At 42.0% G+C, this 57671-nt stretch carries 53 protein-coding genes and 9 tRNA genes (1 of these 62 running past the window's edge); 31 read left to right on the top strand and 31 right to left on the bottom strand.

The window, feature by feature from the left end:
* From uvrA to KO511_RS19060, 3 genes are all read right to left on the bottom strand, one after another.
* On the bottom strand, window positions 1-1976 hold the 5' portion of the coding sequence (gene uvrA / locus KO511_RS19070) for an excinuclease ABC subunit UvrA (RefSeq protein WP_215988971.1). The gene continues 847 nt to the left of window position 1, outside the view; 1976 of the gene's 2823 nt are visible here — the first part of the coding sequence; it begins with the start codon at window positions 1974-1976; its stop codon lies beyond the left edge, outside the window.
* A 284-nt stretch (window positions 1977-2260) separates the two neighbouring features.
* The gene (gene galU / locus KO511_RS19065; protein ID WP_215988970.1) at window positions 2261-3139 is read right to left on the bottom strand and encodes a UTP--glucose-1-phosphate uridylyltransferase GalU; all 879 of its coding nucleotides are present in this window, start codon (window positions 3137-3139) and stop codon (window positions 2261-2263) included.
* A gap of 106 nt (window positions 3140-3245) precedes the next feature.
* Window positions 3246-3893 (bottom strand): LuxR C-terminal-related transcriptional regulator, encoded by a 648-nt coding sequence (locus KO511_RS19060; protein ID WP_215988969.1) that lies wholly within the window; start codon window positions 3891-3893, stop codon window positions 3246-3248.
* A gap of 270 nt (window positions 3894-4163) precedes the next feature.
* On the opposite strand from KO511_RS19060, the gene KO511_RS19055 reads away from it, so the two are divergent.
* From KO511_RS19055 to tldD, 26 genes are all read left to right on the top strand, one after another.
* A complete protein-coding gene (locus KO511_RS19055) occupies window positions 4164-4712 on the top strand; it encodes a single-stranded DNA-binding protein (RefSeq protein WP_215988968.1) in 549 nt (182 codons plus the stop codon).
* A gap of 153 nt (window positions 4713-4865) precedes the next feature.
* Window positions 4866-6881, top strand: a complete 2016-nt coding sequence (gene csrD, locus KO511_RS19050) for an RNase E specificity factor CsrD (protein ID WP_215988967.1) — start codon at window positions 4866-4868, stop codon at window positions 6879-6881.
* A complete protein-coding gene (locus KO511_RS19045) occupies window positions 6878-8317 on the top strand; it encodes an MSHA biogenesis protein MshI (RefSeq protein WP_215988966.1) in 1440 nt (479 codons plus the stop codon). The genes csrD and KO511_RS19045 overlap by 4 nt, the downstream gene beginning before the upstream one ends.
* Window positions 8317-8967: a type II secretion system protein GspM gene (gspM, locus tag KO511_RS19040; protein ID WP_215988965.1), complete on the top strand. Its 651-nt coding sequence runs from the start codon at window positions 8317-8319 to the stop codon at window positions 8965-8967. Before KO511_RS19045 ends, gspM begins: the two co-directional genes overlap by 1 nt.
* Window positions 8960-9283 (top strand): MSHA biogenesis protein MshK, encoded by a 324-nt coding sequence (locus tag KO511_RS19035; protein ID WP_215988964.1) that lies wholly within the window; start codon window positions 8960-8962, stop codon window positions 9281-9283. Before gspM ends, KO511_RS19035 begins: the two co-directional genes overlap by 8 nt.
* 15 nt (window positions 9284-9298) lie before the next feature.
* Window positions 9299-10927: a pilus (MSHA type) biogenesis protein MshL gene (gene mshL, locus KO511_RS19030; protein WP_215988963.1), complete on the top strand. Its 1629-nt coding sequence runs from the start codon at window positions 9299-9301 to the stop codon at window positions 10925-10927.
* A 6-nt stretch (window positions 10928-10933) separates the two neighbouring features.
* Entirely contained in the window at window positions 10934-11779 is an 846-nt protein-coding gene (locus KO511_RS19025) for an ExeA family protein (protein WP_215988962.1), read from the top strand.
* A complete protein-coding gene (locus KO511_RS19020; protein ID WP_215988961.1) occupies window positions 11776-12828 on the top strand; it encodes a tetratricopeptide repeat protein in 1053 nt (350 codons plus the stop codon). The genes KO511_RS19025 and KO511_RS19020 overlap by 4 nt, the downstream gene beginning before the upstream one ends.
* Window positions 12818-14542, top strand: coding sequence for a GspE/PulE family protein (locus tag KO511_RS19015; RefSeq protein ID WP_215988960.1), 1725 nt, complete (start codon window positions 12818-12820; stop codon window positions 14540-14542). Before KO511_RS19020 ends, KO511_RS19015 begins: the two co-directional genes overlap by 11 nt.
* Window positions 14543-14550: 8 nt before the next feature.
* Entirely contained in the window at window positions 14551-15771 is a 1221-nt protein-coding gene (locus KO511_RS19010) for a type II secretion system F family protein (RefSeq protein WP_215988959.1), read from the top strand.
* Window positions 15755-16228, top strand: a complete 474-nt coding sequence (locus KO511_RS19005) for an MSHA biogenesis protein MshF (RefSeq protein ID WP_252724450.1) — start codon at window positions 15755-15757, stop codon at window positions 16226-16228. The genes KO511_RS19010 and KO511_RS19005 overlap by 17 nt, the downstream gene beginning before the upstream one ends.
* 81 nt (window positions 16229-16309) lie before the next feature.
* Window positions 16310-16882 (top strand): prepilin-type N-terminal cleavage/methylation domain-containing protein, encoded by a 573-nt coding sequence (locus KO511_RS19000; RefSeq protein WP_215988958.1) that lies wholly within the window; start codon window positions 16310-16312, stop codon window positions 16880-16882.
* A gap of 30 nt (window positions 16883-16912) precedes the next feature.
* Window positions 16913-17368 carry a type II secretion system protein gene (locus KO511_RS18995; RefSeq protein ID WP_215988992.1) on the top strand — a complete coding sequence of 152 codons (456 nt, stop codon included), beginning with the start codon at window positions 16913-16915 and terminating at the stop codon, window positions 17366-17368.
* A gap of 149 nt (window positions 17369-17517) precedes the next feature.
* On the top strand, window positions 17518-18018 hold the full coding sequence (locus tag KO511_RS18990) for a type II secretion system protein (protein ID WP_215988957.1): 501 nt from the start codon (window positions 17518-17520) through the stop codon (window positions 18016-18018).
* Window positions 17996-18565: a prepilin-type N-terminal cleavage/methylation domain-containing protein gene (locus KO511_RS18985; protein ID WP_215988956.1), complete on the top strand. Its 570-nt coding sequence runs from the start codon at window positions 17996-17998 to the stop codon at window positions 18563-18565. Before KO511_RS18990 ends, KO511_RS18985 begins: the two co-directional genes overlap by 23 nt.
* Window positions 18565-19353: a PilW family protein gene (locus KO511_RS18980; protein WP_215988955.1), complete on the top strand. Its 789-nt coding sequence runs from the start codon at window positions 18565-18567 to the stop codon at window positions 19351-19353. Before KO511_RS18985 ends, KO511_RS18980 begins: the two co-directional genes overlap by 1 nt.
* A complete protein-coding gene (locus KO511_RS18975; protein ID WP_215988954.1) occupies window positions 19325-19747 on the top strand; it encodes an MSHA biogenesis protein MshP in 423 nt (140 codons plus the stop codon). The genes KO511_RS18980 and KO511_RS18975 overlap by 29 nt, the downstream gene beginning before the upstream one ends.
* Window positions 19744-23220 carry a DUF6701 domain-containing protein gene (locus tag KO511_RS18970; RefSeq protein ID WP_215988953.1) on the top strand — a complete coding sequence of 1159 codons (3477 nt, stop codon included), beginning with the start codon at window positions 19744-19746 and terminating at the stop codon, window positions 23218-23220. The genes KO511_RS18975 and KO511_RS18970 overlap by 4 nt, the downstream gene beginning before the upstream one ends.
* A gap of 201 nt (window positions 23221-23421) precedes the next feature.
* The gene (locus KO511_RS18965) at window positions 23422-24465 is read left to right on the top strand and encodes a rod shape-determining protein (RefSeq protein WP_114787462.1); all 1044 of its coding nucleotides are present in this window, start codon (window positions 23422-23424) and stop codon (window positions 24463-24465) included.
* Between the two features lie 57 nt (window positions 24466-24522).
* Window positions 24523-25410, top strand: a complete 888-nt coding sequence (gene mreC, locus KO511_RS18960) for a rod shape-determining protein MreC (protein WP_215988952.1) — start codon at window positions 24523-24525, stop codon at window positions 25408-25410.
* Entirely contained in the window at window positions 25400-25888 is a 489-nt protein-coding gene (mreD, locus tag KO511_RS18955; protein ID WP_215988951.1) for a rod shape-determining protein MreD, read from the top strand. Before mreC ends, mreD begins: the two co-directional genes overlap by 11 nt.
* Before the next feature lie 3 nt (window positions 25889-25891).
* On the top strand, window positions 25892-26452 hold the full coding sequence (locus KO511_RS18950) for a Maf family protein (protein ID WP_215988950.1): 561 nt from the start codon (window positions 25892-25894) through the stop codon (window positions 26450-26452).
* A 23-nt stretch (window positions 26453-26475) separates the two neighbouring features.
* The gene (gene rng, locus KO511_RS18945) at window positions 26476-27945 is read left to right on the top strand and encodes a ribonuclease G (protein ID WP_215988949.1); all 1470 of its coding nucleotides are present in this window, start codon (window positions 26476-26478) and stop codon (window positions 27943-27945) included.
* A 7-nt stretch (window positions 27946-27952) separates the two neighbouring features.
* Window positions 27953-31828: a YhdP family protein gene (locus KO511_RS18940; RefSeq protein ID WP_354668178.1), complete on the top strand. Its 3876-nt coding sequence runs from the start codon at window positions 27953-27955 to the stop codon at window positions 31826-31828.
* A 12-nt stretch (window positions 31829-31840) separates the two neighbouring features.
* Window positions 31841-32659 carry a carbon-nitrogen hydrolase family protein gene (locus KO511_RS18935; protein WP_215988990.1) on the top strand — a complete coding sequence of 273 codons (819 nt, stop codon included), beginning with the start codon at window positions 31841-31843 and terminating at the stop codon, window positions 32657-32659.
* Between the two features lie 9 nt (window positions 32660-32668).
* Window positions 32669-34114, top strand: a complete 1446-nt coding sequence (gene tldD / locus KO511_RS18930) for a metalloprotease TldD (RefSeq protein WP_215988948.1) — start codon at window positions 32669-32671, stop codon at window positions 34112-34114.
* 87 nt (window positions 34115-34201) lie between these two features.
* Here the strand turns inward: tldD and KO511_RS18925 are convergent.
* The 12 genes from KO511_RS18925 to mutY all read right to left on the bottom strand — a co-directional run bounded on the left by KO511_RS18925 (window position 34202) and on the right by mutY (window position 38065).
* Window positions 34202-34277, bottom strand: a tRNA-Asn gene (locus KO511_RS18925).
* A 6-nt stretch (window positions 34278-34283) separates the two neighbouring features.
* A tRNA-Thr gene (locus KO511_RS18920) sits at window positions 34284-34359 on the bottom strand.
* Between the two features lie 36 nt (window positions 34360-34395).
* Window positions 34396-34471 (bottom strand) — tRNA-Asn (locus KO511_RS18915).
* 5 nt (window positions 34472-34476) lie between these two features.
* Window positions 34477-34552: transfer RNA gene (locus tag KO511_RS18910), tRNA-Thr, on the bottom strand.
* Window positions 34553-34602: 50 nt separating this feature from the next.
* Window positions 34603-34678, bottom strand: a tRNA-Phe gene (locus KO511_RS18905).
* Between the two features lie 332 nt (window positions 34679-35010).
* Window positions 35011-35086: transfer RNA gene (locus tag KO511_RS18900), tRNA-Asn, on the bottom strand.
* Between the two features lie 35 nt (window positions 35087-35121).
* Window positions 35122-35197, bottom strand: a tRNA-Phe gene (locus tag KO511_RS18895).
* 7 nt (window positions 35198-35204) lie between these two features.
* Window positions 35205-35280: transfer RNA gene (locus KO511_RS18890), tRNA-Thr, on the bottom strand.
* Between the two features lie 51 nt (window positions 35281-35331).
* A tRNA-Phe gene (locus KO511_RS18885) sits at window positions 35332-35407 on the bottom strand.
* 103 nt (window positions 35408-35510) lie between these two features.
* Entirely contained in the window at window positions 35511-36647 is a 1137-nt protein-coding gene (gene mltC, locus KO511_RS18880) for a membrane-bound lytic murein transglycosylase MltC (protein WP_215988947.1), read from the bottom strand.
* Window positions 36648-36717: 70 nt separating this feature from the next.
* The gene (locus KO511_RS18875; RefSeq protein ID WP_215988946.1) at window positions 36718-36990 is read right to left on the bottom strand and encodes an oxidative damage protection protein; all 273 of its coding nucleotides are present in this window, start codon (window positions 36988-36990) and stop codon (window positions 36718-36720) included.
* Window positions 36991-37009: 19 nt separating this feature from the next.
* Entirely contained in the window at window positions 37010-38065 is a 1056-nt protein-coding gene (gene mutY, locus KO511_RS18870) for an A/G-specific adenine glycosylase (protein ID WP_215988945.1), read from the bottom strand.
* A gap of 181 nt (window positions 38066-38246) precedes the next feature.
* Here mutY and trmB point away from each other — a divergent pair, with 181 nt between their 5' ends.
* On the top strand, window positions 38247-38966 hold the full coding sequence (trmB, locus tag KO511_RS18865) for a tRNA (guanosine(46)-N7)-methyltransferase TrmB (protein ID WP_215988944.1): 720 nt from the start codon (window positions 38247-38249) through the stop codon (window positions 38964-38966).
* Between the two features lie 99 nt (window positions 38967-39065).
* Entirely contained in the window at window positions 39066-39986 is a 921-nt protein-coding gene (glsB, locus tag KO511_RS18860; protein ID WP_215988943.1) for a glutaminase B, read from the top strand.
* 71 nt (window positions 39987-40057) lie between these two features.
* On the opposite strand, the gene KO511_RS18855 is transcribed toward glsB, so the two are convergent.
* The 9 genes from KO511_RS18855 to KO511_RS18815 form a co-directional block, all read right to left on the bottom strand.
* On the bottom strand, window positions 40058-41350 hold the full coding sequence (locus KO511_RS18855) for a hypothetical protein (protein WP_215988942.1): 1293 nt from the start codon (window positions 41348-41350) through the stop codon (window positions 40058-40060).
* Window positions 41337-42440, bottom strand: coding sequence for a PLP-dependent cysteine synthase family protein (locus KO511_RS18850; protein ID WP_215988941.1), 1104 nt, complete (start codon window positions 42438-42440; stop codon window positions 41337-41339). The genes KO511_RS18855 and KO511_RS18850 overlap by 14 nt, the downstream gene beginning before the upstream one ends.
* Entirely contained in the window at window positions 42437-43351 is a 915-nt protein-coding gene (locus tag KO511_RS18845; protein WP_215988940.1) for a DUF1015 family protein, read from the bottom strand. Before KO511_RS18845 ends, KO511_RS18850 begins: the two co-directional genes overlap by 4 nt.
* Window positions 43352-44097: 746 nt before the next feature.
* Window positions 44098-45276 carry a radical SAM family heme chaperone HemW gene (gene hemW, locus KO511_RS18840; RefSeq protein ID WP_215988939.1) on the bottom strand — a complete coding sequence of 393 codons (1179 nt, stop codon included), beginning with the start codon at window positions 45274-45276 and terminating at the stop codon, window positions 44098-44100.
* A gap of 12 nt (window positions 45277-45288) precedes the next feature.
* Entirely contained in the window at window positions 45289-45894 is a 606-nt protein-coding gene (locus KO511_RS18835) for an XTP/dITP diphosphatase (RefSeq protein ID WP_215988938.1), read from the bottom strand.
* Window positions 45895-45922: 28 nt separating this feature from the next.
* Window positions 45923-46354 carry a DUF4426 domain-containing protein gene (locus KO511_RS18830; RefSeq protein WP_215988937.1) on the bottom strand — a complete coding sequence of 144 codons (432 nt, stop codon included), beginning with the start codon at window positions 46352-46354 and terminating at the stop codon, window positions 45923-45925.
* A 177-nt stretch (window positions 46355-46531) separates the two neighbouring features.
* Complete coding sequence (locus KO511_RS18825) at window positions 46532-47089, bottom strand: YggT family protein (RefSeq protein ID WP_215988936.1); 558 nt, start codon at window positions 47087-47089, stop codon at window positions 46532-46534.
* Window positions 47090-47128: 39 nt separating this feature from the next.
* Entirely contained in the window at window positions 47129-47947 is an 819-nt protein-coding gene (gene proC / locus KO511_RS18820; RefSeq protein WP_215988935.1) for a pyrroline-5-carboxylate reductase, read from the bottom strand.
* Between the two features lie 24 nt (window positions 47948-47971).
* Window positions 47972-48691: a YggS family pyridoxal phosphate-dependent enzyme gene (locus tag KO511_RS18815; protein ID WP_215988934.1), complete on the bottom strand. Its 720-nt coding sequence runs from the start codon at window positions 48689-48691 to the stop codon at window positions 47972-47974.
* Window positions 48692-48715: 24 nt separating this feature from the next.
* On the opposite strand from KO511_RS18815, the gene KO511_RS18810 reads away from it, so the two are divergent.
* Window positions 48716-49753 carry a type IV pilus twitching motility protein PilT gene (locus tag KO511_RS18810; protein ID WP_215988933.1) on the top strand — a complete coding sequence of 346 codons (1038 nt, stop codon included), beginning with the start codon at window positions 48716-48718 and terminating at the stop codon, window positions 49751-49753.
* A gap of 11 nt (window positions 49754-49764) precedes the next feature.
* Window positions 49765-50871 carry a PilT/PilU family type 4a pilus ATPase gene (locus KO511_RS18805; protein WP_215988932.1) on the top strand — a complete coding sequence of 369 codons (1107 nt, stop codon included), beginning with the start codon at window positions 49765-49767 and terminating at the stop codon, window positions 50869-50871.
* A 19-nt stretch (window positions 50872-50890) separates the two neighbouring features.
* On the opposite strand, the gene ruvX is transcribed toward KO511_RS18805, so the two are convergent.
* Genes ruvX through rsmE form a run of 4 tightly spaced genes read right to left on the bottom strand, consistent with a single transcriptional unit; the run spans window position 50891 to window position 53645 of the window.
* On the bottom strand, window positions 50891-51313 hold the full coding sequence (gene ruvX / locus KO511_RS18800) for a Holliday junction resolvase RuvX (RefSeq protein ID WP_215988931.1): 423 nt from the start codon (window positions 51311-51313) through the stop codon (window positions 50891-50893).
* 17 nt (window positions 51314-51330) lie between these two features.
* Entirely contained in the window at window positions 51331-51894 is a 564-nt protein-coding gene (locus KO511_RS18795; RefSeq protein ID WP_215988930.1) for a YqgE/AlgH family protein, read from the bottom strand.
* Window positions 51895-51950: 56 nt separating this feature from the next.
* Window positions 51951-52901, bottom strand: a complete 951-nt coding sequence (gene gshB / locus KO511_RS18790) for a glutathione synthase (RefSeq protein WP_215988929.1) — start codon at window positions 52899-52901, stop codon at window positions 51951-51953.
* 12 nt (window positions 52902-52913) lie between these two features.
* On the bottom strand, window positions 52914-53645 hold the full coding sequence (rsmE, locus tag KO511_RS18785) for a 16S rRNA (uracil(1498)-N(3))-methyltransferase (RefSeq protein ID WP_215988928.1): 732 nt from the start codon (window positions 53643-53645) through the stop codon (window positions 52914-52916).
* 289 nt (window positions 53646-53934) lie between these two features.
* Here rsmE and KO511_RS18780 point away from each other — a divergent pair, with 289 nt between their 5' ends.
* Window positions 53935-54546: a LysE family translocator gene (locus KO511_RS18780; RefSeq protein WP_215988927.1), complete on the top strand. Its 612-nt coding sequence runs from the start codon at window positions 53935-53937 to the stop codon at window positions 54544-54546.
* 18 nt (window positions 54547-54564) lie between these two features.
* Here the strand turns inward: KO511_RS18780 and KO511_RS18775 are convergent, their stop codons facing one another.
* The 3 genes from KO511_RS18775 to metK all read right to left on the bottom strand — a co-directional run bounded on the left by KO511_RS18775 (window position 54565) and on the right by metK (window position 57336).
* Window positions 54565-55053 carry a SprT family zinc-dependent metalloprotease gene (locus KO511_RS18775; RefSeq protein ID WP_215988926.1) on the bottom strand — a complete coding sequence of 163 codons (489 nt, stop codon included), beginning with the start codon at window positions 55051-55053 and terminating at the stop codon, window positions 54565-54567.
* Window positions 55054-55117: 64 nt separating this feature from the next.
* On the bottom strand, window positions 55118-55915 hold the full coding sequence (locus tag KO511_RS18770; protein WP_215988925.1) for a DUF2189 domain-containing protein: 798 nt from the start codon (window positions 55913-55915) through the stop codon (window positions 55118-55120).
* Between the two features lie 266 nt (window positions 55916-56181).
* On the bottom strand, window positions 56182-57336 hold the full coding sequence (gene metK / locus KO511_RS18765) for a methionine adenosyltransferase (protein WP_215988924.1): 1155 nt from the start codon (window positions 57334-57336) through the stop codon (window positions 56182-56184).
* Window positions 57337-57671 lie beyond the last annotated feature (335 nt).

Genomic DNA, 57671 nt, shown 5'->3' with positions numbered 1-57671 from the left:
GTATGGGCAATTTGATAGAAAGTATCATTAATAAGAGTTGATTTTCCTGACCCAGATACACCGGTAATACAGCTAAATAAACCGACTGGGATTTCTAGTGTGACATTTTTTAGGTTATTGCCCGTCGCACCAATAAGCTTAACAACTTTATTGTTATCTTTGGGTGTGCGATGGTTTGGTATAGTGATTTCTTTTTTACCACTCAGGTATTGTCCTGTTAGAGATCTTGGCGTTGCTATAATGTCTTCTACAGAGCCTTGTGCAACGACTTCTCCGCCATGAATACCTGCGCCTGGGCCGATATCAATGACATGATCTGCTATTTTTATAGCATCTTCATCATGCTCTACGACTAACACTGTATTACCTAAATCGCGTAGGTGCGTTAATGTTTTTAATAGACGTTCGTTATCACGCTGATGAAGCCCAATTGAAGGTTCATCAAGGACATACATGACACCAACTAAGCCTGCACCAATTTGGCTGGCAAGCCTAATACGTTGAGCTTCACCACCAGAGAGCGTTTCAGCACTACGAGATAGGTTAAGATAGTTTAGGCCGACATTAACTAAAAATTGCAGGCGGTCATTGATCTCTTTCATCACCTTATCAGCAATTTGTGCACGTTGGCCTTCCAATTGCAGTGATTCAAAGAAGTTGAGGGTATCGGCGATGCTGAGTTCGACAATCTCAGGTAAAGTAGTATCTCCAATGAAAACATTGCGAGCTTCAAGCCTTAGCCGGCTGCCATTACAACTATTACAAGTACGTGTTGAAATATATTTGGCGAGATCTTCTCTTACGGAATTTGATTCAGTATCACGGTATCTGCGTTCTAGATTATTGAGTATGCCTTCAAACGGATGGCGCTTAACTCGTATATCCCCCCTGTCATTGATATACTTAAACTCTATTTCTATTCGTCCGGATCCTTTGAGGATCATGTCTCGAACTTTATTTGATAGAGACTTAAAGGGGACTTTAAGGTCAAACTTGAAGTGTTCAGATAATGAAGAGAGCATCTGAAAGTAATAATAGTTTTTCTGATCCCAGCCACGTATGGCACCTTCTGCGAGGCTTAAACTGTCATCGACTATGACTCTTTGGGGATCAAAGTATTGTTGAACACCTAACCCGTCGCAGGTATGGCAAGCACCTGCTGGGTTATTAAATGAGAATAATCTTGGTTCGAGCTCTTGCATACTATACCCACAGTGTGGGCACGCAAAATTAGCGGAAAAAATAATTTCTTCTTCATCACCGTCCATAGGCGAAACTACGACAATACCTCCTGATAACTCGAGAGCCGTCTCAAATGATTCAGCGAGTCTTTGCTGTAAATCTTTGCGTACTTTGAAACGATCCACGACAACGTCAATGGTATGTTTCTTGTGGAGCTCTAACGTGGGGGGATCGGATAAGTCACAGGTCTCACCATCTATTCGAGCTCGAATAAAGCCCTGCGCGGCTAAATTTTCAAGTGTTTTAACATGTTCGCCTTTGCGCTCTTTAATGATGGGGGCAAGGAGCATCATCTTAGAACCTTCAGGGAGTTCGAGGACTTTATCGACCATTTGTGAAATAGTTTGGGCACTTAATGGAGCCTGATGTTCGGGGCAGCGAGGCTCACCCACACGTGCATAAAGCAAACGAAGGTAGTCGTATACTTCTGTAATCGTACCTACTGTCGAGCGAGGGTTATGAGAGGTTGATTTTTGCTCAATAGAAATGGCTGGAGATAAACCTTCAATATGATCGACATCTGGCTTTTCCATTAATGAAAGAAATTGGCGTGCGTAGGCTGAAAGAGATTCCACATAACGACGCTGGCCTTCGGCATAAAGGGTATCAAATGCAAGTGATGATTTGCCTGAGCCAGATAACCCGGTGATAACGATAAGCTTGTCACGTGGAATTGTCAGGTTAACATTTTTTAAATTATGGGTGCGTGCGCCGCGAATGTCGATCTTATCCATTACTGTCGCTCAATGTAAAAATAAGTGGGCTAAGTATTACATAGAGTTAAGGGTCTTCATAGAAGTGCTGGATAAAAAAACAGTACAAGGTCACTATGTTGATTGGAAACTCCAGCGTTTAGATAGTTAGAGTTTGTTGGATGCCTGAGCTAATGTTTACAGCTGTGATGGCATCAGTATTGAGAGGTATTTTGCTTAGAGTGACTAGGCAGAAAACCTCTCTGATTGATTTAAGTACTTTTATCTTAAACGAAAATTAACCGCAAAAATTCAATCAACCTTTATTATTCTTGGGCTTCTTTTGTTGTCGACTGTTTACCGAGCTCTGACTTTTTCGTGTCTTTGAGATATAGGTTTTCAAAACAGTAATTGGTCGCTTCTATATAGCCTTCAACACTGCCACAGTCAAAACGCTTACCTTTAAATTTATATGCGAGTACACAACCTGCTTGAGCCTGTTTTAATAAAGCGTCCGTGATTTGGATTTCTCCACCTTTACCTGGCTGTGTATTTTCGATCAGTTCGAAAATGTCAGGTGTCAGGATATAACGGCCGATAATTGCTAAGTTGCTTGGCGCAGTTCCTGCTTCTGGCTTTTCAACCATATCGTCTACACGATAAATATTATCTTTAATCATTTCTCCAGAAATGACCCCATATTTATGCGTTTCATCAGTGGGAACTTCTTGGACAGCGACAATTGAGCAGCGGAATTGTTTAAATAGTGCCACCATCTGCGCCAATACGCCTTCTTGCTCGTTAACACATAAGTCATCAGCTAAAACAACAGCAAAAGGCTCATCACCGATTAATTCACGTCCAGTTAATATCGCGTGGCCTAATCCTTTCATCTCACGTTGGCGAATGTAAGTAAAATTAGCGCTATCTATAATATCTCGAATATCGACTAGGAGGTCTTCCTTATTAGTGCCGCTAATCTGATGCTCCAACTCATAATTTTTATCAAAATGATCCATGATTGAGTGCTTACCGCGGCCTGTAACGATACACATACCGTTCATACCCGCTTGAATCGCCTCTTCAACCCCATATTCAATTAAGGGTTTGTTAACGATTGGCATCATTTCTTTTGGCATTGACTTAGTCGCTGGAAGAAATCGAGTACCATAGCCAGCCGCCGGAAAGAGGCATTTTTTTATCATGTTCATACCTGTATCAATGAATAGATTATATTGTTGGCGCAACCTTAACATTTTTTCACTTAATGGATAAATTGTAATGAGCGTATTTTTACTTGTTCGCTCACAATTAAGACAGCATATGCTGATTTGCCCAAGCAATGGCTTGCACCCTATTTTTGACTGATAGCTTTTTAAATATTTGATACAGATGTGACTTAACTGTAAATTCGCTGATAAACAGATCATCCGCAATTTGCATATTTGAAGCACCTGTTTTTAGGCACCTTAGAATTTGAATTTCACGAGAGGTCAGATCAACAGTTGCAGGAGATGTTTGACTCAATACTACATGGCGATAGTAGTGAATAAGCTGTGCGGTAACTTTGCGGGGTAGCCAGTTTTCACTATTGATCACTTCTTCGCATCCTCGAGCTATCGATTCTATGGGCTCGTGGCGATAAAACAATGCTTTTATATTGCCAAAACACAGCAACTCTTCGGTTGTTAACCGTTTTTCGACATTAAATAAAATGGTTTCAAATATCTTGTTTGATAAAGGCAGATCGCGGATTTGGTTGTGGAGTGATTGATAATATTGATGATCTATCATTAATATTTTATGTTTGTGTAACTGCATCGCATACATGAGGTCACCAGGCTCGATACGTGGAATATCAATGCATATCAGTCTTTGAATACGTTCGATAACAGGGTCGTTTTGCTTTTTTTTCTCTGTTAGAAAATAAATGGTTCGGGTGTAAATATTTTTTGTCATAATTTTTGATGTTGTGTAATTGAGACATATGAGCAGAGTGAAGGAGAATGATTAATAGTGCTAACTCTAGTTATAACATTGCGTTTGATTTCATATTAATAGGTAAACTTTAGATCTATCAGTCACGTAATGACGAGTATTTACTCTAATAATAGTGTCTGGGTAGTGGCAGAAGAGAGTCATGGCGAGGATTGCAATTTGTTCACGGACTAAAGCGTGTTATCCTTGTGGGCTATTGTGTTAATGAATGAATTTTAAACGGAGCGAATCATGGCGAGCCGTGGAGTCAACAAAGTTATTTTAGTCGGTAATCTGGGTTCTGATCCAGAGGTGCGTTATATGCCAAGTGGTGGCGCTGTTGCAAACATTACGATTGCAACATCTGAGAGTTGGCGCGATAAAACCACAGGTGAACAGCGTGAAAAAACAGAATGGCATCGAGTATCTTTGTTTGGTAAATTAGCTGAAGTTGCTGGTGAGTATCTGCGTAAAGGCTCTCAAGTCTATATCGAAGGGCAATTGCAGACTCGTAAGTGGCAAGATCAGAGTGGCCAAGACCGTTATTCAACTGAAGTTGTTGTACAAGGGTTTAATGGTGTAATGCAAATGTTGGGTGGCCGTGCTCAAGGCAGTGCGCCTGCTCAAGCAATGGGTCAGCCTCAGCAGCAAGGAAGTTGGGGGCAACCTCAGCAGCCAGCTATGCAGCAAAATCAGCCACCTCAAGCGCAGCAGAACTATTCACAGCCCCAACAACAAAGTCCAAGTCAGCCTCAATATAATGAGCCACCAATGGATTTTGATGACGACATCCCATTCTAACTCGAAGAGTCTTGAAAAAAGCCGCGAATTTCGCGGCTTTTTTATATAGTTAAAACAATAAACTTGCCAGCGAGTAACGCCATCTGTTATTTCTGTTTAATCGATGGTTAGAGCCTTGGATATTTTACTCCCATGAAAAGGAATTCATTACCTATGAGGTATACACCTACCTTAAAGCTAAGTACTCGTCTGGTTGCTTTTGTTACGCTAATTGTCATTAGTGCTATGTTTATCCTATTTTTAGGCGGGACACTTTCATTTAAACGCTTGGGGCAAGAGTATCTTGAACATTCATTGCAAGGTATTGTTGAAGTGTTAGATAAGGAAATGGAAGATCCAGAGGCGGCTGATTCTCTGCAGCGCTGGATGCCTAAAATGTTACGAGCTTCGAATATTATTGAAATGGAGCTTTTATCTGATAACGGCATTATTTACCGCTATAAAGATACGTCGTCAACCATCGATCCAGCTTTACTCTTTGATACTGTGTATCAATTAAAGCGTAATCCCGATTATCGCCTCCATTTTAGAGCTGTTCCTCCATACATCGGTTATGGATATTCTCTTGAAGCTTTATGGTCTATAACTTTGGCTGTAATTTTGATCGTATTTTGTCTTATTCGCGGTGTGAAATGGTTAAAAGAGCAGTTAGAGGGTTCTGAGCTGCTTGAAGAGCGTGGCAGAATGATTCTCGCAGGTCGTGTGGAAGCATATGCCAAAGGAGATATTAAAGAGTGGCCGTATACGGCAAGTGAAGCTTTAGACAGCTTAATTGAGGAGTTGCAGGATGCTCGTCAAGAGCGAAGCCGCTTTGATACCTTTATTAGGACGCAAACTTTTTTGGATCAACTTACAGGTACTGCTAATCGTGTGTTGTTTGACAGCAAGTTAGAAGCCACTTTGTCTGAGCAAGGGTCTCATGGCGGTGTATTGTTGCTGCGTATTGATGATTGGGAACAATTAAGGGAAGAGTCAGGCAAGCAAGCGGCAGATGACTTCATAATTAGCGTGGGTGAAAGCCTAAATAATATTATTCAACGTTATCCTGACGTAATTTTGTCACGATACTATGGGTCTGACTTTGCTATTTTCGCTCCTCATCTGAGTGGGACAGATGTATCAAAAATAGCTTTAAGTAGCCTTAATCAGTTAACTAAACTGCAAGCTCCAGCGCCACTAGAAAAAGATAATTGGGTGCATATCGGTATTACTATGTATCGGGAAGGAGAGATTCAGGAGCGCATACTGGGTGAAGCGGAAACTGCGCTAAAAAGTGCCCAGTTACAGAGAGTCAATACATGGAACAAGTTTAAGAAGCACCAATACCATGATGAGGAGCGTGGTAATGTTCGCTGGCGAACTTTATTTGATTTAACTATTCAGGCCGATAAATTGGTTATTTATTATCAACCCTGCTACACCTTTGATTCTAAAAAAGAGAGACTTCTCGATCATAATGAGATTTTTGTCAGATTAAATGAACCTGATAAGGGACTAATTAAAGCCTCGCGATTTAACTCTGCGATTGAGTCTGTTGGCTATGAAGCAGTATTAGATCGTGAAGTATTCTCCTCGGTAATCAACTTTCTAAAAGTATCATCTGTGGGAATGTGTTACGCTGTTAATATTCATGTAGTTCCATTTGCTGATAGAAGTTATCTAAAATGGTTTCAGTATGAGCTACTACAATTAACCTCAGGACAGAGAAAGTTGTTAGTGTTTGAATTTGCTGAGGCAAGACTTGTTAAACACTTAGACTATATGAGGCCAGTGATAAAAATGCTTGCTGGATTGGGTTGTAGAATAGCGGTTGGACAAGCTGGGCGATCGATTGTGAGTACTCACTACTTGAAAGATCTTCCAGTTGATTTTTTAAAGTTGCATAGAAGTTTAGTGAAGCAAATCGATCAGCGTGATGAAAACCAACTTTTTGTCCGCAGCCTATTAGGGGCGAGTGAAGGATTAAAAACACAAGTTATTGCGGTTGGGGTCGATAGCAAGCAGGAATTTAAAACCATGATGCGTTTAGGTGTGCAAGGTGTTCAAGGACGATATTTTCAACCTGAGCAGCAGTTGTTACCTGAAGCAGAACCAGAAACAAAAGCAGTGGCGGCCAGTCAAGTTCGCATTGGACGTCGTAACCGATGGCGAAAAGTTAATGGTAAATGAACATTCAATCTTTGATCGGAAAATTTAAACGTAATAATCAGGCCCGTAACACACTGACGGTTGTTATACAGCCAAGTGAACTGTATTTTTCTCAGCTAACTGACGTCGATATTCCCTCTAAGGTGTCGGTCGGGGATACTTCATGGCAAAGTGTTCTTCGTCGTTGTCTAGGTGATATTGAACTCTCTCATTTGACACTTGATGTTGTACTCAATTCAAAACTCTATCAGACATATCAAATTGACAAGCCCAATATACCACCAGCAGAGTTGAGTGGTGCTTTACCTTTTCTACTCAAAGACCTAATTAGTGAGAAAGTAACGGATATTATTGCTGATGCTGCAGAATTGCCAGGAGGAAATAAACTCCAAGTCTATGTGGTTGTAAAGAGTCTCATTATTGAGTTACAGCAGATGCTTTTGGCATTGGATGTTCAACTTGGTCGTGTGCTAGTTGAAGATGAGGTTTGGGGTGTCTCAGCAGCAGAGCTTGGCAGTTTTTTACTATTGCAGCGCAGCAAACAACGTAGCTTTCGAGTTAGTGCATTTGTCGATAATCACTGCGCCTTTCAGCGAACCATGCGAGGTATTGCGTCACCATTAACTGGTGTTGCCACCAGTGTCCTACAGTTAGATGGCATTGCTCTTGAACTGCAACGATCGATTGATTATTTATCATCACAACTGAGAGGAAGCTCTCTACATAAAATGAAAGTGTGTTGTGATGAAGAAGAGTTGCAAGAGTTGGTTGAAGCATTAAACGAGCGTCTTAATGTGAATGTTGAAAGTCTAACTGATGAGCAATGTGATTCAGGAGAGGTGCTGATAAAATTTGTATCTCAGTTAGGCGAAAATGCGATTAACCTTTACCCTGATTCGATTAAACCAAAAACAGAACATTTAACGTTAGCAAATATTGTAATAGGTTGGGCGGTAGTTGGTGGTTTTTTACTTACCATGTCTGGTTACCTATATTTTCAACATGATCAACTAAGCGATGAACTTGAACATTTTACTGAGCAACAACAGCAAGTGGAGCAAAAGTTAATAGAGCTAAACAAACGCCTTGCGAAGCATAAACCATCTGCGGCAAAGATGGCGGTTGTTGAAAGACTGAAAGCCGATATTAAAGGTAAGCGTGCTTCATTAAAAGCGGTGGCTGAGTTTGATGAATCTCAACAGATGGGATATTCAGGTGTGATGAAAGCCTTGGCAAAGTTAGGCCGGCAGGATATCTCTCTTAGCAGTATTTTTATTGATGCTAATACTATGGATTTACAAGGCCTGGCGCGAGAACCTAAATCTATCCCTAACTGGGTTAGCCAGTTTCAATCCGATATTAACCTTTTGGGGCGCACTTTTGAGCAATTGCGGATAGGGCGTAATGATCAAGATATCGTTACTTTCGAGCTTATCACTCAACGGGAGAATAAGTGATGAATCGAGTATGGGATCAACTGGGTAATAAATTTAGCGAACTGAATCAAAGGGAAAAAGTTCTCTTGGCAATATGTGGTTTGGTCGTGGTTGTTCTTACTATTTCAGCTTGGTTGATCGAGCCTACACTTAAATCTAACCATGAGTTAAAGCGTCAAGTGATGCTCACTTCACAAAATCTTCAGAGTCTAGAAGCAGATATATTGGTAGTTACTGCTAAGCTAAAAAAAGATCCTAATGAAAATCTAAACATGGAGTATAAGAAATTACTTATTGAGAGTCAGCGGTTATCAGAAAAATTGGCTCTTATGATAGAGAGCTTTATTTCACCAAGTCTGATGGCGGAATTACTAGAGGGTGTTTTAGGAGAAACTCAAGGTCTTAAGCTGGTTCTTTTAGAGTCGTTAAAGGCTCAGCCGATTGTGGGAGGCGTTGATAACCAAACTCAAACAGAGTATTACGTCCACCCTGTGAAGATAGAACTAACAGGTAGCTATTTTTCAATTCTAACTTATCTGAAAACGTTGGAATCTATGCCAGTCCATTACTACTGGAACAGCTTTAGCTACAAAGTAGAAACCTATCCAAATGCACGAGTAATTCTTGAAGTATATACCTTGGGTACAAGGCAGGAGTTTATCGGTGGTTAGAGTATTGAGCGCTGTATTTTTGGTTTATTCATCATTGGTAAATAGTTCCCAAGATCCAACAGCACCATTGGGTTGGCAAAAACCTGATTCAACGGAATCCAGAAATAAGAAGGTGCAACAGCCATTACCTAAACTCCAAAGTATTGTTTGTCTTAATCATGATAAATGCCAAGCGGTATTGAGTGGCAATGTGGTCATTGTCGGTGAGTCGGTTAATGGCTTTAAAGTCAGCCGTATAGAACCTCAAATGGTTACCCTCTCACGAGGGAATAAGCAATGGAAACTCGAATTTTTTACTCTGGATATCAAATATTAAGGTGATTTGGAATATATGCGTAAGCTCGTTATAGCAGTTGTTGTTGCGTTATTAACAGGTTGTTCAATGGGGCATAGAGACCCCGTTGAAATAAAAGAGACGCTCAACGAAGCAATCAATGAGAACGGTGGTCACGGTTTACAGCAACTGCCACCTTCGGTTGAAGCAGATTTAATGCCGGAACTTGATCACGCCGGTTTGACAGAATCGAAAACGGTGAAACGCTTTCGAGTCCATGCTAATGAGGTTGACGCAAAGGCCTTTTTTACCAGTTTAGTTAAGGGTACAGAGTACAGTATGGCTTTGCATCCTGATGTATCTGGCAGTATAACGGTCAATTTATTAGATGTCTCTTTAGACGAAGTTTTGTCTGTTATTCGTGATCTGTATGGTTATCAAGTTGAGCGAAACGGTAAGGTTATTCAGATATATCCTGCGGGGCTTAGAACGGTAACCATACCGGTTGACTACTTACAATTTAAGCGCAGTGGTCGTTCTAATACCTTTATTACCACAGGCACTATTACCAATAGTGATTCTTCGAGCTCTTCCTCTAGTAGCTCGGATACATCCACAACGAGTTCTTCCTCTAACAGCTCATCTAAAGGAGGAACGGAAATCGAAACCACCAGTGAAAGTGATTTTTGGCCGCAGTTAGAACAGGCGGTCAGCCAGCTTATTGGTTCGGGTGAAGGTCAAAGTGTGGTGATAACTCCCCAAGCAGGGATCATTACAATTAGAGCTTTTCCTGATCAAATTCGCGAGGTACAAAATTTTATAGGAATGTCTCAACAAAGATTGCACAGGCAGGTGATTCTTGAGGCTAAAATTCTGGAAGTTACCTTGAGTGACGGATATCAGCAGGGGATTGACTGGTCAAAGGCTTTTACATCCGGTGGAACTAATTACACTTTAGGTCAAGGAAGTCCAACTACCCCAGTGCCTGATTTGCCGGGCTTAGACTCTATAGGAACTTTGCTTGGTGGCCCTGGTAATTTAGTGATATCCAGTGGTAGCTTCGATGCTGTGATTAGTTTCATGTCCACACAAGGTGACCTCAATGTACTGTCTAGCCCGAGAGTGACGGCATCGAATAACCAAAAAGCAGTCATTAAAGTAGGAAACGACAGCTATTATGTGACAGATTTTTCTAGTAATACTAGCAGTGGAACGACGGCCTCAGATACGTCAACAGACATAGAACTTACTCCATTTTTCTCTGGTATTTCCTTAGATGTTACGCCGCAAATAGATAACGATGGCAGTGTTTTATTGCATGTACACCCCGCTGTGATTGATGTTAAAGAAGAAACCAAAGATATTACTAATGGTACCGATAAGGTTACTTTACCTGTAGCGACGAGCTCGATTCGTGAGTCTGACTCAGTGATAAGAGCGCGTGATGGTGATGTGGTTATCATTGGTGGCTTGATGAAGTCAAACACGTTTGATCAAACCTCAAAGGTGCCTTTTTTCGGCGATTTACCAGGTCTTGGCTACTTGTTCCGTAACACAACTCAATATACTGAAAAAACGGAACTTGTCATTTTACTAAAGCCAACCATAGTTGGTGTTAACACTTGGCAAAAAGAACTTGAACGTTCCAGAGATTTGTTGGAAGAGTGGTTCCCAGATGAGCAGTAATGGCCTATGTATCTTGAGTATTTTGATTTAACGCAATTTCCTTTTCATCTAACACCTAATACTGAATTATTTTTGGGTTTGGAGCCTCATTATGAGGCTATTCAAACTGTCTACTCTGCCATACAAATGGGAGAAGGTTTAATCAAAGTGACGGGGGAAGTTGGTACAGGTAAAACTATGGTGTGTCGAATTTTAGTCAATCAACTGGATGAAGAATTTCAGTTAGTTTACCTACCTAACTCTGCGCTCAATGGTGATGAGCTGCGTCGGGCAATTGCTGCTGAGCTCGAAGTGACGGTTTCTGATTCAACGAATCTGGTTGGCGATATCCAGTCTAAACTTATAGAACTTGCCCGAACTGGTTCGCAGGTCGTGGTATTTGTTGATGAAGCTCAGGCTCTCAGTGATGAGGCGCTGGAAGTGCTGAGATTATTCGGTAATTTGGAAACTGAGCACAGTAAGCTGTTACAGATAGTACTGTTTGGCCAACCAGAATTGGATAAACGTCTAGAGCAGCATCACCTTCGCCAGTTGAGGCAGAGAGTTACTTTCAGTGCTCAGTTAAGGGGATTAACGCTGTCTGAAGCAGTTGCTTATATCGATAATAGGCTTCAAAAGTCTAATTCTGAGGTAGAGTTATTTACTTTGGCTAATAAGAAAGCTATTTGGAAAGCGAGCCGCGGTATACCAAGGTTGATTAACCAAATATGCCACAAGTGTTTAGTACTAGCGTGTAGCCAAGGGAGTGCGATGGTTAATAATCAGCATGTATTTAATGCCATTCATGATACTTATGATAGCTGTAAGCCAAGGTTTAAAAGCCCACTTTTATGGGGATGGGGTATATCATGAGTAAGATTAATAATGCGCTTTCTAAATTGTCGAAACAGGTCTCAAATCAACAACCTGAGTTAGTATCAAAAGCGCATATACAACCGATTAAGCAGCTAAAAGTGTTACCTTGGATTATTGGTAGCTTTACTCTCAGCCTTGCGGTTGGGGGGTGGACTTTGTCTACTCAGGCACCATTGGAAGTCCCACCCCAAATTCCCACGGATAAAGTACAATCGACGACTGTTACTTTATCTCCTACATCAAAATCTTCAGTGAGTACAGAGGTCATTTACACACCCCTGCCACGAGTTCAAGTGCCTGAAGTGAAAAATCAGCGGGAAATCAAGGCTGAAGGTCCAAATGTTAAAGCTCCTGTGCTACTGGCGAGTCAGGGTGGTGCGCAGCAAAAAGTCAAACAAACACCGTTTATCAAGGCATCGGCAGGTGAGATGATCATTCATCAGGTTGAACTGTCGCCAAGGCAATTAGCAGAAAAAGCTCAATATAGGGCAAGTAAAGCACTCGACAACAACAATCTCGACCAAGCTTTGGATGAATACCAAGTTGCCCTTCGCTATGTACCACATAACATTGAAGTGCGAAAGAAATTATCGGCTTTGTATTATGGGAAAGGTGATGCCAGAAAGGCCGTTGAGATATTGAATAAAGGTATTCAAATTGATAAAGAATCGGCGGTACTTAGAATGTCTCTTGCTAAGTTGCTCATTAAAGAGAAGCAAAATGATGCGGCATTGACAGCATTAGTTTATGTCCCTGAGCAGGCATCTGTGGATTACATATCGTTACGAGCCGCATTGGCTCAGAAATCTCATCATAATGACATTGCTCTTAATAGCTATCAGACTTTAGTTTCTTTGGAGCCAAATTCAGGCCGCTGGTGGCTTGGTTTGGGGATACAGCAAGAACGTGCATTGGATTTGTCTAGTGCTGAACAGGCATATCAACAAGCTTTGAATAAACTGGGTTTGTCCAACCAGTCTCAACAGTTTATTCGCGACCGTTTGGCTTTGATCCGTCACTTAGAGGAACAACCAGATGCAAATTAAACTTAGAAAACGTCTTGGTGACTTGTTAGTTGAAGAGGGGATTATTAGCGAGTCTCAAGTAGAAGAGGCATTATCTGCCCAAAAAAATTCAGGTCGGAAGTTAGGTTCAACACTGATTGAGCTGGGTTTTTTGACTGAACACCAGATGCTGAGCTTTCTTTCTCAGCAGCTTGACGTACCACTGATTGATTTAGCCAGGGCGCATGTTGATGTGGATGCGGTTCAGGTTTTGCCAGAGGTTCATGCGCGTCGATTACGTGCTATGGTGATCGGCCGTCAGGAAAACACGCTTAGGGTTGCGATGAGTGACCCTGCGGATCTGTCCTCTCAAGAAGCATTACTTGATCAATTGGCACAATACACGGTCGAATTTGTCATTACACCTGAGAAACAATTAGTGGATGGTTTTGATCGCTATTATCGTCGTACAAAAGAAATAGCGTCATTCGCCGAGCAGTTGCAGGCAGAGCATCAGGTTACCGACTCATTTGATTTCAATATTGAGGACGAAGATAGTGATGAAGTCACCGTTGTAAAGCTGATTAATTCCTTGTTTGAAGATGCGATTCAAGTTGCGGCATCGGATATCCACATTGAGCCTGATGCTGACGTTTTGCGTTTGCGTCAGCGTATTGATGGTGTTTTACATGAAACGCTATTAAATGAGGTTAATGTCGCCCCAGCTTTGGTATTGAGACTCAAGCTAATGGCTAATTTGGACATCTCAGAGAAGCGTTTGCCTCAAGATGGACGTTTCAACATTCGTGCTAAGGGGCAATCGGTTGATATTCGTATGTCAACCATGCCAGTTCAGCATGGTGAATCTGTTGTGATGCGCTTGCTCAATCAGTCAACAGGGGTACGTAAACTTGAGGAATCAGGTCTTCCTGAACATATATTAGTCCGCTTAAGAAGGCAATTAAAACGGCCACACGGAATGATACTGGTTACTGGGCCAACTGGTTCAGGGAAAACCACGACTTTGTATGGTGCTTTGACGGAACTCAATCAGCCAGGTAAAAAAATTATTACCGTTGAGGATCCTGTCGAATATCGTTTATCCCGTGTAAATCAAGTTCAGGTTAACCCTAAAATCAACCTCGATTTTGCCACTATTCTACGAAGCTTTCTTCGCCAAGATCCTGACATTATTTTAGTGGGGGAGATGCGTGATAAAGAAACGGTTGAAATTGGTTTGCGGGCAGCGCTAACAGGCCATTTAGTATTGAGTACCTTACATACCAATGATGCTGTAGATAGCGCTTTGCGTATGATGGATATGGGGGCGCCAGGTTATCTTGTTGCTAGCGCGGTACGTGCCGTGGTCGCTCAACGATTAGTTCGTAAAGTCTGTCAGGACTGTAAAATAGATGACCGGCTAGAAGAGGCTAAAAAGCAATGGTTAGCACAGCGCTTTCCAAACCAAGAGCAAGCCTCATTTGTGAAAGGTAGAGGTTGCCAAAACTGTAATCTTACCGGTTATCAAGGAAGGATAGGGGTATTTGAAATGCTTGAACTTGAGCACGATATGATGGATATGCTACGAGCGGGGGATGCGGTAGGGTTTGCTTCAACTGCTCGCCAAGCTGAAAGTTACAAACCTTTGCTGGCATCAGCTATGGAACTTGCTTTGCAAGGTGTTGTTAGCTTGGATGAAGTGATGGCGCTTGGTGAAGGTGATGCTTCAGGCTCTGTTGAAGCAATTTATTTGTAGGTTAAGTGATGCCAGTTTTTCGCTATGAGGGAAGAAATCTTGATGGCTCTGCTGTGACAGGGCAGGTTGATGCTACCAACGAAGAAGCTGCGGCTGAATCTTTGATTAACAAAGGTGTTATACCTACTGTCATCACTTTGGGGGGAGGCGGTAGCGCCTTAAATTTTGACCTTAAAGCTTTATTAACACCTTCTATTCCACTCGAAGTTTTGGTGATTTTTTGTCGCCAACTCTACAGCTTAACTAAAGCTGGAGTCCCACTTCTTCGTTCGATGAAAGGACTGACGCAAAACAGTGCCAACAAACAGCTTAAAGAGGCTTTAGAAGAGGTTGCTCATGAACTAACCAATGGTCGTGGTTTGTCAGCTTCGATGCAAATGCATCCTAAGGTGTTTAGCCCTCTATTTGTTTCATTAATCCACGTAGGTGAAAACACAGGTCGTTTGGATCAAGCTTTGCTTCAACTGGCAAATTATTATGAGCTGGAAGTGGAAACTCGTAAACGGATCAAAACCGCAATGCGTTACCCAACTTTTGTGATCAGTTTTATTCTCGTTGCGCTATTTGTTCTTAATGTGAAAGTGATTCCTCAGTTTGCGAGCATGTTTTCCCGTTTTGGCGTTGATTTACCTCTACCAACAAGGATTATCATTACCACATCTGATTTTTTTGTTAATTACTGGGCCTTAATTTTAGGTGTGATGATTGGAGTCCTATTTGGCTTTAAAACTTGGCAACGCACACCTAATGGTCAGGAGAAATGGGATAAATTTCGTCTGCGCATGCCAATCATTGGTGATTTGGTCAATCGAGCCCAATTATCTCGCTTTTCTCGCACATTTGCTTTGATGCTAAAAGCGGGTGTTCCGCTCAATCAGTCATTAGCGCTTTCGGCTGAAGCTTTGGAAAACAAGTTTCTAGAAAATCGTTTGCTGGAGATGAAATCGTCTATTGAGGCTGGTGGCACTATTTCATCAACTGCAAGTAATAGTCAGGTTTTTACGCCGTTAGTATTGCAAATGCTATCTGTGGGAGAAGAAACCGGGCGGATAGATGAACTACTATTAGAGGCAGCAGACTTTTATGATCGTGAAGTTGATTATGATCTTAAAACGCTAACGGCGCGAATAGAGCCTATATTATTAGTAGTAGTGGCTGGTATGGTGTTGATTCTTGCTTTGGGTATATTCCTTCCGATGTGGGGAATGTTAGATGCTGTTCAGGGCTAATATTGCCATGGTTCCGGACAGATTTCGACTGGTCATTTGGTTAGTAGCAATCAGCATTTTACTTTTGAGTTTGTTTAGTGTGGTAGAAAAACTGCAAGCAGATATGGGGGAAACGGCATTTCTGCTTGCGAGTAAAAGGATCATTGAAAGGGCAGGCTTTTATAAACAGCAGTGGGTGTTAAAGGGGCAGCCAGAGCAGCTAGACATAGATAGGCAAAAAATCCTCTTTTCATCCAATGGCTGGGTGCTGCCGATAGGTGAAGATAGGACTTCAAGCTGCCAGTTTTGGTTTGCGTTACTTTATCCAAAACAGAGGGTACTCGATGAAACCCCAGTACGCGTAGTTGAGTCTTCTGAGTTAGATAATTATCGCTGTAACTATATTTTTGCTCAAGGCAAGCAAATTCAGGTTCAGTTAGTAGAAGGTAAGTTTAGCGTTGATACTGATAATGACTAGAGTAAAGAACGTAAACATTCTTGTTGGTTATATTTGGCGCGTTAAGTATAATGCGCGCCGCTAGATGGCGAGTTGATAATTATGCTAAGTAAGCAGTCGGGTTTCTCTTTGGTTGAGCTGGTAGTGGTTATTGTAATTGTCGGTTTATTAGCAGTGGCAGCCTTGCCGCGCTTTTTAGATGTGACAGACAGCGCTAAAAAAGCCAGCGTAGAAGGTGTAGCGGGAGGCTATGCCACTGGAGTCTTGTCTGCGCGTGCGCAGTGGGAAGCTGAGTCTCGCCCTTCAGTTACGGTTAATACAGAAATTTATAATAGTGTTAATTATGATGGCGTCGAGTTTTGGCTCACGCGAGCTAAAAACAGCAGTGACACGGACACAGGGTTTCGTGATGGCTATCCGTGGGCAGTTAAAACAAATAACAGCAGCTTCCCAACAAATCTGACTAATCAGATTTGTGTCGAGCTGATGGAGAATTTATTGCAAAACTCTCCAGGCGTGGAGAGCGCAGATAACTCCGGTGATAACGACAATATTAAATATTCGGCTCAGGCTGAGAGTAATGAACGTTGTACTTATATCCAAAAAGTTGGTGGTGTAGACAATCAGTTTGTTTATGAGATTAAGACGGGACGCGTGATTGTCACGCTGCAATAACGCGCCAATGCATAAAGAGAGATTAAGATGATGAAAAAACAAGGTGGTTTTACCCTAATTGAATTAGTGGTGGTAATTGTGATTTTAGGGATATTGGCGGTAACCGCAGCACCTCGCTTTCTTAGCCTCCAAGGGGATGCTCGTGAGGCATCTCTACAAGGGTTAAAAGGCGCAATGGATGGTGCGGCTGGTATTGTCTACGGAAAAGCGGCGATAGAAGGACTAGATACAGTCTCTTCTGCAACAAATGTTACTGCTGGGAGTACAACGGTTAGTACTATTTTTGGTTATCCAACGGCTGATGCTGCAGGTATTGGCGCTGCAGTTACGGGGTTAACCACTGATTGGGCTGTGGCTGCTAGTGTACCTAACACTTCTATTTCCTACGGGTTTTCAGGCTCCCCGTCCTCGACTTGCGCTGTGACCTATACTCAAGCAACCTCAGTGTCTGCTGCTACATCAACCGTGGATGATAGTGGTTGCTAATCAATCTAGAACAAGGCCAGGGCAGTGACACTGGCCTTACTAATCTATACTCCTCTAACGAATTCTCCGTATAAATGGGATAGAGTCGACGCCAGTTTTGATATTTAGCACCTATAATTAAAGCGAAAAATAACCCACTCAAGGTTTATATGCCTATTAAGCAAGACCAAGGCTTTACACTCGTTGAGCTTATCACCATTGTTATCCTGCTTGGGATTGTCTCTTTATATGCCTCCAGTCGCTTTTTTGGTAAAAGCGGTTTTGATGCTCAACTTCTAGAGCAAGAAGTGCTTTCTTCTTTACGTTTAACCCAGCTTAGGTCTATGAATCGCATAGGATTTTGTGGCCGCTGGATGGTGAGCAATAATCAAGTGATGCAAATCTCTCCAGCAGTCTCAGCAGGCTCTTGCAGCACCACTCTTCTTACAGACACCAGTGACAGCAGTTATGTCAACGGCCAAGAAGCCAATGTTCAGCTTAGCCTTGATGCTGATGGCAATGTGAATTTTATTGATTTCGATGGCTTGGGTCGTCCGCAGCAATGTTCAACAGCGGAATGTACGGTGACGCTTGAAGGGCAATCAGGTACGCAGCGCTATATCTGTATTAATTCACAAGGGGGTATCTATGCCAAAACATCAAATTGCTAAGATGTTTGGCTTTACTCTGATTGAAATGATCCTTGTCATCACCATCATGGCCATAGCCATTGGCGGCGTATCAACGGCACTTTTTCCAAGGGGAAAACAAAGCGCTGATCAAATTGCAGCGGTGAAAGCGGCTGAGCTGGGGCGAGCTGTGATGGATGAAGTGCTGGGCAGAAACTTTGACCATAACTCAGGGCCAAATGGTGGTCTCCCTGAATGTGTTTTGTCCGGCGTATCAGGGGCCACTTGCACCATATCAACCGCTTTAGGCCCAGAAACTGGCTCTGGAGAGAGTAACAACACACTTTATAATGACGTTGATGACTTTAACGGTTTTAATGGTAGTGCGCGAGATGTGTTGGGCGTGACCCTCAGTGAGGGTTATCAAGGTTATAACATAGCAATTGCGGTTTATTATGAGGCTTTGAATGGCGTAGAGATGCAAGGCACGCCATCTACCAGCATCACCCATTACAAACGAATCGAAGTGACAGTGACCGACCGCCAGGGTAACCAGTACCCATTTGCGGTTATCAGAGGGAACTATTAATGCAACTAGAGCGCGAGCGTGGTTTTACCTTAATTGAAATGGTGATTTCAATTACGTTACTCGGTATTGTTGGTTTGTTTATCGGTGAGGTGATTCGCCAGTCTTTAGTACTTTATTCTGACTCTGCCACTCGTGAGACATTGATTCAACAAGGCCGCTTTGTTACCGAAAGGCTACGCAGAGAAATCCGTGAAGCGGTACCTAATAGTGTGATAGTTAGCAGTGATTGCATTGAAATCTTACCCATTACCAATAGTGCTATTTATCTCGATCTTCCCTCACCATCTGCCGCGTCTTCTGCGATTCGAGTTTTGCCAATCGAGAAGAGTATTCCGGCCAATGAGAGAGTGGTTGTTTACCCAACTAGTGCCGCTGAGCTTAGATCCGATGTAACCGCTATAGGCCAAACAGCCCAAGTTCAGACAGCGGTTGATTTTGCTGTGAGTGGAGCAATGACAAGTATGGTGGATGTGACTTTGACGCAATCAAGCGGATTTGTGACACTTAGTCCTGCTGATCGCCTTTATTTCTATCGAGAGCCCGTGGCATTTTGTCTTGTGGGTAATGAGTTATTGCGCTATTCCGGCTATTCTTTAAACAGAGCCTCGTTGGCGCCAGCTTCCCTAAATACTGGAGTTCGAGTGGCGGGTAATCTCAGCGATGTGAACTTTATCGTTGAACAACCACAGTTGCAACGCAATGGTTTGGTGAAAATGGTACTCATATTTCAAGACAATGGAGAGCAGGTAAGGTTTGATCATGATGCGCTTATTTACAATACGCCATAAACAAACCGGCAGTGGCCTGCTGCTGGTGGTGTTTATTATTGTGGTTGTGGTTGGCTTTGTCGCCTCAGTTGCTAACCGAAACCAAGAGCGTAGTAGCGATCAATTTATCGCCTCAGTGATAGGCACACGGGCTGAACTTGCGGCGCGCTCTGGGGCTCAAATCGAGCTTAGCCGTTTCTATCAAAATCCATCTAGTGGAATTTGCCAGTCTCTTTCTGTCCAAACGATAATCCTACAAGGCAATGGTTTTTTTCAATGCTCAGCCAGCGTGAGTTGTGCTTCTATTGGTTCACTTGATGATAGCCGAGAAATTTTTCAGCTCACTTCTACAGGGACCTGTAGTGTCGGTGACTGGCAATTGCAAAGAGTGATTCAAGTGGGGCTTAAGCAATGAAATGGTTATCTTCTGTTGGCTACTTTTTACTAAGCTTGCTTTGTTCCGCCTTTGCGTATGCAGCACCCTTGTGTACTGATATTTTTACCGACCCTCCATCGGGAAATCAGAGTCCTAATGGTATTGTTCGCCCGTCTTCAGATGTTATTGGTGCTAAGCGAGGGAAGTTAGAGTGCAGGAACGGAAGGTGTGAGGTTAATGGACAAGGGGTTACGGTAGATTTTCCTCCTGGAGATTGGAACTTTAATGATGGTGATCTCAAAAATGGCACCATACTCAATAGTACAGGGACCACTGCACGTTTTTATTTTGATACTCTCAAACTGTCAAATGCAGATATTAATGTAGGTGGTAACCCAGAAGATTTATTTATTTATGTTGCAGGTAGCCTCTCTATCACTGGGCAAAACAACGTCAATGGGATCATTTACGTTGCAGGCTCAGTCAATGTCGCTGGTAATGCTGATATAACAGGAGCGATTGGCGCTGGAGGGGCTCTGACAATCGGAGGTAACAGTGATGTCATTATAGATCCTGATGCAATTACCAATGCTGACCTATTGGATATGTGTGATGGTGGATCTAATCCATCACCACAATGCTTTAGTGATGATTTCAATGCGGGGTCATTGTCTGATTTATGGGTGACCTCAACCAGTAAAGGCTCTTTTCAGCCTCAAATTATAAGCAATAGACTGAGGTTTACCCAGGCTGTAAGAAATCAGGCAACGTCTTCTACTTATCAGCGCCTATTTCCTGCCGCAGACAATTTAGTTGAAATTGAGTTTGACCATTTTGCTTATGGTGGTAATGGAGCTGATGGTATAGGGATTGTGCTGTCCGATGCTCTAGTGACCCCAAGAGCAGGAGCTTTTGGGGGGCCTCTTGGTTATGGTTTTAAGCCGAATGAACCGGGTTTTGCTGGTGGTTGGCTTGGGGTTGGTATTGATGAATATGGTAACTTTTCTAGAGAGGGAGGCCAGGGTTTTGCTCCTGGAAGAAGGCGACAGTCTGTTGCAATTCGTGGTTCAGGGCTAGATGAAACTGGTTACCGATACTTGGCGGGCGCTTGTAATAACGGGCAGACTAATACTGGTGGCAGTTGCTTGTCTCCAACCGTGGATAATAATAATTCAGGTTCGATTCATAGGTATCGAATTGTGGTGGACTCTCAGGTGAGTAATCAGTCACAGGTAGAAATTTCACGTAAAATCGGCAATGGGGCTTGGCAGTCAATTGTTGGTCCAGTCAATGTGTTAGATAGCCAGTATAATCAGGCAGCAGTACCTGCTGACTTTTTACTATCTGTAACAGGTTCGACGGGTGGTAGTACCAATAACCATGAAATCGATAATTTTGAAGTTTGCGCACTTCGCTCACGTCCAATAGACGAGCAAATCGATCATTTTAGAATTACCCACACAGGGCAAGGCATTACCTGCAACAAGTCTGAAGTAACCATACGGGCCTGTAAAAACGCAACATGTAGTGACCTGTTTACTGATAATGTGACGATTTCTCTGGACCCTTCGAGTATCTCTGGCGGTGGTGGTTGGGAAGGTGGCAATTCGCAGAGTTTTACTGGTGGTTCAGGGACCTTTTACATTAGAAAATATCAACCTGGCACAATAACTTTGGATGTTATGGGTTCTAATCCGCCCGCTCGACCATTTTCCACTAATTTATGCCAAATAGGCAGCGGAGGCTGGAGTGCAGCAAATTGCGATCTAGTCTTTTCCGACAGTGGTTTTGAAATTGATGTGCCTGATAAATACGCCGCTGAAGCTGTAGAGGTTACCATAAGTGCGGTTAAGCAGGGTGATAGTAATACTAAGTGTGATGTTGGTTTTGGCAATGTGACTAAAAGTGTGGCCCTCTGGAGTCAGTATTTAAACCCTACAGCGGCTGATATCATTGGTGATCCTAAAGTGTCTGTTGATCCAACTGGAACATATGTTGCACTTAATACAAGTGAGTCAGGAGCGGATAATTTTAACTTGGCCTTTGATAGCAATGGCCAAACAAAGTTTGATCTCAACTATGACGATGCAGGGCAGATGCAGCTCAATGCTAAATTTACTGGTACGGCTGATGAGGCTGGCTTAGAGCTATCCGGAGCGGGTAACTTTGTGAGTTTTCCCGCTTCTCTTGCTGTAGTAGCAAAGAATTCTGCTGGAATGGAAGAAGAGTGCACCAGCATCGATGCATTTTGTAAATGGTTTACCAAAGCGGGTGCGAGCTTTAGCCTTGAAGTGACAGCACTAGGTCAAACCAATCAGCCAACACCTAACTACACACATAGCGCCATCGATGTTGCTCATAAATTAGCCTCTCCTGATACTGCAACTTCTCAGGAAGGTACTATCATCACCGAAAGTTATGATCATTCTGCTGTGGCTGGCAGCACTAACATTGTTCCTCAGTCTTTATCAGAAGTCGGTGTGTTTGATTTCACGGTAACGCCGCCTACCAGTTACTATGGAAGCAGTGAAAAAACCATTACACCAGCCAAGAGTGTGTATCTGCGTTTTATACCTGCTTATTTTGCGGCGTCGGTTTTTCAATCACCTACTCTGCAACCGACTTGTAACATCTTTAGCTATATTGGCCAACCTTTTGGTTATCTAGTAGAGCCCCGTTTAGCGCTAAACCCCAAAGCCACTAATGGTTCTGATGTTACAAATTACCAGTTTGGTGACTTTTGGCGTTATGACAGTGATTGGCCTGCGCGTGTATACAGTGATAGCAATAGCAGTGAGTCGATTAGTTTTGAACAAGGTGTAGCAAATGTCGACAGATTTACAGACCCTAACAACGCAACAGTAGTGCAACTAAATAATGAACAGATCACATACACCAAAGCCGTGAGCCCAATTAATTTTTTCGCAGCAAGTCTTCAGCTCACTTTGGGTGCGAGCGATATCACCGATCAAGATAATGTTTGTTATAAAACAGTCGATTCGGACTCCATTAATGATTGTTTAGCTATTAGTTTTAACAGCGACAATACAATGCAGCTTTACTGGGGAAGATTGCTCCTCAATGATACCTACGGCTCTGAGCTTTCTGCGCTGAGGCAAAGGCTTGAACTGCAATATTACAACAGCAACCAGTTTGTCACTAATACAGTCGATTCTTGTACAAACTTTGGTCTCATTACCGACTTTTCTTTTAGTTCAAGTGATTACACAGTTGTTACCAGTGGTAGCCAGACGCCGCCTGAGGTTAATGCCTCCCTGACATCAGCCACCGCTAGCAGCGGCGAATCTTGGCTTGAGTTTAGTGCTCCAGGCTCTGGAAATATGGGGACCATTACTTCTTCTTTTGATATGCAAAGTAACGGAGTACCATGGCTTAGGGAAGATGTTGGTAATGACGGCAGTCTCGATGATGATAACTCGGTTTCTGGGCAGGTTCAGTTTGGTATTTACCGAGGTAGCGATCGAGTGATTTGGTGGAATGAACAAAACTAAGGTTTTACCGTGAACAAAAAATCATCGCAAGCGATAAACAAGCCTCATTCATTGCTTGATTTTTCGACTTTGGTTAGGAATCTGTTAGAAATTACACGTTTCACCCCATGTTTATAGCTCAATGCCTTGCTGATATGGCTAGGCATTGGTACATTTAGAGCAATTTTCTATCTTCTAATTCTTTCAGGACGAGCGAAGAGTATGTTCAAAAAACTTCGTGGCATATTTTCTAATGATTTATCTATCGATTTAGGTACTGCCAACACACTTATATACGTCAAAGGACAGGGTATTGTTCTTGATGAGCCTTCAGTCGTCGCTATCCGTCAAGACCGTAACAGAGCAGGTAAAAGTGTTGCTGCTGTGGGACACGGAGCGAAACAAATGTTAGGTCGTACTCCGGGGAATATTTCGGCGATTCGTCCAATGAAAGATGGCGTGATAGCTGACTTTTATGTCACAGAAAAAATGCTGCAGCATTTTATCAAACAAGTGCATGACAATAGTGTATTAAAACCTAGCCCGCGAGTTCTTGTTTGCGTGCCGTGTGGTTCTACCCAAGTTGAACGCCGCGCTATTCGTGAATCTGCACTTGGTGCGGGCGCTCGTGAGGTTTATCTTATTGATGAACCCATGGCGGCAGCAATTGGTGCGGGCTTGCGTGTTTCAGAGCCTACAGGTTCAATGGTGGTCGATATCGGCGGCGGTACAACAGAAGTAGCGGTTATTTCGTTAAATGGTGTAGTTTACTCATCGTCTGTGCGTATTGGCGGTGACCGCTTCGATGAAGCCATCATTAATTATGTTCGTCGTAACTATGGCAGCTTAATTGGTGAGGCGACGGCAGAGAAGATTAAGCACGAGATTGGTTCTGCGTACCCAGGTGACGAAGTAGAAGAAATTGAAGTTCGTGGCCGCAATTTAGCGGAAGGTGTACCACGAAGCTTTAGTTTAAACTCCAATGAAATCCTCGAAGCATTGCAAGAACCTTTGACAGGAATTGTTTCTGCAGTGATGGTTGCGCTTGAACAGTGTCCACCTGAACTTGCGTCAGATATTTCAGAAAACGGAATGGTTCTCACCGGTGGCGGTGCTTTATTGAAAGATCTTGATCGCCTTCTGACTGAGGAAACAGGTATTCCAGTAGTAATTGCAGAAGATCCGTTGACCTGTGTTGCACGTGGTGGTGGTAAAGCTTTAGAAATGATCGATATGCATGGTGGCGATCTTTTTAGTGAAGAATAATCAAATTGGCCTAGTTCAACTTAGGGCCTTTTTGAGTATATAAGGAACTCATATTCAATGAAGCCTATTTTTGGCCGAGGACCTTCACTTCAGTTACGGTTGTTTTTTGCGGTCATTATGTCAGCCAGCCTTATGCTGGCTGACAGTCGTTTAGGCGCATTTACCCAAGTACGTTACCTGCTTAATAGTATGGTAGCGCCAATTCAATACTTGGCAGATGTCCCTCGCATTATGTTCGATGATGCTTACGAGCGGTTTAATATTCGTCAAGACTTTATGGAAAGCAATTACAAGCTTAAACGTGAAATCTTGCGTCTTAAAAACGATATGTTACTGCTCGATCAATACCGAGAAGAAAATCAGCGTTTACGTAAACTATTAGGTTCTTCATTTGTACGCGGCGAACGTAAAGTTGTGACTGAGGTTATGGCGGTAGATACGTCTCCTTATCGCCAGCAAGTCGTAATTGATAAAGGTAAGATAGATGGTGTTTACGTGGGGCAACCTGTTGCCAATGAGAAAGGTATTGTTGGCCAAGTGACTTTTGTATCAGCGCATAATAGTCGGGTGCTTCTTCTTGCCGACAGTCAAAGTGCGATTCCAGTTCAGGTGATACGAAATGATATTCGTGTTATTGCCTCAGGCAATGGTTCAATTGACCGAATTAACTTGGATCATATTCCGATTAGTCTGGATATTGAAGAGGGCGATTTACTGGTCACATCCGGTCTTGGCGGTGTGTACCCAGAAGGTTACCCAGTAGCACATGTTGCTGATGTTATGCGTGATACTGCACGTGAGTTTGCGGCGATTGAGGCTGAGCCTGTCGTCGACTTTGAACGTTTACGCTACTTACTGCTCATTTGGCCTAACGATTCTAGACAAAATAAAATTCAGCAGGCATTGCCGAAAAATAAGCAAGAGGTAACGGCTGGTGGCGAATAGTGTTTTGAAAGGCAAGATGGTTATTGCCTTGTCATTTTTAATTGCCTTAACACTACAGACCATTCCATGGCCGGGTGTTTTGGACTTATTACGCCCTTCTTGGCTGCTTTTGGTTACCTGTTATTGGGTACTCGCTTTACCACATAGAGTCAATGTCGGTACGGCCTTGATATTGGGGCTGCTATGGGATCTTTTGCTTGGCTCAACTCTCGGTATTCGTGGCATGATGATGTCAATTGTCATTTACCTAGTTGCGCTAAACTTCTTATTGTTAAGGAATATGGCGCTTTGGCAACAAGCCATCTTGATTGGTTTGCTTTCCATGATATTGGATGTGCTGATATTTTCCGGCGAATACTTAGTGCAAGATATTGCTTTCAACCCTCTATTGTTGTGGAGTGGCTTGATTAACACTATTCTCTGGCCGTGGTTGTTTTTATTGATGCGCAGAGTCAGAAGACATTGGCATGTGAGGTAGAAAGTGGAAAAGAAATTGGTGTTGGCATCAGGCTCTCCGCGGCGTAAGGAACTGCTTTCGCAACTTGGGTATCAATTTAGCGTTATTCGAACCGATGTTGAGGAATATCAGCACCGAGTTGAAACGCCGTTTCAATACGTTGAGCGCCTTTCTCAAGATAAAGCTCTGGCGGGTTTAGAGCAGGAAAATGAAGCAATTGTTATTGGTTCAGACACTATTGTGGTTTGTGATAATGCTGTACTGGAAAAGCCCAACAACTTGGAACACGCTAAACAAATGCTGATGTTATTGTCTAACCGATCTCATCAAGTGATGACCGCCGTGACCATAGCAAGTAAAGAACAACAACAAACTGTAGTAGTGACTACAGATGTTTGGTTCAAGCCAGTGTCAGAACAAGAAATAGAACAATATTGGCATACTGGTGAACCATGCGATAAAGCTGGTAGTTATGGAATCCAGGGAATTGGAGGACGTTTTGTAACGCGTATTGAAGGTAGTTATCATGCTGTGGTAGGTCTGCCATTATTCGAAACCGACCAGCTCTTGCTCAAATTCTTATAGCTTTAAAATATTGAGGTGCACCCATGAGTGTAGAGTTGTTAATCAATGTGACCCCTAGTGAAACTCGAGTGGCCATGATTGAAGGGGGAACTCTTCAAGAAATTCATGTTGAACGTGAAGCAAAACGAGGCATTGTTGGTAATATCTATAAGGGCAAAGTCAGTCGTGTATTACCCGGTATGCAAGCTGCTTTTATCGACATTGGCCTTGATAAAGCGGCTTTTCTTCATGCCTCTGACATTGTTCCTCATACAGAGTGTGTGGCCGAAAATGAGAAGCAGCAATTTCAGGTTCGTGATATTTCTGAACTGGTCCGTCAGGGCCAAGATATTGTTGTTCAAGTCGTCAAAGACCCCCTTGGTACTAAAGGCGCGCGCCTGACTACCGATATCACTATTCCTTCTCGCTATTTAGTTTTTATGCCGGGTGCTAGTCATGTTGGTGTTTCCCAACGCATTGAGAGTGAACAAGAGCGTAATCGACTTAAAAAAGTGGTTGGTTGTTACTGCGATGAAGAGGGAGGCTTTATTATCCGTACGGCCGCGGAAGGGGCTGATGATAAAGAGCTATCTCAAGATGCAGCTTTTCTAAAGCGCCTATGGTCTAAGGTGAATGAGCGGCGTACTAAGTACAAAACGCGCTCTACACTTTATGCTGAGTTAGGGCTTTCACAGCGAATCTTACGAGATTTTGTCGGTACAGAGTTAACCAAAATAATGGTTGATTCTCGATTGGAAACCGAAAATCTTAAAGAATTCACTTCAGAGTATGTTCCCGAACTTACCAGTAAGCTTGAATTGTATACTGGTGATAAGCCTATCTTTGATATGTACGACACTGAAAATGAGGTTCAACGTTCTTTGGACCGAAAAGTGGAGTTAAAGTCGGGAGGTTATCTCATCATAGATCAAACAGAAGCAATGACGACGGTTGATATTAATACTGGTGCTTTTGTTGGTCGTCGTAATCTGGAAGAAACTATATTTAATACTAATATAGAAGCCACTCAGGCGATAGCTCGTCAATTACGATTACGTAATCTAGGTGGAATCATCATTATCGATTTTATTGATATGATGTCTGAGGCTCACCGTAAGCGAGTACTCACCTCTCTTGATGCTGCCTTAAGTAAAGATAGAGTGAAAACCAGTATCAATGGTTTTACTCAACTCGGTTTAGTTGAAATGACGCGCAAGCGAACCCGAGAAAGTATTGAGCATGTTTTATGTTCTACGTGCCCAACTTGTGAAGGTCGAGGTAGTGTCAAAACTGTAGATACCGTTTGTTATGAAATTTTACGCGAGGTCACTCGAGTAAATCGAGCATATGATGCGGATAAATTTGTCGTTTATGCATCTCCAGCGGTGGCAGAAAATCTGCATGGAGAAGAATCGCACGCGTTGGCTGAGTTGGAAGTTTTTATTGGTAAACAGGTTAAAGTGCAAGCTGAGCCTCTATACGTACAAGAGCAATTTGACGTTGTTATGATGTAGGCTGTTTGTGAATAAATTATCGACGCAACATATTTTTCGTGGACTGATCTGGTTGTTGGTAGTGTTTCTTGTCGCCTTAGCTGTGATGGTGACTACTCTAAGGATCGCTTTACCTAAGCTTAATCATTTCAAAAGTGAAATCCAACTCTGGGTTAATAAAGGGTCAGAGCTGGATTTTGAAATTGATCAAATCAGTGGTTTTTGGCGTAATACTCATCCTTCCATATCACTAAAAAATGTTCGGGCGAATACTCCTGAAGCCAGTGGAATTCACTTTTCGGTACAAACGGTTGAAATTGAGTTTGACCTTATTCAGTCACTGCTAGATATGAGGCCTGTAGTGGCTGATTTGAGCATGTATAACCTCAATCTGGACCTGAGCTCAATAGCATGGGCTCAGTCCGGAGGTAAAAAGGTCTTGCAGCCAAAAACAGAACAGCAGAATGTTGTTCAGAAGTTAGATCAATTATTATTGCGCCAATTAGACAGTTTCTTACTGCAAAACTCAAAAATTCGTCTTCAAGGTATTGATGGCTCTATTCGAGAGCTAGATATCAGTCAGCTGTTTTGGCAGAACAAAGGGCGACGTCACATCGCTGACGGTGAGGTGAGTATTGCAGATACCAACCTAAACTCTGCTCAGGTCAAGGCTGATTTTGTTGACCATGGTTCTTTAGCGGAGGTCAGTGGTGAGTTTTACTTAGCCGTCGATAATATTTTGATTACACCTTGGCTGACTCAGTATCTTCAAACAGAGACAGGGATCAAGAAAGGTCAAGTCAGTCTCAATAGCTGGATTGCTCTTGACCACAATCAGCCGATTAGTGCCTATGTTGAGTTAGAGCCTTCGGAGCTAATTTGGAAAGAAGGTCAGCAGCATGAGTTGATGATCGAATCTGGTATCTTACAGTTAGAGCCGACTGATAATGGTTGGCAAGTTAATGCTCACTCAGTTAAATTGCGAACTGATCATGAGCCTTGGCCGGAGCTTGATATTGCGTTTAAGTGGCAACCTGAATATTGGCTTCTTAACGTATCACAACTAGATCTGAAAGCAGTTTCTCCCTTAGTCAAATTGTTCCCACACTCTGCGCAAGCATCACAATTACTTGAAACATTAAAGCTTGATGGCACAGTTGAAGATGTTCGAGTATCAATGGATGGGGAAGATATTGATTCTCTCAAATATTCATTGCAACTCATCGATGGTGAGATGGAGCAATGGGATCTACTACCGGGCGTTAAGCACTTATCAGCGAATATTTCTGGTGACCGTTATCAGGCTAAATCAAGAGTAAGTCTTATCGACGATATTTTACCCTATGGTGACGTTTTTCAGGCGCCGCTTAATATTAAACAAGGTCAATTAGACATTGTTTGGCAAAGTGATAGTAATGGTTGGACTTTGTGGGCTGACAAAGTCACGGTGGCAACGCCTGATCTTCAAGTCTTAGGGGAGTTTCGCCTAGATTTTCCTAACAATGAAAGTCCATTTTTGTCCTTTTATGCTGAGGCCGATCTCTACAATGCAGGAGAAATATGGCGTTATTTACCTGCATTGGCTTTAGGGCGAGATTTAACCGATTACTTATCGAGTGGAATTCAAGCTGGTAAAGTTAAAACGGCAAAGTTGCTATGGTACGGTGAATTAGGAGATTTTCCATACAATAATAACGAAGGGGTATTTCAGGCGTGGGTTGGACTAAAGGACGCCAAGTTTAGTTTTGATACGGCTTGGCCGACAATTACTGACTTACAGCTAGATCTGCTGTTTCAAAATGATGAGTTATACCTTGACTCTCATGGCGCGACGTTAACTGATATAAAAGCAACCCGTATAACTGGTCAAATACCACGACTTGGACCTGGCGGGCATATTGAAATCGAAGCAAGTGCAGCTGCAGAAGGTAACTCAGTTAGAGATTATATGATGGCTTCGCCACTTGTTGACTCGGTTGGAGCCGCTTTAACTGCAGTGCAAGTTAAAGGGGAGGTTAAGTCAAATTTTAAGCTTAATATTCCTTTTGATTCTGAAGCTGAAGTTCGCGCTTGGGGCGATGCCGTTTTGGATAATGCTCAAGTTACTATAAAAACCCCAGAAATGAACTTAGAGCATGTGTCCGGGCGGATTGAATTTGATAATGACGTCGTACGCGCTGCTGGGTTAACTGGCAAACTTCTTAAGCAGTCAATTGCACTTGATTTTAGAGGTGAAAATGCAGAGCAGGGATACGATGTAAACATTGATGTGATAGGTGACTGGGAACTCAAACCTTTGACGCCATATCTGGGTAAACGATGGACAAATCCAGTTAATGGGCACGCACCTTGGCAAATGGGTATCGCTATTCAACTTAACGATGTTGGCTTTTCTTATCAAATTGATATTAGTGCTGATCTTAAGATGGTAAGCAGTAACTATCCTTATCCTCTTAATAAAACACTTGAACAGCCTTGGAAGGCTCGAATGCAAGCGTCAGGAAATCAAGAAAGTATTAGTGCTCGTTTACAACTCCCAAATCTTAAATATCAAACGGAGATTGATATTCGTTCTGAGACACCAGTGCTAAAAGCTACTAATCTTATTTTGGGTAAAGGTAGCTTTAAAATTAGCCCAATCTCAGGCCATCAGGCACAGGTTCGCATTGATAAACTTAATCTAGATAAATGGGCAGATTTGATCTCTAACCCTAGTAATGATGACAAAGCTGCACTAGATGATATGAATACGCCTCAAATCCCTATGCCTAATCGCATCGATTTAAATGTTGAAGAGCTGACATTGGGTAGTATCTGGTGGAATGACGTTGATTTCAGAGCTAAACGTAAGAGTTTGGGGTGGCATATGAGTTTAGAAAGCCAAGAAGCATCAGGAGAAGCAAACTACCTTGAACCCTATGATCTTTCTGTTTCACTAGACAGGCTACATGTCTATGTCCCAGCTTTGGATAAGGAATATAAAGAAACGACATTGTTTAAAGCAGGTAGAGACCAAAAGGAACTGATTAGTGATTTTGAACGTTCGTTTCATAAGTACATTCCAAACATAACTCTAGCAATCGATGATTTTTGGTTGCAAGGATATAAGGTCGGTAAAGTACTCTTAGATTTAGAACGCCACGGAGAAGCTCTTGAATGGAAAAAGCTTAATTTAGAAAGTGGTAGCAGCAAGGTCGATATGAGCGGCTCTTGGCGCCTTGACCAGCAGCAGAGCCATACTCAGTTCAATATTACTATGTCTGGTGAGAATAATAGTGATGTTATGGAGCGCTTTGGTATTACATCAGGAATTCAACAGGCGCCATTTGATCTTGATTCCCAAGTGGAATGGGATGGTTCTCCATGGTCAATGAAAGTCAATACTTTGGAAGGGCATGTGGCTATGAAGCTTGGCAAAGGTCAAGTTACTGGAGCGAGTGGCGCAGCAAGACTCTTGGGATTGTTTAGCCTAGATTCGATTATTCGTAAAATGCAGCTTGATTTTAGTGATGTATTTGATGGTGGTATGGCTTTTAACTCTATCACTGGTAGTGGTGATATCAAGAATGGTATTTTCCTGACAAATGATATCAAAATGGATGCCTTAGCTGGTGAGATGGCAATTAAAGGGCTCGCTAATTTAAACTCAAAGACAGTCGATGCTGAAGTTAACTTTGTACCAGATATTACATCGGGAATTCCTGTTCTTACAGCATTTGCGGTCACACCGACAACCGCTTTATATGTGTTAGCGATAACAACAGTAATTTCTCCTGTGGTTGAGGTGTTTACTCAAGTCAACTACCAAGTTAAGGGGCCTCTTGATAATCCAGAGGTGAAAGAGCTATCACGCAGTAAAGGGGAATTTGAGTTGCCTGAGACTCTCCGTGAGACAATTAAATAGGGAATATAAATGATGCCCAAAATAGGAATCATTCAGATGACTTCTGGGCCAGATCTTCAATCTAATCTGGCTTATATCAAGCATCAGGTCAGATTGTTAGCCAAACAAGGGACTGAGCTCGTAGTGACTCCGGAAAATAGTTTAGTTTTTGGTTGTCGTGAAAACTACCACCAAGTTGCTGAACCTTTGGGGGAAGGACAAACTCACACTCAATTAGCGAGTATTGCAAAGGCCGGAGGAGTCTATCTTGTTGTTGGTAGTATACCAATTAGACGAGCTGAAGGAGTGACGACGACATCACTGGTATACGATCCGAAAGGTCAGTTGATAGCACATTATGATAAGCTACATATGTTTGATGTGGATGTGGAAGATGCTCATCAACGCTACCGTGAATCGGAAATATTCACGCCCGGGAACCAAATTGTCACCGTCGATACACCAATTGCGCACCTTGGCCTCACGATATGTTATGACGTGCGTTTCCCGCACTTGTATAGTGAACTCGTGCAGCGAGGTTCGAATGTGTTGCTTGTCCCGGCAGCATTTACAGCAGTAACAGGTGCGGCTCATTGGGAACCATTATTACGAGCTCGTGCTATCGAAACTCAAAGCTGGGTGGTCGCTGCAAATCAGACTGGTATTCACCCGTGTGGTCGCGAGACTTGGGGGCACTCAATGGTAGTGTCTCCTTGGGGCGAGGTGGTTGCCGGTTTAAATAACCTCCCAGGCAATCTGGTTACCACTTTAGATTTAGATAGCGTTGATGTAGTTCGAGCGGCAATGCCCACTCTCAAGCACATCCGCTTTCAAACTCAATTAAACGTTTAAGAGCTATATATGACAATAAACCAAGTAGAAGATGTATTGCTAAATTCTGCAAACCTAACTGAGCAGGATATCGAGCAGACTTTAGCCAGTATAGCCACCCGTCAGATTGATTATGCTGATATCTATTTTCAGTCGAGTTGGCACGAGTCTTTAGTTCTCGAAGACAGCATTATTAAAGATGGGTCTTTTAACATCGATCGCGGGGTTGGTGTGAGAGTTGTTGCTGGTGAAAAAACAGGTTTTGCCTATTCAGATCAAATTCAATTAGATGCTCTTAAGCAAAGTGCTCATGCTGCTCGTGGTATCGCTCAGCAAGGTCAGAGCGCTCATGTAAAAGCGTTTAAGCGTACTGATAACCAACAGGTTTATAGTGCAGTTAATCCACTAGAAAGTTGGCAAAAGCAGCAAAAAACTCAGCTATTGAAAGAGTTAGACGCATATATTAGAACTAAAGAGCCTTTAATCAAAGAAGTGTCGATAAGTCTGAGTGGTGTGCACGAACAGATACTTGTCGCAGCAACTGATGGCACCTACGCGGGTGATATTCGCCCACTCGTTCGCTTGTCAATTAGTGTACTTGCACAGCGAGGTGATCGTCGTGAACGTGGTAGTGCTGGTGGTGGTGGTCGCTTTAACTATGATTTCTTCCTTGGAGAAGAGCAAGGTAGCAAAGTTGCTTATCAATATGCTGATGAAGCGATACGAACGGCTTTAGTTAATTTAGAGGCAGATGCGGCCCCTGCGGGTGCTATGCCGGTTGTCTTAGGTTCTGGTTGGCCTGGCGTTTTATTGCATGAAGCGATTGGCCATGGGTTAGAAGGCGACTTTAATCGTAAAGAATCATCGGTATTTAGCGGAAAAGTTGGTGATAAAGTTACCTCTGAGTTATGCACCATAGTCGATGATGGAACGCTTAAGAATTTACGTGGCTCACTCAATATTGATGATGAGGGAGTTGTGGGCCAGTACAACACTTTAATTGAAAATGGTGTACTTAAAGGGTATATGCAAGACAAGCATAATGCGCGTTTGATGGGTGTTGAGCCTACAGGCAATGGACGCCGTGAGTCGTATGCACACTTGCCGATGCCTCGCATGACCAATACCTATATGTTACCTGGGGAGCATAGTCCCGAAGAAATCATCTCGACGGTAGAAAAAGGTCTCTATGCGCCAAATTTTGGTGGCGGCCAAGTCGATATTACCTCTGGTAAGTTTGTATTTTCCACATCAGAAGCTTACCTAATTGAAAATGGAAAAGTCACGCGGCCAGTCAAAGGAGCTACCTTGATAGGCTCGGGCATTGAAGCGATGCAGCAGGTATCTATGATAGGTAATGACCTTAGTATTGACCGTGGTGTTGGTATATGCGGTAAGGCGGGTCAAAGTGTACCAGTTGGAGTAGGGCAGCCTACGTTAAAGCTCGATTCACTGACTGTCGGTGGTACCGATTAAGCGTGCCTCAAAGGATTGGTACATATTGCCAATCCTCTTCAATCTAGATACTAAAAAGCCTCATCATTTGATGAGGCTTTTTAAAAGTGGCTCCCCCTGCGGGACTCGAACCTGCGACATACGGATTAACAGTCCGCCGTTCTACCAACTGAACTAAGGGGGAATAATATGGTGCCGACTACCGGAATCGAACTGGTGACCTACTGATTACAAGTCAGTTGCTCTACCTACTGAGCTAAGTCGGCATCTTGATCAGCAGACGTTACCTACTGATTTAAAAGTGGCTCCCCCTGCGGGACTCGAACCTGCGACATACGGATTAACAGTCCGCCGTTCTACCAACTGAACTAAGGGGGAATAAATGGTGCCGACTACCGGAGTCGAACTGGTGACCTACTGATTACAAGTCAGTTGCTCTACCTACTGAGCTAAGTCGGCACACTTTATCTTTTATTGCTCGTGATCTTACACCAACAATGCATAAATTGTGGTGCCCGGAGGCGGAATCGAACCACCGACACGAGGATTTTCAATCCTCTGCTCTACCGACTGAGCTATCCGGGCAACGAGATGTATTAAACGGTTTTTCGTCTTTGAGGTCAATATTAAAATGCAAAAAAAATATTGTTTGCTGTTTTTCTATACTTAATGGGCTGTTTTTACTCATTTAGGGCTAGAAGTGTATAGGCTGTAATAGAAGTTAACTTTAAAACTGCAGGAAATAATAGAACAATATAGCGAAGAAGCGCTCATTTGAACTTGAGTTTCTTCGTTCTGATTAAGAAATAGGTTATGGAAACGTTTTTCACTCAGTATCAAGAAGTTTGAAACAAGCTACAGCTTTGCAATGGTGGTGTAAAAAAAAACCTCATCTATCGATGAGGTTTTTCTAAAAGTGGCTCCCCCTGCGGGACTCGAACCTGCGACATACGGATTAACAGTCCGCCGTTCTACCAACTGAACTAAGGGGGAATTATTTGTGTTACCAAAGGTAAAGCACCAAATAATGGTGCCTCGAGGCGGAATCGAACCACCGACACGAGGATTTTCAATCCTCTGCTCTACCGACTGAGCTATCGAGGCAAATAAATGGTGCCGACTACCGGAGTCGAACTGGTGACCTACTGATTACAAGTCAGTTGCTCTACCTACTGAGCTAAGTCGGCACGTTTTTACCTGTTGTTGTTCGTGATTTCACACCAACAACGAATATATTGTGGTGCCCGGAGGCGGAATCGAACCACCGACACGAGGATTTTCAATCCTCTGCTCTACCGACTGAGCTATCCGGGCAACGGAGCGCTATTAAACGGATTTTCCACCGTAACGTCAACTTGTTTTTAGAAAAAAATGTAAAAAACGAGTTGAGTGCCGATAATTTAGACACTTTGCGCTTTTAAGGCTTGCCAGTGTTAAAATTCTTTTTGTATTTTGTGACTTTTTCCAAGTATCTGCGTGCTTCTGCATTTGGGTGTTTCTTCGTCAAAGCCCAATAGACTTGATTGGGTTGTAATGAGTTGAGATCGCGCATTGCCCGTTTTCTGTCATTGCGATTAAAAGTATTTAATACACCTCCAGTTCCTCCGTTGTAGGCAGAAATCATACTGTATTCTAGAGATACGGGGTTTTGTACATCTTTGAGGTAACGATTTTTTAGAATGTAGAAGTAGGCCGTGCCGGTGTCTATGTTCTTTTCTGGGTTGAATAGATATTCAGGAGAGGGTTGCCCTGACGTTTTCTTAACCAGTTTAAAGACATCGCGCCCTGCAGTTTTCGGGACGACTTGCATTAATCCATATGCATTAGCCCAACTAACTGCATAAGGATTAAAACTGCTTTCGGTTTTGATAATGGCATAAATTAAATCTTCAGGAATGCCATAGCGATTCGAAGCACGTTGAACTATATCAGCATATTTGTAGCTGCGAATTTCCACTTGGTCTTCAACCATTGGAATTTCAACATAGTAAGCTTTTTTGAAGTCGACATCTTTAACTTTGAGTTTGTTGGCAATCAGATAGTCAGCAAATCGATTAGCGCGCCATGACCATTGAATTGGTTTATTGTCTTGATCGACTACTTGGCGGTATAAAAATGGTTGCCCTTCAAGCTTAATACCTTTGGAAGAAAATAAATCTACATTGGCTGGATCATCCGGGGTAAGTAGGGTGGTGATAATCGCATTCCTGAGGTGCCCTTTGGGGTCGGTTGGTGATACGGTTTCTATTACGATTGTGCCTTTGTCAAAATTGACTTCTGAGCGACTGAGATAGTTATCGATATATTTTACGTAGTTACTTTTACCTGCAAATTTAATTTCCTTTTGACCCCATCGTTTTTTGATGTTGCCTGAAAAGCTACTGATTAAAGCATCTAAAGCGGTTGTGTCTTTTTGAAATTGGCCCGGTAATTCGGCCAAGTTTTTCACAAAGCGGTTTGTTGGTTCATAGTTAACATCGTAGATGTTCTCAATAAATTCACGGCTACATCCAGCAAGTACTATGGCCAGTAAAAAGTAAACTAACTTTTTCATATATATCCTAAAAAATGACATCAAGGCGAAGTATTGATGTCATTTTTATCTCAAATCTAAAGGGTGCACTCTAGTCACTAGGTGGAGTATAGCCTTCAATATGGACATCTTTTCCTTCGAACAAGAAATTGGTCATTTCTGTTTCGATTAATTTTCTGTGTTCAGAGTCCATCATATTAAGTTTTTTTTCATTGATGAGCATAGTCTGTTTGTGTTGCCATTCAGCCCATGCTTGCTTAGAAATATTATCAAAAATACGTTTGCCAAGCTCTCCAGGATAAAGCTGAAAGTCTAGTCCTTCTGCGTCTTTTTTTAGTCGAGCACAAAATATGGTGCGGCTCATAATGATTCCTTTGAGTAGTTTAATTTTGAAGTTCGGCAGGCAAGCTATCCAATAGTTGTTTTACAGGAGCGGCTAAGCCTACCTCTTCAGGTTGTAATAAGTTATACCAAAGACCGTTATTTCCTTCCATCACGATGTTAGGTTGCTTTGATAGGTTTACCAAAATTGGAGTGATGTCGAGGTGATAATGGCTAAAGGTATGGCGAAAAGCGATCATTTGTTCATGGCGTTCAATATTACTATCGCTTACACCACGTACAGTTAGATGATGACTAAATTCTGATTGAGTATGTTCTGGAAAACAAAACAATCCACCCCATATGCCAGATGATGGACGCCGTTCTAACCATACTTGGCCTTGGTAATATAATATAATGAACCAAGTTGCTTTTATTGGTTTCTCTTTTTTAGGTTTTTTACCAGGATAATCAAGTATGTTGCCCTGCTTATGTGCCAAGCAAAATGTTAATACTGGGCATAAGGAACATTTAGGCTTACTGCGTGTGCAAACCATGGCCCCCATATCCATCATTGCTTGATTGTATTTGTCGGTATCAATATGCGGCGTATGGTGTTGTGCATGTTGCCAAAGTTGATTTTCTACTTGCTTTTTCCCCGGCCAGCCTTCGACCGCAAAATTGCGGGCCAATGTGCGTTTTACATTGCCATCCAGTATGGCGTGAGGTTGTTTATGAACAGACGATAATATAGCTGCTGCAGTAGAGCGGCCAATTCCCGGTAGTGCATTCATCTCTTCGATGTTAAGAGGAAACTCACCTTGGTATTTGCTGGCAACAATTTTAGCTGCTTGGTGTAAGTTTCTTGCTCGGGCATAATAACCAAGACCTGTCCACAGGTGCAGAACTTCATCCTGTGCAGCATTAGCGAGCTCTATGACATTCGGAAAACGTTCTAAAAAACGCTGGTAATATGGAATAACGGTGGTTACCTGAGTTTGTTGAAGCATAATTTCAGATAGCCATACGCTATAAGCAGTTTTGTTTTGTTGCCATGGTAAGTTTTTTCTTCCATAGCTTTCGTACCAAGTTAGGATTGCATTAGCAAAAGGAGTCACGACTTGCTCAATATTATTGTGTAATTAGGTAAAATTGCATCACAGATTATAGGTAAAGTTCAACCGATAAAGAGTAAGGGTTTATTCTATGTCGAATACATTAAAAAACTTGCACCAGTGTCGATTCTTTGGATAATCACAATCCCTTTAGGTCGAGAGCAATTTTTAAACAGGCAAAATCATGAGTGAAGTGACCACTAACGAATACAATCAAGACGGTAAGTTGATACGCAAAGTACGCAGCTTTGTACGCCGTGAAGGTCGATTAACCAAAGGTCAAGAAAACGCAATGAATGAATGTTGGCCTACTATGGGGATTGACTATCAGTCACAATTTCTTAATTGGAAAGATGTATTTGGTAATGACAACCCGGTAGTTCTGGAAGTCGGTTTTGGTATGGGTGCATCTTTGGTTGAGATGGCAAAGAACACACCAGAAAAAAACTTCTTGGGTATTGAAGTGCATAGCCCTGGAGTTGGCGCATGCCTTGCCGATGCAAGTGCGGCAGGTATTACCAATCTAAGAGTTATGTGTCATGATGCTGTAGAAGTATTTGCTAACATGATTCCAGATAGTAGCCTTGCGACATTGCAGCTATTCTTTCCGGATCCGTGGCATAAAAAACGTCATCACAAGCGGCGTATTGTTCAACTAGACTTTGCTGAGATGGTTCGTCAGAAGTTGATTATAGATGACGGTATCTTCCATATGGCGACAGATTGGGAAAATTATGCCCAGCATATGATTGAAGTGATGAATCAAGCGCACGGATATGAGAATATCGCTGAGGGCGGTGATTTTGTTTCTCGCCCTGAAGATCGTCCTCTAACCAAGTTTGAAGCTCGTGGTCATCGTCTTGGTCATGGAGTATGGGACATTAAATTCAAACGTGTTAGCTAAATCGCCGGCAAATTAATGCGAATGAGGAAGCCAACATCACATTGTTGGCTTTTTTTACCCTACAAGAAAAATAATAAGCCTTTACAAAATAGGTAAGCAATGAAACCAACAAAAGAGATATTAGCCGATGTTTTACAAGAGGTTCGGCCGTTAATTGGCCAAGGGAAGGTGGCTGATTATATCCCTGCACTGGCTAAAATACCTGCGAGAAAGCTGGCAATTGCTGTTTTTACCAATCAAGGTGAAGTGATTAAAGCAGGAGATGCTGATGAAGCTTTTTCCATCCAGTCTATATCCAAAGCACTAAGCCTAACTTTAGCGATGGGGATGTATACGCCAGACGAAATATGGGCTCGTGTGGGTAAAGAGCCCTCTGGACAAGCCTTTAATTCCCTTATTCAGCTCGAGATGGAACAAGGTATTCCCCGCAACCCTTTTATCAACGCTGGAGCGATTATTGTTGCTGACTTACTGCAAAGCCGATTATCAGCCCCTAGGCAGCGCTTACTGGAATTCGTTCGTCAGCTATCGGGTGATACCCATATATGCTATGACAAAATTGTAGCAGCGTCAGAAATGATGCACAGTGACCGTAATGCGGCTATTGCCTATTTAATGCGGTCTCTTGGCAATTTCGATAATGATGTTATTCCAGTATTGAACAACTATTTTCACGCTTGTGCACTCAAAATGAGTTGTGTGGATTTGGCTAAAACCTTTAGTTACCTTGCCAACAAAGGTACCTCAGTTCAAACAGGTAAACTTGTTGTAACGCCAACTCAAACTAAGCAGCTTAATGCATTGCTTGTCACATGTGGACTCTACGATGGAGCAGGAGAATTTGCCTATCGAGTTGGAATGCCAGGTAAATCTGGAGTGGGTGGTGGCATCATTGCTATTGTGCCCGGAGAGATGACAATTGCTGTTTGGTCTCCTGAGCTAGACCCTTCTGGGAACTCTTTAGCAGGAACGCGAGCTTTAGAGATTCTATCTGAGCGTATTGGTCGTTCGATTTTTTAGCGCTGAATCTTTGAGCCAATGAATATACAACTATCCCGCTTTATTACGGGATAGTTGTATTGAGACTCGCTTTAGTTTTTTGGCTGTATAGCGTCTAACTGACGAGTTTTCATTGCTCCTCCTAGTAATGCGATTTCAAGGCACATGGCCAGTATGACTTGAATTGCAATGATAGATAGGGAGAAGCTAAACCACACAGTACCGGCTACTCCAACCACCATATATAGGTTCGCAGCTAAAGCGGCTTTACCTATTGCATTGGTCGCATTTTTTAGCATTAGTAACCCCATCAAATAATGTTGAATCGCCATGAGCATAGGCATTGCAAACAATACTAACAACACTGAATGCATTGTATTTGCAAGCTGTGTATCGCCACTGACATACAGTAAAAGCAATGAACTGCCTAGTGGTGAAAAAGCCAGTAAACCAAGAATGAAACTGAATCCTATGCCAACCAGTAATGCAAATAGGCGTAAGTGGTCTCTTTCAACTGTATGTTCGCTATCAGGTAGAGCTTGTAGGTGACGAATGACAAGTTGTTGAAGCATACGCACCCCATTACTAATACTGATCACTAACACCCAAACGGCCGCCCATGCTGCAAGTTGTTGTTCTCCCAAGAAAGTAATTAAAATAGGTAGCATCAGGCGTGCTCCCCATAATGTGATCATCGACTGTGCTAATGGCCAGTAGTAGCGTCCCATAGATATCATATCAATAGGTAAATCATTCAGTGCTTTTGATTCAAAGGCCTTTATACGTTTCACGCGCCAACGGACATAGACCAGCTCTGCTAATACACCGCATAATAATGCTCCTGCGACAATGAGTGGACCTGAATTGGTTATGAGTGATAGGGGAAAGGCGATACACATTAACACCAAGCACCGTAAAATGGCTCCTTTGGCTATTTGTGTCGATTGCCCTGCGTATATCATTTGTCCTTGCCAGTAGCGACGTAACGCAATCATTAAGGGCCAAGGACAGAGTAGTAAAACCATCAATGAAGCTTGCTTCCAAATTTCAGATTGAATGGAAACGAGGCTACTAATCTCTGGAAGTAGCGCCAGTGCGGACATGCTTATCGTCAGGGTAGTACCTAATGTCACCACAAAGATAAACAAAACTTCGCGACTTTTCTTTGCTACTGACATCATATTAGAGACGGGCAGAACAGAAATGATCGGGCTCTCAAAAAATACAGCAATTGCTTTACCTAGTGCGAATGCCGCTAGATTTAGAGTGCTATTTGGTAGTGATGCTAGAACAAAAATGATAATAGGATCGCCGAGTGCCATTACCATGTCACTTAAGGACATTGGCGCGAATTCTTTAAGATAACGTCGATTATGAGATTGCATCAATAACACCCTCCCCATGCATATGCGGTTCATATACTGGATCTAACTGTTTAATATGAGTATCCAGTTCTCGGTCGTTATATAAAGAAATCTTTGAATGGGCTAACCAGTCTGGGTTGTAGACAGTATCTAGATAGCGATCGGCTCTGTCTGGATTGATCAGTATGATTTTTTCGTGTTGTACTTTTGCCCGTATTGCATAAGCAAGACCAGCGCTGACAATGGCACCAGTAGAAGCACCTAATAACAAGCCCTCTCTTTTTCCTAAATGATGGCACATAGAAAACGCCATCTGGTCAGTGACATTATAGGCGTAGTCAATATCGCTAGGTTGAAAGGCTGGTGGTACAAAAGATAGTCCGAGTCCGGTCATTTTGTAAGGGTGCCTTGGTTTACCGAAGATCCCAGAACCTGCCACATCGACAGCAATAATTTTTGTTGTAGGACTGTGGCTTCGAAAATACCGAGCGATCCCTGATAGTTGTCCTGCGGTGCTAATACCAATCACGATTGCATCGGGTAATTTGGGGAAAGCGTTGGCAATCTCAAACGCAGTGTAATAATAGTGCGCAAGAGGGTTATCAGGGTTAAGGTGCTGACAGGGATAAAAAGAATTTGGCATTGTATCAGCAAGCTTTTTCGCATGTGCCATGCGCGCTTTTTGCATCGACCCTGCGCTATCTGCCAAGCTAAGGGGAACTTCTTCGAGAGCGGCGCCATAAGCATTAAGCATTTTTATGACTGGAGGAGGTGTTTTTGCGTCAATGACGATGATGACTTGGTATCCTTTGGATGCACCAATACTCGCAAGTGACATTCCAAAATTACCAGAGCTGGACTCAATAATGGTACCGCCCTGTTTTAACAGGCCTTGTTTCTCGGCTTGGTCGATTAGGAAAGCCGCGTTTTTATCTTTTATACTTCCGGTCGGGTTACATGAATCCATCTTTACGTAGAAACTATTATGTAAGCATAATGAGTGGATCCTATTCAGCTTTATATACGGCACATTACCGACAGCCTCCGATATAGAGTTGGCAACAAGCTTGTGACTATATTCATTTTGGGACTTTGTATTAGTCATATTCATAGTGAAGATCCTTCCAGAATGAATTTATTTGAATAGGAATTGGCAATGTTTTGTAAGATGTTCTCATCAGGTTTATGTCTAAAACATGTCGATTTAATTGGCATTTTTCTTCCAGATATACCCTCATCAATAACATGAGAGACGTCTGAATGTATGACTTTAATCGAAATGCAATCTTTAAAATCCGTAGGATTTTCTGGGGATGTATTTATTGTAGATATTTCATGAAGAGTTTGTAGTCTTTGATAAATAAGAGTGAAGTCATTGGTATTAAAGATGTTTTTCTCTTTATGCCGATAGCCCCACTCTTTTTCATTGAAAGTGATCTTGAAGTCGGCTTCATCCAGTTGACATGAAGTAAGCCAGTTTTTAGTTATGTTATCAATTGTACTCGTGATATTGGTTTTACTTTTTAAATGGCAATATATTTCGTTAAACTCAAACGATGCTTGAGAAGATGATATCAAAAATACAGGTAGGCTTAACTGGTACTGATTTTTCTTAATTACTTCATAGCGGTGATGGCCATCTGCAATTAAGAAGCTTGGTATTTTTTCTAAGGATTTTCTTATCGTTTCAGCTTGATAATAATTCTCTAACTTTGAAATGGTATGCTGCATTCCGTCATGACTTGGGAAAGATATTTTATTCTCTGCTTGAGAAAACCAGTTATTAATGATGTCTAAAGGAAAATTATTGCTATCAGTAATCCAAAAGCTAGGTGGGTAATTATTTGGTGATACGTTTTCTAATACCCTTACTCTTTTAGGGTTGGTTTTTTCATGGGGGATAATAGATCTTGTGAGTTCTGATTTGTGGTTATGGTTATACAATAATCCAGTAACCTGATGATGGGTTTTATTCCAATCACCTTCAATTCGATAAATGAAGTATGAGTTTAAATCTAACATAAATATTTCCTTTAACTGTTGTTATGCCTACGATATATCGCATTGTTTAACTGATTTATATTTTTAAAGTTAAAAGGAAATGGGTGGTCGGAAAAATGAATATAATGGTGATAGGTAAATATTTAAACTATCCAATATGAACAGTATTGATTTGAAGCCTATTGAAATTAAAAAAGTGTTTGTCGTTAAGTTTTGATTAGAGTGACAATGGTGAATATTGCACTTCTCCTCGTTATGGCTATCTACTGTATTGTTAATTCCTGAATCAGAATTGTCAGCGTCAACATGGAGGTGGTGTGTGGTATTATTTGAAATGTTTGAATTATCAACAATTAACTCAAATGTCGCAGATGAGATAGATATCGTCATGATAAATATGATTAGAAATATTTTTTGTGATATTTCATTCATCTAAAAACCACTTATTCATCTAAAAACCACTTATTCATCTAAAACCAATTAGTCGATAAACCTATCTTAGCTTTTATAAAGAGAAGTAAGTGTTTACGTCCCTCTAAATATATAATAATAAATATTATACGTTTGGACGTACGATTGAGAGAAAAGTTCCTAGATAAATTATACTTTGTACAAGTTAGAACTGTAAATTGAGACCCTTACTGTAGTTATCGGTCCAATAGATATTGCTTCTATCAATAGCTGACTTGGGTTATAGAAAGCGTTAGACAATGGCAGTAAGCCTAAAACACAACGAGTGATGTAGCTTAATTGTGTTTTGCTTTGATTTATTCAGAATCGACCATAAAAGCCTCTAGCAAGTCATTAAGAAAGAGTTTGCCTTTCTCTGTGACTTGCCAGTGTGTTTCACTTTCGTTGATGTAACCCATATTAATTGCCCAATCTATAGTGGTTTTTATGGTTTCAAAACCAAGGCCCGTGGTGTCGAGGAAGTCTTGTTTAGGGCAAGCTTCGATGAGACGAAAGCGATTCATAAAAAATTCAAACGGGCGATCTACTAGTGCAACCTCATCTTCGCTGTAAAGATAGGGTTTGACCATATTGTTGTAGGCTGCAAGATAGCCTTTAGGATGCTTTATCTTTGTCGTGCGTATTATCCGACCATCTGCAAAGCTGACTTTACCATGAGAACCGCAGCCAATCCCTAAGTAATCTCCAAAGCGCCAATAATTGAGGTTATGTTGGCATTGATGATTAGGCTTGCTGTAACCAGAGATTTCATACTGCACGTAACCGGCTTCGGTAAGCTTCTGGTGTCCTTGTTCAAAAATATCCCACAACGCATCGTCGTCAGGCAAGGCTGGGCGTTTGTAATGAAACAGTGTGTTGGGCTCAATGGTCAATTGATACCAAGACAAATGAGGAGGTGAGAGTTCAATCGCTTTTTCTAGGTCGTTTAAAGCTTGATTAACAGATTGATCAGGTAAACCGTGCATTAAGTCGAGATTAAAACTATTTAAGCCAATTTGATGAGCAAGATTTGCCGCATTGACGGCTTCCTTTTGGCCGTGAATCCTACCCAGCTTGATGAGCTTGGATTGCTCAAAGCTCTGTACACCAACTGATATACGCGTGATCCCCGCTTTTTGGTAACCTACAAAGCGCTCAGCTTCAATCGTGCCCGGATTGGCCTCCATGGTAATCTCAATCTCAGCTTTAAATGGAATTCTGGCTTCAATTCCTTGCAGTAAATCTGCTATTGCTTGGGCTGAAAATAAACTTGGGGTACCACCACCAATAAAAATCGAATGTAGAGGGCGCGAATAATTTTTTATCTGGTACCGCTCAATATCGGTATCTAAGTCTTGCAATAATCCCGCAATATACGCTTGCTCTGGGATCTCTGTTTTTAGGGCATGAGAGTTAAAGTCGCAATAGGGACACTTTTGTACGCACCACGGAATGTGTACATAAAGGCTTAGCGGAGGTGGTATTAATTGACTCATTTCAAACTGGGTTTACAGAGGTTGGAAAGATAATTGGCTAAAGAGCTTTTGCAGAGCTTTGCCGCGATGTGAGAGTTGTTTTTTACGCTGTGGTTCAAGTTCTGCTGAGGCGCAATTGTCTTCGGGGACAAAGAAAACAGGATCGTAGCCAAAACCATTTTGACCATGAGCATGGGTTAGGATTTTTCCTTCCCAAGTACCGTGACAAACAATTGGTGTAGGGTCGAACTCGTGACGCATCATAACTAACACGCAGTGAAACCTAGCGCTTCGCTGGTGTTCTGGTACATTTTGCATGGCAGCAAGTAATTTATCTATATTCTGTTTATCTGTAGCGTCTTCGCCAGCGTAACGAGCAGAATATACGCCTGGTGCACCTTTAAGAAAGTCGACTTCCAATCCAGAGTCATCAGCGATAGCTGGTAGTCCAGTTTCTTTAGCTGCATGTCGAGCTTTAATAATTGCGTTTTCAATAAACGTTGTTCCTGTTTCTGCTACTTCTGAGATGTTAAATTCACTTTGGGCAAGGACATCAAAGCCGTAATTTTCAATAAGTTTAGCCATCTCCCGAACTTTTCCTTGATTACCTGTCGCGAGAACAATTTTTTTTGTATTCATGATATTGCCTTAATAGTAAGTGTGGCTCTTACTCTTCTACATAAAATTTTTGAGAGAACTTTAACCTTCCAGTGCCTTTATTACCAGCATTGATATCAATATTAAAAGTAAGATTTTCTTGATCAGAAATGGAAAATTCGGCCAAGTAGTAAATGGCATTCCCTTCTTTTACTTCCGTAAACTCCAGCGTTTTTATTTGACCAATTAGGTTTTTAGCATGGCCTGTAATTTTTGCAGTCGTAGCGGGTTTTCCAGCTTGATAAGTATCGAGTACACTAATATTCAAAATCGCCGAGTAGCCATTACGCTTAAGCTGGTAGTTGCTGGCGACTTTCGAGGTAAGAAAAGTTGAATTAAACGCTGAGTAATGAACTTCAATGTCTTTGATGGTTTTAAACTGCCCAGCTGAGCTTGCAAAGGAAAAGGTACTGGCGAGTATTAGCATGACCCATATTTTCATGTTCTTCCCTATATAAACTATTTTGATATGTAATGGTGGTATTTAACCTAATGATAGATTTATGATGATGACTTCTCAGCGGTATGCTGTGGTTTACCGTGCTACGAGAATAAAGTAAAAGCCATCAATGATGGCTTTTACAAATGTAATCATTGTTTAGTGTACAGCACTTAGTCGTTACAACTGATACCATATTGATCCAATCAGATCGCCCATTAAGAAATTAGCGAACTGTAAGCCAATAAAAAGCACTAGTACGCTTAAATCAAACCCGCCCATAGCGGGAATGATTCGTCTTATTGGTGCCAACATAGGCTCGGTTAATTGATGGAATACATACTCAACTGGACTACGGCCTTGGCTCACCCAGCTTAAAATGGCACGAATAAGCAGTACCCAAAATAATAAACCTCCAGCAGCTTTAATAAGAGAGAGTAGGCCTAGGTATAAGAATTCAGCACTAAAAGATACTGAACCATTAGAGGCAATGAAAATCAGTGCAACAAATTTGAGAATGCAAAGCACATAGGCAAATAAGACGGTTGCTAGGTCAAGGTTACCTAAGGAAGGGATGACTCGGCGAAGTGGGGCCACCACAGGTTGAGTCGCTTTGATAACAAATTGTGAGAATGGATTGTAGAAGTCTGCACGAGCAGCCTGCAACCAAATACGTAAGATCACTACCATAATGTAGAGATCAAACAGGGTGGAAATTAGAAAACTCATTGAATTCATAGATTACCCTTAATTTCATAGAGCCAAAGCTCAATCGGATTAATATAGTTTTTCCATCTCTTCGGCACGTGTAACAGCGGCTTGCATTGCTTTTGCTACTATATCCGAAAGTTGATGTTGGTTAAATGTGCGTAGTGCTTCAGCTGTGGTGCCACCTTTAGAAGTGACCTGTTCGCGCAATGTCGATAACTCTATTTCTGGATTCGTTACCACCATTTTCGCAGCACCTAATGCAGATTGTTGAACCAATTCGCGAGCGGTTTGTTTATCAAAACCTTGAGCGATAGCCTCGGCTTGCATGGCTTCCATAAACAGAAAAAAATAGGCTGGCGCACTTCCGGCTGCTGCAATGATATTATTGATGCCACTTTCTTTCTCTACCCAGCAAGTTTTTCCAACCGCACTCATCAAAGAGGTGGCAAAGGATTTATCGGCATCATTTACTCGCTCAGGTGCAAACATGCCACTCATACCGAAACCGAGTTGTGATGGCGTATTTGGCATGACACGAATAATATTTAAGTTGTGATCAAGCATTTCACATAGACGTTGGCAGCTAACTCCAGCAGCAATCGAAATCACTAGCTTATCAGACCAATCGACAGATTGTAGAGTAGAGCATACCTCTTGCATCATCTGTGGTTTAACCGCCAAAATCACCACATTTGCTTGTTTAGCAGCGCTAATATTGTCGCTGGTGGTGTTAATTGAAAACTCTTGCTCTAGTAGTAAGCGCCTTGTATCTGAAGGCGCTGTAGCTGTAATATATGAAGGATTGTAGCCCCCTGATACCAAGCCAGATACAATAGCTTTAACCATGTTACCAGCGCCAATAAAGGCAATTTTTTTATTTTCCATTTATTCAATTCTTTTTATTTCGGTTTAAGCCTTATTGCTATAGTCACGAGCACCAAAAATTGCTGTTCCAATACGCACCATAGTGCTTCCAGCTTCAATAGCAGGTTCCATATCACCACTCATTCCCATCGAAAGCGTATCAAGGGGAAGGGTTGGGAAGCGCTTCACAAGCTTGTTTTTTAGCTCAGCTAATTGGGTAAATGCGGCCAATTGTGACTGATAGTTAGAAACATTAGCAGGAATCGACATCAACCCTCTTAAAGTGAGGTTTGGTAGTGAAGAAATCAACTCTGCTAAGGCAAAGATTTCGTCATATTCACTTGTTCCAGATTTTGAGCTCTCACTACTGGTATTCACCTGAATCAGTACCTGAATCGGTGGCATACCTTCTGGCCGTTGGTCATTGAGACGTTGAGCTATCTTAGCGCGGTCTATGGTATGTACCCAAGCAAAGTTTTCAGCCACAAGACGAGTTTTGTTGGATTGTATTGGGCCAATAAAGTGCCACTCTAATGTTAGATTAGGATGATTTTCAGAAAAATAAGCAATCTTATCAATACCTTCCTGAACATAGTTTTCACCAAAGGCTATTTGGCCAGCGTGAACTGCATCCAAAATAGCTTGCTTGGGTTTCGTTTTACTTACCGCCAGAAGTTGCACTGAGCCCGTAGGGCGTCCACACTTTTGTTGTGCCGCTGTAATCTGTGAGGTGATCTGTTCAATATTTTGTTGAATATTACTCATAGCTAACTTTAGTAAGGATTTGAAATGGATATCGCTGAATTACTGGACTTTAGTGTAAAGCATAATGCGTCAGATCTACATCTTTCTGCTGGAGTATCTCCGATGATACGTATTGATGGTGATGTAAGAAAGTTAGGTGTGCCCGCTTTTAATCACTCTGAGGTCCACCGGTTAGTGACTGAAATCATGAATGACTCTCAACGTAGTGAATTTGAGGAACATTTAGAAATTGATTTTTCTTTTGAGCTGCCAGATGTTGGACGTTTTCGGGTCAATGCATTTAATCAGTCGAGAGGATGTGGTGCGGTATTTCGTACGATCCCGACCGTCATTCCGACTTTGGAGCAGCTAGAGGCTCCGGCAACTTTTGAAAACATCGCCAATATGGAGAAAGGCTTAATTCTTGTGACTGGGCCTACTGGTTCTGGTAAGTCCACAACACTTGCCGCTATGGTAGATTATATTAATCGTAACCATAACAAGCATATTCTGACGATTGAGGATCCGATCGAATTTGTGCATGCTAACAATAAATGCTTGCTAAATCAGCGTGAAGTCCACAAAGATACGCATAGCTTTAATAATGCTTTGCGCAGTGCTTTGAGAGAAGATCCTGATGTTATTTTGGTTGGTGAGCTGCGAGATCAAGAAACTATAAGCCTTGCTCTTACCGCAGCAGAAACTGGGCATCTGGTGTTTGGTACTTTACATACCAGTTCTGCAGCCAAAACTATCGATCGCATCATAGATGTATTCCCCGGTAGTGATAAAGGTATGGTTCGCTCCATGCTTTCGGAGTCTCTCAGAGCGGTAATAGCGCAGAAATTACTGAAAAAAGTTGGTGGGGGACGAGTAGCTTGTCATGAAATCATGATGGCGACGCCTGCTATCAGAAACTTGATTCGTGAAGATAAAGTCGCTCAGATGCAATCCGTTATTCAGACGGGTGCAGCTCATGGCATGCAGACTATGGAGCAGCATTCTAAGCAATTGATCGCTCAGGGACTGGTTGATGCGGAAGAGGTGGCGAAAAAAATTGAAGCTGAGTCTGGGATAATATGAGAGAGGATGTGATGGATATCAATGCTTGCCTACAAGGTATGTTGAGTGAGAAGGCATCGGACTTATATATTACTGTCGGCGCTCCTCTTCTATATCGAGTTAATGGTGATTTGAAACCGCTTGGTGATAGTTTGTCACAGCAAGCAGTATCGGCTTTATTACATAGTGTTATGGATGAGAGTCGCCAGAGTGAATTTTCTCAGAGTCGAGAAGCTAATTTTGCGATTGTAAAAGACTTTGGTCGTTTTAGAATCTCAGCTTTTTATCAGCGTGAGCTACCGGGAGCAGTGATTCGTCGTATTGAAACAACTATTCCCACCTTTGATGAGCTTAAATTACCTGAAATATTAAAAGATTTATCCATAGCTAAGCGTGGTTTAGTCTTGGTTGTTGGTGCGACTGGATCGGGCAAATCAACCACTATGGCTGCAATGACTGGGCACCGAAATAATCATAAAAGTGGGCATATATTAACGGTTGAAGATCCAATAGAATTTGTCCATGAGCATGATAAATGTATCGTTACTCAGCGAGAAGTTGGTCTTGATACAGACAGCTACGAAGTCGCCTTGAAAAACTCTTTGCGACAGGCACCTGATATGATCTTGATTGGTGAGATTAGGTCTCGGGAGACGATGGAGTTTGCGATGACGTTTGCGGAAACAGGCCATCTTTGCATGGCAACGTTACACGCGAATAACGCTAACCAAGCTCTTGAGCGTATTCTTCACCTTGTCCCTAAAGAACAAAAAGAGCAGTTTCTATTTGATCTTTCTATGAACTTAAGAGGCGTGGTTGCTCAGCAACTACTGCGTGATAAACATGGCAATGGTCGCCACGGCGTCTTTGAAATTTTGCTAAATAGCCCTAGGGTTTCGGATTTAATACGTCGTGGTGATCTACATGAACTCAAAAACACCATGGGTAAATCGCAGCAATCGGGAATGCAGACCTTCGATCAGGCTCTATATCAATTGCTTATAGACGACAAAATAGCAGAAGATGATGCGCTTCACAGTGCCGACTCAGCAAATGACTTGCGCATCATGCTTAAAACTCAACGTGGTGAGAGTTTTGGGGGGGGGGCTTTAGCTGACGTCAAAATCGATATGGATTAACTAGCTCAAAATGCTCTAGCTAGCCATATTGAGCTTCAAACCAACTCTCAAGAATTATGACTGCCGATTGACAGTCTACATTGCCCTTAGTAAGGGCTTTGTAACCACCGAATTCAAAGAGATCAGCACGAGCTTCTGTGGTTGAAAGTCGTTCGTCATGAAGCTCAACAGCTACACCAAAGCGACCATGTAGTCTATTGGCGAACTTCTTTGCTCTTGGAGCAATGCTGTCAAGATCTTTTCCGTGAAGATCCGTTGGTAAGCCGACTACCAGTAATGTCGGCTGCCATTCTTTAATCTGTTTTTCGATGTCGCCCCAATTTGGAATGCCATCTTTAGCTTTAAATGCTTTTAGTGGAGAGGCGGTGCCTGTTATTTCTTGGCCTATGGCACTACCGATACTTGTAGTGCCAAAGTCAAAAGCCATAATTGTTCTAGACATAATGATAAATAATAATTTTAAGCGTGGCCAATATCACTTGAGAGTTGAGAGGCATCAATACCAAGCATTTGTACTGCTTTCTGCCAACGCTCATTGATAGGAGTGTTGAACATGACAGCAGGGTCAGCTTCAATAGTCAACCAAGAATTCTCAGAAAGCTCTATTTCCAGTTGACCAGGCTCCCAACCTGAATAGCCTAAAGCGACAATATATTCTGTGGGTTCTTCTTCTGTTCCGAGTACGGCAAGAATATCTTTTGAGGTTGTGACCGATATGTAGTCAGTCATTTTTATACTAGATTCATAGTGATCTTTTGGCTGGTGAAGAATAAATCCTCTATCACCTGATACGGGCCCACCATTAAGAACTGGTTTCTCAAGGCTACCGACTTTGAGTTGAGGTTGCGTTGTTTCGACATCGACTTGTTTAAGCATTTTACCCACAGTGATATCGATAGGAGCATTAATCATTAAACCCATGGCTCCGTCATCATTGTGTTCACACACATAAATGACACTACGTTGGAAGTAGGGATCTTTCATTCCCGGCATCGCAACTAAAAAGTGGTTGGTTAAATTCATAGTTACTCCAGATTAAATTAGGTGCATATTGTGCACCTATAGTCCTTTTTAGGCAGTTACTGTTTTTTTATGCGGCATTCTATCGCATCCATTAACTTGCCTGTGATTGAGATATCAAACGCAGCCTCAATTTCACGAATACAGGTTGGGCTGGTTACATTTATCTCAGTCAGCTTATCCCCTATGACGTCCAGACCTACAAATATCAAACCCTTTTCTTTAAGTGTAGGCGCTACTGCTGCAGCAATCTGTTTATCTGTGTCAGTAAGTGGTCTTGCTTCACCTGTTCCACCAGCGGCAAGATTACCACGAGTTTCACCTTTGGCCGGAATACGAGCGAGACAATACGGCATTACTTCACCATCAACGATCAGGATTCGTTTGTCACCATTGCTGATATCTGGAACAAAGGTTTGCGCCATTGCGTAACTCTGGCCATGGTTGGTCAAGGTTTCGATAATCACAGACACATTTGGGTCTTCTGCTTTGACACGAAATATTGATGCACCTCCCATGCCATCTAATGGTTTTAGGATCACATCTCCATGTTGTTGACGAAAATATTTAATTTTTTCTGCTTTTCGGGTGACTATAGTGGTTGGTGTCAAGTCAGGGAACCACGCAGTAAATAGCTTTTCATTACAATCACGTAGGCTTTGAGGTTTATTGACGATCAAACTACCTTGCAGCTCTGCTCGTTCCAGAATGTAAGTTGCATAGATGTATTCTGTGTCAAATGGAGGATCTTTACGCATCAATATTACGTCAAGATCGCCAAGTTTAACGGTTTGTTGCGATTTAAACTCAAACCAAGAATTTGGGTCTTCTTTTAGTGAGACGACCTTAGTGTCAGCGACTGCTATTCCTTGATCAAGGTGAAGATCGGCCATCTCAATATAGTGTATTTCATAACCGCGACGTTGGGCTTCAAGCATCATAGCAAAGCTTGAATCTTTCTTGATGTTAATGGCCTCTATCGGGTCCATAACAATACCTAGTTTGATCATTTTCTTCTCCAGTTAGCCAAGATCACCAAAGCGAACTTGCAGGGCTGTAATTGCGGTTAGGGAGGCCGTTTCTGTGCGTAATACTCGAGGACCAAGCAGAATTTCTTCAAATTGAAAGCTTCTTGTTTTTTCAATTTCTTGACTAGACAATCCACCTTCTGGGCCAATGAGAAGTCGTACTTTTTCAACAGGTGTGGGTAGAGTATTTATTGAGTATGTTGCTCTTGGGTGTAAATTGAGTTTTAAACCATCATACTTTTCGCTGCACCATTGTTCCAATGACATAATAGGCCGGATCTCAGGGATGGTATTTCTACCTGTTTGCTCACAAGCACTAATTGCTACTTTTTGCCATTGAGACAATTTTTTGTCAAAACGTTTTTGATCCAGTTTTACGCCACACCTTTCAGAAATCAAAGGCGTTATAGTGTTAACACCGAGTTCAACCGACTTTTGGATTGTGAACTCCATTTTATCTCCACGCGAGATCACTTGCCCTAAATGGAGATCAAGTGGTGATTCGTTGCTTTGTTCAATACGCTCGTTCACTTCAACTATGATGGATTTTTTTGTTATTTCATTGATCACGGCAGGAAATTCTGCACCTAGGCCATCAAAGAGTATAATCTCATGTCCAGCTTTCATTCTCAGAACTCGCCCCACGTGGCCTACTGCATCTTCGCTGAGGGTTAAATGACCAAGTTGAGTGATTGCTTCAGGGTGATAAATTCGTGGGATTCGCATCGGATATATCCGGTCATAGAAGGGTAACTGAACCCCTAACATGGATGCATCACGTTGAAAAAACAAGGGGTAAAGTATCGAAATTGGCGATGGAGGATAAGTTGTTAAATTACCATGGAAAAATCAACCCCTGTATAATTCACATATCTATTTATCGTTTTTCATTTCAATTATTTAACTGCTAGATCTATTAATTTACTCATCTTTATATGAAAATAGGGCCTAAATTTAGGCATGACTTGGCGCTTGTAAGTAGGTTTAGTTGTGGCTGTTTATATATGGAAAAAATATGGACAATTACATCCTTTACTTATGTTTGGCCGCCGCTACTATATGCCTACCTGGTCCTGCTGTAATGCTTACTTTGAATAACTCAGTGCGAAAAAATAAGAAGCAGGTATTTAGTGGTATTTTGGGTATTGCGACTGCCATTCTCTGTATTTCCGCTGTATCGGCAACTAGTTTAGGGGTTATTCTTACACAATCTGCTTTTGCTTTTAGTCTGATTAAATTTTCTGGGGCTATATATTTGCTGTATTTGGGTATAAAAATGTGGCGGACAAATATTTTATCTGAAACTAAGTCTAATTCTAACTGCGAGTCCATTTATCGATGCTTTTGCGAAGGTTTTTTAGTGTCAATTTCAAACCCTAAAGCGATTGTATTTTTCATGTCAGTATTCCCACAATTTATAGATACATCGAAAAACTATACTACGCAACTAACTATCATGGCGATTACATTTAGTTGCCTCGTTATATTGATTCATAGTGCTTATTCATTCATTGCGCATAAGGCAAAAGCTAAACTATCAACGGCAAAAAATAAGGTAAGATTGAACAAATTTAGCGGTGGTGTGTTTATTGGTTTTGCAGTTGGCTTAGCTTCAGCAAATAAATAGAAAACACCAGTAATGAAATCACTGCTCGATGTATATTAAAGTTTTCTGACAGAGTTTGCAGCGATAGTGACTTTGACTGCGCTGGATCTTGTTGTGACGCCTTACGGTGAGTAGATGGCTCTGACATCCACACCGGTAGTCAAAGACTTGCCCTTGCACTGACGTTAGGGCGAAATCATGAGTGGTTTTAGCGGCGACTCCAAACACTGATTCCATCACAAGTTGCCATTCCTTACCATGAGGTTTTACTTTGCCATACACTTGATATGTGATTAAGTGAGCCACTTCGTGTGGAATGACGTCATTTAGGAAAGCTTGCTGATTTTCGATGAAAAGAATGGGGTTGAGGCGAATCTCATTGAGTTGTAAGTAGGCTTTACCGGCAGCTTTTCCTCTTAGTTTGTAGTTCAATTGTGGTATGGAGAATGATTGCTTAAAATTTTTTTGAGCTTTGATTACATAATGTGCTGCAACTCTTTGTGCGCGGTATATAAGTTCTTTATCCAACCCGACTCCCAATAAATTCGCCCCTGCTTATGAGGCGAATCATATAATGGATTAAGGTTTCGCGCTAATGATGCTTTTTCCTTATTGCATCATGATAGGCGTGCCATGTACCGTAACCTAGGATGGGTATGGTGAAAAACATACCAATTCCGTAAGTAGCGAATCCAATTAAGATACCACCACAGATTATTGCAGCCCAAACTATCATGGTTGGTATGTTTGATTTCACTGCGTTGAAGCTAGTAAATACGGCTGTCATCATGTCGACTCGACGTTCCATCATCAATGGAATAGAAAAGGCTGAGATGCTGAATACAATAGCGGCCAACACACTACCGACTAAAGAGCCAATCACAAGAAAAGGTAGAAACTCAGTGATAGGAGCCCCTTGTACTGAAGGATATAGCGCATGTAGCAGCGCTGCTATTCTCATCCAGAAAATCATACATACAGCGAGTAGTACTGCAAATGCCCATTGTGAAGAAGAATTTCGACCAATTGCTTTCATAGAGTGCAATAAACTGGGTTTATGACCTTTCTCCAGTTCCCAGCTAGCGTCATATAGACCTAAAGCAAGGAATGGTCCTATTAGTCCAAATACAATCAAACTAGGCATAACAACCAAGTGGGTACCTTGCCATTGCACCAGTAGAACTATTCCTACTGCTGATGCCATGAAGCATAAGCCATAGAATCCGCTAATTAAGGGAATACGTATAAAGTCTTGCAAGCCAAGTGACAGCCAATGAAAGGGCGCTGATATACTGAGCTCATTACATGGGATAGTACGTGCATATTCACTGTCAGGCACGGGCTTTTGTTTTTGGTCCAAATCTTCTTGTTCGTTCACCGTACGAGGCATACATCCTCCTTGATCGATTCTCAGTCGTAGGGCACTTTGCTTTGAAAGTGACGTGTGGGAATGCGATGCTCGGCTTTACTACTTGTTGATAAGCTGTGCATCTGTATTTTATTGGGTGATAAGAAACGCTCAAGCATCTCTTAACGTTTTGTTAACTATTGACCCCATAACAAAAAAATACAAATTTACTGACTGCTTTTTGTGGCATAAAACAAAGGGCTTCTGGATAACCAGAAGCCCTTTGTTAATAAGTTAGCGAAATTAAACTAGTTTAAACCAGCGAATTCACGTAATAGAACGGCTTTATCAGTGGCTTCCCATGGGAATTCTTCACGACCAAAGTGACCATATGCCGCCGTCTTTTTATAAATTGGTTGAAGAAGGTTAAGCATCTCTTGAAGGCCATATGGACGTAGATCAAAGTGTTGACGAACCGCCTCAACAATGATCTCTTTTGAGACTCTTTCTGTACCAAATGTTTCAACCATAATTGACGTTGGATCTGCAACACCAATAGCATACGACAACTGAATTTCACAACGTTCAGCAAGCCCCGCAGCAACAATATTTTTTGCTACATAACGAGCTGCATATGCTGCGCTGCGGTCTACTTTCGATGGATCTTTACCAGAGAAGGCTCCGCCACCATGACGCGCTGCGCCACCATAGGTGTCGACAATGATTTTACGACCAGTTAAACCGCAATCTCCCATCGGCCCACCGATAACAAAACGGCCTGTTGGATTGATGAAGAAATTGGTCTCTTTATTTAACCATTCGGAAGGAAGTACAGGTTTGATGATTTCTTCCATCACGGCTTCACGCAGTTCAGGAGTTGAAATAGAATCACTATGCTGGGTTGATAGTACAACAGCATCTATACCTACAATCTTACCTTGATCATATTGGAAAGTTACCTGAGATTTAGCGTCGGGTCTAAGCCAAGGTAATGTGCCGTTTTTGCGTACTTCAGCTTGTCTTTTCACCAGTAGGTGAGAGTAGGTAATTGGTGCAGGCATTAACACATCAGTTTCATTGGTCGCATAACCAAACATGATGCCCTGATCGCCAGCGCCTTGTTCTTTCGGGTCGGTTTTATCAACACCTTGGTTAATATCAGGAGATTGTTTACCGATAGTGTTTAGGATTGCACAAGAATCGGCATCGAATCCCATTTCTGAATTAATGTAACCGACTTCGCGAATAGTTTGGCGAGTCAGCTCTTCAATATCTACCCAAGCTGATGTAGTAATTTCTCCCCCAACCATTACCATGCCAGTTTTTACGTATGTTTCACACGCAACACGGGCTTTAGGGTCTTGTTCTATGATCGCATCAAGTACTGCGTCAGAAATCTGGTCCGCAATTTTATCAGGGTGACCTTCTGATACTGACTCAGAAGTAAACAGGTGTTTAGCCATGATAGCTCCGCTTTAATTTGGGGGTTGTGTGTGTCTATCCACTAGAATAGTATGAATAATAGTAGGTGTTTCTACTTCTAGACGTCTATTTTAGTTTTCCTCATACCAATTTCAAGCATTTTTTTTATTTATTACATGTCCAAATGTTGGTATTTGTCAGTACAATCATTATTGAGTTTTATGTTATCTGTTGAGGGTGTGCAATAAGAGTACTTTCAGTAAGTAAAACGTTTGCAGTGTTTTGGACGCTTTGAGAGAATAAAAGACCATCAAATCTGTTTTCGCTTAATGCACTCAGGAGCAAACATGTCTTCCCGTAAACACTTAGCTAATGC

This window comes from Vibrio hepatarius (assembly GCF_018860525.1).
Classification (GTDB): Bacteria; Pseudomonadota; Gammaproteobacteria; order Enterobacterales; family Vibrionaceae; genus Vibrio; species Vibrio hepatarius_B.
Note: the sequence above shows the minus strand (reverse complement) of the source record. Positions and strands in the feature narration are given on the sequence as shown.

Coding starts and splice junctions, on each gene's coding strand:
- galU (WP_215988970.1), bottom strand. CDS start 3,139: ATGATAAAAAAATGCCTCTTTCCGGCGGCTGGCTATGGTACTCGATTT.
- KO511_RS18770 (WP_215988925.1), bottom strand. CDS start 55,915: ATGCCTCGTACGGTGAACGAACAAGAAGATTTGGACCAAAAACAAAAG.
- mshL (WP_215988963.1), top strand. CDS start 9,299: ATGCGTAAGCTCGTTATAGCAGTTGTTGTTGCGTTATTAACAGGTTGT.
- KO511_RS19025 (WP_215988962.1), top strand. CDS start 10,934: ATGTATCTTGAGTATTTTGATTTAACGCAATTTCCTTTTCATCTAACA.
- trmB (WP_215988944.1), top strand. CDS start 38,247: ATGAGTGAAGTGACCACTAACGAATACAATCAAGACGGTAAGTTGATA.
- KO511_RS19055 (WP_215988968.1), top strand. CDS start 4,164: ATGGCGAGCCGTGGAGTCAACAAAGTTATTTTAGTCGGTAATCTGGGT.
- KO511_RS18975 (WP_215988954.1), top strand. CDS start 19,325: ATGATGCGCTTATTTACAATACGCCATAAACAAACCGGCAGTGGCCTG.
- hemW (WP_215988939.1), bottom strand. CDS start 45,276: ATGAGTCAATTAATACCACCTCCGCTAAGCCTTTATGTACACATTCCG.
- KO511_RS18830 (WP_215988937.1), bottom strand. CDS start 46,354: ATGAAAATATGGGTCATGCTAATACTCGCCAGTACCTTTTCCTTTGCA.
- KO511_RS18855 (WP_215988942.1), bottom strand. CDS start 41,350: ATGCAATCTCATAATCGACGTTATCTTAAAGAATTCGCGCCAATGTCC.
- gspM (WP_215988965.1), top strand. CDS start 8,317: ATGAATCGAGTATGGGATCAACTGGGTAATAAATTTAGCGAACTGAAT.
- KO511_RS19045 (WP_215988966.1), top strand. CDS start 6,878: ATGAACATTCAATCTTTGATCGGAAAATTTAAACGTAATAATCAGGCC.
- KO511_RS18875 (WP_215988946.1), bottom strand. CDS start 36,990: ATGAGCCGCACCATATTTTGTGCTCGACTAAAAAAAGACGCAGAAGGA.
- csrD (WP_215988967.1), top strand. CDS start 4,866: ATGAGGTATACACCTACCTTAAAGCTAAGTACTCGTCTGGTTGCTTTT.
- KO511_RS18935 (WP_215988990.1), top strand. CDS start 31,841: ATGCCCAAAATAGGAATCATTCAGATGACTTCTGGGCCAGATCTTCAA.
- KO511_RS18980 (WP_215988955.1), top strand. CDS start 18,565: ATGCAACTAGAGCGCGAGCGTGGTTTTACCTTAATTGAAATGGTGATT.
- KO511_RS18780 (WP_215988927.1), top strand. CDS start 53,935: ATGGACAATTACATCCTTTACTTATGTTTGGCCGCCGCTACTATATGC.
- KO511_RS18845 (WP_215988940.1), bottom strand. CDS start 43,351: ATGTTAGATTTAAACTCATACTTCATTTATCGAATTGAAGGTGATTGG.
- mltC (WP_215988947.1), bottom strand. CDS start 36,647: ATGAAAAAGTTAGTTTACTTTTTACTGGCCATAGTACTTGCTGGATGT.
- rsmE (WP_215988928.1), bottom strand. CDS start 53,645: ATGCGAATCCCACGAATTTATCACCCTGAAGCAATCACTCAACTTGGT.
- glsB (WP_215988943.1), top strand. CDS start 39,066: ATGAAACCAACAAAAGAGATATTAGCCGATGTTTTACAAGAGGTTCGG.
- KO511_RS18825 (WP_215988936.1), bottom strand. CDS start 47,089: ATGAATTCAATGAGTTTTCTAATTTCCACCCTGTTTGATCTCTACATT.
- KO511_RS18815 (WP_215988934.1), bottom strand. CDS start 48,691: ATGAGTAATATTCAACAAAATATTGAACAGATCACCTCACAGATTACA.
- KO511_RS18985 (WP_215988956.1), top strand. CDS start 17,996: ATGCCAAAACATCAAATTGCTAAGATGTTTGGCTTTACTCTGATTGAA.
- metK (WP_215988924.1), bottom strand. CDS start 57,336: ATGGCTAAACACCTGTTTACTTCTGAGTCAGTATCAGAAGGTCACCCT.
- KO511_RS18795 (WP_215988930.1), bottom strand. CDS start 51,894: ATGAATTTAACCAACCACTTTTTAGTTGCGATGCCGGGAATGAAAGAT.
- KO511_RS18805 (WP_215988932.1), top strand. CDS start 49,765: ATGGATATCAATGCTTGCCTACAAGGTATGTTGAGTGAGAAGGCATCG.
- gshB (WP_215988929.1), bottom strand. CDS start 52,901: ATGATCAAACTAGGTATTGTTATGGACCCGATAGAGGCCATTAACATC.
- KO511_RS18850 (WP_215988941.1), bottom strand. CDS start 42,440: ATGAATATGACTAATACAAAGTCCCAAAATGAATATAGTCACAAGCTT.
- proC (WP_215988935.1), bottom strand. CDS start 47,947: ATGGAAAATAAAAAAATTGCCTTTATTGGCGCTGGTAACATGGTTAAA.
- KO511_RS18995 (WP_215988992.1), top strand. CDS start 16,913: ATGAAAAAACAAGGTGGTTTTACCCTAATTGAATTAGTGGTGGTAATT.
- KO511_RS18990 (WP_215988957.1), top strand. CDS start 17,518: ATGCCTATTAAGCAAGACCAAGGCTTTACACTCGTTGAGCTTATCACC.
- KO511_RS19060 (WP_215988969.1), bottom strand. CDS start 3,893: ATGACAAAAAATATTTACACCCGAACCATTTATTTTCTAACAGAGAAA.
- mreC (WP_215988952.1), top strand. CDS start 24,523: ATGAAGCCTATTTTTGGCCGAGGACCTTCACTTCAGTTACGGTTGTTT.
- rng (WP_215988949.1), top strand. CDS start 26,476: ATGAGTGTAGAGTTGTTAATCAATGTGACCCCTAGTGAAACTCGAGTG.
- tldD (WP_215988948.1), top strand. CDS start 32,669: ATGACAATAAACCAAGTAGAAGATGTATTGCTAAATTCTGCAAACCTA.
- KO511_RS19005 (WP_252724450.1), top strand. CDS start 15,755: ATGCTGTTCAGGGCTAATATTGCCATGGTTCCGGACAGATTTCGACTG.
- KO511_RS19010 (WP_215988959.1), top strand. CDS start 14,551: ATGCCAGTTTTTCGCTATGAGGGAAGAAATCTTGATGGCTCTGCTGTG.
- KO511_RS18965 (WP_114787462.1), top strand. CDS start 23,422: ATGTTCAAAAAACTTCGTGGCATATTTTCTAATGATTTATCTATCGAT.
- KO511_RS18970 (WP_215988953.1), top strand. CDS start 19,744: ATGAAATGGTTATCTTCTGTTGGCTACTTTTTACTAAGCTTGCTTTGT.
- KO511_RS18835 (WP_215988938.1), bottom strand. CDS start 45,894: ATGAATACAAAAAAAATTGTTCTCGCGACAGGTAATCAAGGAAAAGTT.
- KO511_RS18810 (WP_215988933.1), top strand. CDS start 48,716: ATGGATATCGCTGAATTACTGGACTTTAGTGTAAAGCATAATGCGTCA.
- KO511_RS19020 (WP_215988961.1), top strand. CDS start 11,776: ATGAGTAAGATTAATAATGCGCTTTCTAAATTGTCGAAACAGGTCTCA.
- KO511_RS19000 (WP_215988958.1), top strand. CDS start 16,310: ATGCTAAGTAAGCAGTCGGGTTTCTCTTTGGTTGAGCTGGTAGTGGTT.
- ruvX (WP_215988931.1), bottom strand. CDS start 51,313: ATGTCTAGAACAATTATGGCTTTTGACTTTGGCACTACAAGTATCGGT.
- KO511_RS19015 (WP_215988960.1), top strand. CDS start 12,818: ATGCAAATTAAACTTAGAAAACGTCTTGGTGACTTGTTAGTTGAAGAG.